At 72.5% G+C, this 57,671-nt stretch carries 50 protein-coding genes (2 of these 50 cut by a window edge); 45 read left to right on the top strand and 5 right to left on the bottom strand.

The window, feature by feature from the left end:
* A protein-coding gene (locus tag AB0877_RS24580) for an MFS transporter (protein WP_366611759.1) crosses the window boundary here: on the top strand, window positions 1–1,183 show its 3' portion. Its footprint begins 104 nt before the window's first position; only the last 1,183 of its 1,287 coding nucleotides appear in the window; the start codon falls outside the window, past its left edge; its stop codon occupies window positions 1,181–1,183.
* Between the two features lie 33 nt (window positions 1,184–1,216).
* Here the strand turns inward: AB0877_RS24580 and AB0877_RS24575 are convergent, their stop codons facing one another.
* Complete coding sequence (locus tag AB0877_RS24575; RefSeq protein WP_366611757.1) at window positions 1,217–1,957, bottom strand: GNAT family N-acetyltransferase; 741 nt, start codon at window positions 1,955–1,957, stop codon at window positions 1,217–1,219.
* A 139-nt stretch (window positions 1,958–2,096) separates the two neighbouring features.
* Between AB0877_RS24575 and AB0877_RS24570 the strand changes: the two genes are divergently transcribed.
* From AB0877_RS24570 to mltG, 8 genes are all read left to right on the top strand, one after another.
* The gene (locus tag AB0877_RS24570) at window positions 2,097–2,309 is read left to right on the top strand and encodes a hypothetical protein (protein ID WP_366611755.1); all 213 of its coding nucleotides are present in this window, start codon (window positions 2,097–2,099) and stop codon (window positions 2,307–2,309) included.
* Window positions 2,310–2,383: 74 nt separating this feature from the next.
* Window positions 2,384–3,922, top strand: a complete 1,539-nt coding sequence (locus AB0877_RS24565; RefSeq protein ID WP_366611754.1) for a replication-associated recombination protein A — start codon at window positions 2,384–2,386, stop codon at window positions 3,920–3,922.
* Window positions 3,923–6,396: 2,474 nt separating this feature from the next.
* The gene (locus AB0877_RS24560) at window positions 6,397–7,092 is read left to right on the top strand and encodes a hypothetical protein (protein ID WP_366611858.1); all 696 of its coding nucleotides are present in this window, start codon (window positions 6,397–6,399) and stop codon (window positions 7,090–7,092) included.
* A 149-nt stretch (window positions 7,093–7,241) separates the two neighbouring features.
* Entirely contained in the window at window positions 7,242–7,706 is a 465-nt protein-coding gene (locus tag AB0877_RS24555; RefSeq protein ID WP_124823092.1) for a DUF948 domain-containing protein, read from the top strand.
* A gap of 30 nt (window positions 7,707–7,736) precedes the next feature.
* Entirely contained in the window at window positions 7,737–8,042 is a 306-nt protein-coding gene (locus AB0877_RS24550; RefSeq protein WP_366611752.1) for a hypothetical protein, read from the top strand.
* Window positions 8,039–10,717, top strand: a complete 2,679-nt coding sequence (alaS, locus tag AB0877_RS24545; protein WP_366611751.1) for an alanine--tRNA ligase — start codon at window positions 8,039–8,041, stop codon at window positions 10,715–10,717. The genes AB0877_RS24550 and alaS overlap by 4 nt, the downstream gene beginning before the upstream one ends.
* A gap of 72 nt (window positions 10,718–10,789) precedes the next feature.
* A complete protein-coding gene (gene ruvX, locus AB0877_RS24540) occupies window positions 10,790–11,248 on the top strand; it encodes a Holliday junction resolvase RuvX (protein ID WP_366611750.1) in 459 nt (152 codons plus the stop codon).
* A complete protein-coding gene (gene mltG / locus AB0877_RS24535; RefSeq protein ID WP_366611749.1) occupies window positions 11,248–12,441 on the top strand; it encodes an endolytic transglycosylase MltG in 1,194 nt (397 codons plus the stop codon). The genes ruvX and mltG overlap by 1 nt, the downstream gene beginning before the upstream one ends.
* Before the next feature lie 112 nt (window positions 12,442–12,553).
* Here the strand turns inward: mltG and AB0877_RS24530 are convergent, their stop codons facing one another.
* Window positions 12,554–12,985 (bottom strand): peptidoglycan-binding domain-containing protein, encoded by a 432-nt coding sequence (locus AB0877_RS24530; protein ID WP_366611748.1) that lies wholly within the window; start codon window positions 12,983–12,985, stop codon window positions 12,554–12,556.
* Window positions 12,986–13,217: 232 nt separating this feature from the next.
* Between AB0877_RS24530 and AB0877_RS24525 the strand changes: the two genes are divergently transcribed.
* From AB0877_RS24525 to AB0877_RS24460, 14 genes are all read left to right on the top strand, one after another.
* Window positions 13,218–14,075: a shikimate dehydrogenase gene (locus AB0877_RS24525; RefSeq protein WP_366611746.1), complete on the top strand. Its 858-nt coding sequence runs from the start codon at window positions 13,218–13,220 to the stop codon at window positions 14,073–14,075.
* A 225-nt stretch (window positions 14,076–14,300) separates the two neighbouring features.
* A complete protein-coding gene (locus AB0877_RS24520; protein WP_366611745.1) occupies window positions 14,301–16,007 on the top strand; it encodes a glycosyl hydrolase in 1,707 nt (568 codons plus the stop codon).
* Window positions 16,008–16,228: 221 nt separating this feature from the next.
* On the top strand, window positions 16,229–18,166 hold the full coding sequence (locus AB0877_RS24515) for a hypothetical protein (protein WP_366611744.1): 1,938 nt from the start codon (window positions 16,229–16,231) through the stop codon (window positions 18,164–18,166).
* A gap of 132 nt (window positions 18,167–18,298) precedes the next feature.
* Window positions 18,299–18,814, top strand: a complete 516-nt coding sequence (locus AB0877_RS24510; protein ID WP_355009213.1) for a DapH/DapD/GlmU-related protein — start codon at window positions 18,299–18,301, stop codon at window positions 18,812–18,814.
* Window positions 18,807–20,405 carry a lipopolysaccharide biosynthesis protein gene (locus AB0877_RS24505; protein ID WP_366611743.1) on the top strand — a complete coding sequence of 533 codons (1,599 nt, stop codon included), beginning with the start codon at window positions 18,807–18,809 and terminating at the stop codon, window positions 20,403–20,405. Before AB0877_RS24510 ends, AB0877_RS24505 begins: the two co-directional genes overlap by 8 nt.
* 68 nt (window positions 20,406–20,473) lie before the next feature.
* Complete coding sequence (locus tag AB0877_RS24500; RefSeq protein ID WP_366611742.1) at window positions 20,474–21,766, top strand: O-antigen ligase family protein; 1,293 nt, start codon at window positions 20,474–20,476, stop codon at window positions 21,764–21,766.
* Complete coding sequence (locus AB0877_RS24495) at window positions 21,763–23,394, top strand: lipopolysaccharide biosynthesis protein (protein ID WP_366611741.1); 1,632 nt, start codon at window positions 21,763–21,765, stop codon at window positions 23,392–23,394. The genes AB0877_RS24500 and AB0877_RS24495 overlap by 4 nt, the downstream gene beginning before the upstream one ends.
* Before the next feature lie 8 nt (window positions 23,395–23,402).
* Window positions 23,403–24,305 carry a sulfotransferase domain-containing protein gene (locus tag AB0877_RS24490; RefSeq protein WP_366611856.1) on the top strand — a complete coding sequence of 301 codons (903 nt, stop codon included), beginning with the start codon at window positions 23,403–23,405 and terminating at the stop codon, window positions 24,303–24,305.
* Window positions 24,302–25,564: a hypothetical protein gene (locus AB0877_RS24485; RefSeq protein ID WP_366611740.1), complete on the top strand. Its 1,263-nt coding sequence runs from the start codon at window positions 24,302–24,304 to the stop codon at window positions 25,562–25,564. The genes AB0877_RS24490 and AB0877_RS24485 overlap by 4 nt, the downstream gene beginning before the upstream one ends.
* 214 nt (window positions 25,565–25,778) lie before the next feature.
* Window positions 25,779–26,258: a UDP-N-acetylglucosamine--LPS N-acetylglucosamine transferase gene (locus tag AB0877_RS24480; RefSeq protein WP_124821238.1), complete on the top strand. Its 480-nt coding sequence runs from the start codon at window positions 25,779–25,781 to the stop codon at window positions 26,256–26,258.
* Window positions 26,255–26,929 carry a glycosyltransferase gene (locus AB0877_RS24475; RefSeq protein ID WP_366611739.1) on the top strand — a complete coding sequence of 225 codons (675 nt, stop codon included), beginning with the start codon at window positions 26,255–26,257 and terminating at the stop codon, window positions 26,927–26,929. The genes AB0877_RS24480 and AB0877_RS24475 overlap by 4 nt, the downstream gene beginning before the upstream one ends.
* The gene (locus tag AB0877_RS24470; RefSeq protein ID WP_366611738.1) at window positions 26,926–27,849 is read left to right on the top strand and encodes a glycosyltransferase; all 924 of its coding nucleotides are present in this window, start codon (window positions 26,926–26,928) and stop codon (window positions 27,847–27,849) included. The genes AB0877_RS24475 and AB0877_RS24470 overlap by 4 nt, the downstream gene beginning before the upstream one ends.
* A gap of 246 nt (window positions 27,850–28,095) precedes the next feature.
* Complete coding sequence (gene aroC / locus AB0877_RS24465; RefSeq protein WP_366611737.1) at window positions 28,096–29,274, top strand: chorismate synthase; 1,179 nt, start codon at window positions 28,096–28,098, stop codon at window positions 29,272–29,274.
* Window positions 29,274–29,777 carry a shikimate kinase gene (locus AB0877_RS24460; protein ID WP_355009205.1) on the top strand — a complete coding sequence of 168 codons (504 nt, stop codon included), beginning with the start codon at window positions 29,274–29,276 and terminating at the stop codon, window positions 29,775–29,777. Before aroC ends, AB0877_RS24460 begins: the two co-directional genes overlap by 1 nt.
* A gap of 153 nt (window positions 29,778–29,930) precedes the next feature.
* On the opposite strand, the gene AB0877_RS24455 is transcribed toward AB0877_RS24460, so the two are convergent.
* Window positions 29,931–30,659 (bottom strand): alpha/beta fold hydrolase, encoded by a 729-nt coding sequence (locus AB0877_RS24455; RefSeq protein WP_366611736.1) that lies wholly within the window; start codon window positions 30,657–30,659, stop codon window positions 29,931–29,933.
* A 79-nt stretch (window positions 30,660–30,738) separates the two neighbouring features.
* On the opposite strand from AB0877_RS24455, the gene AB0877_RS24450 reads away from it, so the two are divergent.
* The 5 genes from AB0877_RS24450 (at window position 30,739) to nusB (ending at window position 34,387) form a co-directional block, all read left to right on the top strand.
* Window positions 30,739–31,737 (top strand): YafY family protein, encoded by a 999-nt coding sequence (locus AB0877_RS24450; protein WP_366611735.1) that lies wholly within the window; start codon window positions 30,739–30,741, stop codon window positions 31,735–31,737.
* Between the two features lie 10 nt (window positions 31,738–31,747).
* The gene (gene aroB / locus AB0877_RS24445; protein ID WP_366611734.1) at window positions 31,748–32,827 is read left to right on the top strand and encodes a 3-dehydroquinate synthase; all 1,080 of its coding nucleotides are present in this window, start codon (window positions 31,748–31,750) and stop codon (window positions 32,825–32,827) included.
* On the top strand, window positions 32,824–33,297 hold the full coding sequence (gene aroQ, locus AB0877_RS24440; protein ID WP_366611733.1) for a type II 3-dehydroquinate dehydratase: 474 nt from the start codon (window positions 32,824–32,826) through the stop codon (window positions 33,295–33,297). The genes aroB and aroQ overlap by 4 nt, the downstream gene beginning before the upstream one ends.
* A 98-nt stretch (window positions 33,298–33,395) precedes the next feature.
* Window positions 33,396–33,953: an elongation factor P gene (efp, locus tag AB0877_RS24435; protein ID WP_007458344.1), complete on the top strand. Its 558-nt coding sequence runs from the start codon at window positions 33,396–33,398 to the stop codon at window positions 33,951–33,953.
* Window positions 33,954–33,976: 23 nt separating this feature from the next.
* Entirely contained in the window at window positions 33,977–34,387 is a 411-nt protein-coding gene (gene nusB, locus AB0877_RS24430) for a transcription antitermination factor NusB (RefSeq protein WP_184188983.1), read from the top strand.
* 91 nt (window positions 34,388–34,478) lie between these two features.
* Here nusB and AB0877_RS24425 read toward each other — a convergent pair whose 3' ends face one another.
* The gene (locus AB0877_RS24425; protein WP_007458348.1) at window positions 34,479–34,967 is read right to left on the bottom strand and encodes a transcriptional regulator; all 489 of its coding nucleotides are present in this window, start codon (window positions 34,965–34,967) and stop codon (window positions 34,479–34,481) included.
* A gap of 288 nt (window positions 34,968–35,255) precedes the next feature.
* Between AB0877_RS24425 and pyrR the strand changes: the two genes are divergently transcribed.
* The 15 genes from pyrR (at window position 35,256) to AB0877_RS24350 (ending at window position 53,130) form a co-directional block, all read left to right on the top strand.
* On the top strand, window positions 35,256–35,840 hold the full coding sequence (gene pyrR, locus AB0877_RS24420) for a bifunctional pyr operon transcriptional regulator/uracil phosphoribosyltransferase PyrR (protein WP_366611732.1): 585 nt from the start codon (window positions 35,256–35,258) through the stop codon (window positions 35,838–35,840).
* Window positions 35,837–36,763, top strand: coding sequence for an aspartate carbamoyltransferase catalytic subunit (locus AB0877_RS24415; RefSeq protein WP_030335650.1), 927 nt, complete (start codon window positions 35,837–35,839; stop codon window positions 36,761–36,763). Before pyrR ends, AB0877_RS24415 begins: the two co-directional genes overlap by 4 nt.
* Window positions 36,760–38,037, top strand: a complete 1,278-nt coding sequence (locus AB0877_RS24410) for a dihydroorotase (protein ID WP_366611731.1) — start codon at window positions 36,760–36,762, stop codon at window positions 38,035–38,037. The genes AB0877_RS24415 and AB0877_RS24410 overlap by 4 nt, the downstream gene beginning before the upstream one ends.
* Window positions 38,034–39,197 carry a glutamine-hydrolyzing carbamoyl-phosphate synthase small subunit gene (gene carA / locus AB0877_RS24405; RefSeq protein ID WP_366611730.1) on the top strand — a complete coding sequence of 388 codons (1,164 nt, stop codon included), beginning with the start codon at window positions 38,034–38,036 and terminating at the stop codon, window positions 39,195–39,197. Before AB0877_RS24410 ends, carA begins: the two co-directional genes overlap by 4 nt.
* Window positions 39,190–42,537, top strand: a complete 3,348-nt coding sequence (gene carB, locus AB0877_RS24400; protein WP_366611729.1) for a carbamoyl-phosphate synthase large subunit — start codon at window positions 39,190–39,192, stop codon at window positions 42,535–42,537. Before carA ends, carB begins: the two co-directional genes overlap by 8 nt.
* Window positions 42,534–43,580 (top strand): quinone-dependent dihydroorotate dehydrogenase, encoded by a 1,047-nt coding sequence (locus AB0877_RS24395; RefSeq protein ID WP_366611727.1) that lies wholly within the window; start codon window positions 42,534–42,536, stop codon window positions 43,578–43,580. Before carB ends, AB0877_RS24395 begins: the two co-directional genes overlap by 4 nt.
* A 267-nt stretch (window positions 43,581–43,847) precedes the next feature.
* Window positions 43,848–45,122 (top strand): adenosylmethionine--8-amino-7-oxononanoate transaminase, encoded by a 1,275-nt coding sequence (locus tag AB0877_RS24390; RefSeq protein ID WP_366611726.1) that lies wholly within the window; start codon window positions 43,848–43,850, stop codon window positions 45,120–45,122.
* 73 nt (window positions 45,123–45,195) lie between these two features.
* Entirely contained in the window at window positions 45,196–46,032 is an 837-nt protein-coding gene (pyrF, locus tag AB0877_RS24385; RefSeq protein ID WP_366611725.1) for an orotidine-5'-phosphate decarboxylase, read from the top strand.
* 178 nt (window positions 46,033–46,210) lie between these two features.
* A complete protein-coding gene (gene mihF, locus AB0877_RS24380; protein WP_030335662.1) occupies window positions 46,211–46,528 on the top strand; it encodes an integration host factor, actinobacterial type in 318 nt (105 codons plus the stop codon).
* A 25-nt stretch (window positions 46,529–46,553) separates the two neighbouring features.
* Window positions 46,554–47,087 carry a guanylate kinase gene (locus AB0877_RS24375; protein ID WP_366611723.1) on the top strand — a complete coding sequence of 178 codons (534 nt, stop codon included), beginning with the start codon at window positions 46,554–46,556 and terminating at the stop codon, window positions 47,085–47,087.
* Window positions 47,088–47,151: 64 nt separating this feature from the next.
* The gene (rpoZ, locus tag AB0877_RS24370; protein WP_030335666.1) at window positions 47,152–47,415 is read left to right on the top strand and encodes a DNA-directed RNA polymerase subunit omega; all 264 of its coding nucleotides are present in this window, start codon (window positions 47,152–47,154) and stop codon (window positions 47,413–47,415) included.
* A 14-nt stretch (window positions 47,416–47,429) separates the two neighbouring features.
* Window positions 47,430–48,638, top strand: coding sequence for a bifunctional phosphopantothenoylcysteine decarboxylase/phosphopantothenate--cysteine ligase CoaBC (gene coaBC, locus AB0877_RS24365; RefSeq protein WP_366611721.1), 1,209 nt, complete (start codon window positions 47,430–47,432; stop codon window positions 48,636–48,638).
* An 87-nt stretch (window positions 48,639–48,725) separates the two neighbouring features.
* Complete coding sequence (gene metK, locus AB0877_RS24360; RefSeq protein WP_091401916.1) at window positions 48,726–49,919, top strand: methionine adenosyltransferase; 1,194 nt, start codon at window positions 48,726–48,728, stop codon at window positions 49,917–49,919.
* Window positions 49,920–49,978: 59 nt separating this feature from the next.
* On the top strand, window positions 49,979–51,889 hold the full coding sequence (locus AB0877_RS24355) for a primosomal protein N' (protein WP_366611717.1): 1,911 nt from the start codon (window positions 49,979–49,981) through the stop codon (window positions 51,887–51,889).
* A gap of 257 nt (window positions 51,890–52,146) precedes the next feature.
* Window positions 52,147–53,130: an AAA family ATPase gene (locus AB0877_RS24350; protein ID WP_357233877.1), complete on the top strand. Its 984-nt coding sequence runs from the start codon at window positions 52,147–52,149 to the stop codon at window positions 53,128–53,130.
* 74 nt (window positions 53,131–53,204) lie between these two features.
* Here AB0877_RS24350 and AB0877_RS24345 read toward each other — a convergent pair whose 3' ends face one another.
* Entirely contained in the window at window positions 53,205–54,488 is a 1,284-nt protein-coding gene (locus AB0877_RS24345; RefSeq protein WP_366611715.1) for a hypothetical protein, read from the bottom strand.
* A gap of 239 nt (window positions 54,489–54,727) precedes the next feature.
* Here AB0877_RS24345 and AB0877_RS24340 point away from each other — a divergent pair, with 239 nt between their 5' ends.
* Both AB0877_RS24340 and def read left to right on the top strand, forming a co-directional pair.
* A complete protein-coding gene (locus AB0877_RS24340; protein WP_366611713.1) occupies window positions 54,728–57,175 on the top strand; it encodes a tetratricopeptide repeat protein in 2,448 nt (815 codons plus the stop codon).
* Between the two features lie 121 nt (window positions 57,176–57,296).
* Window positions 57,297–57,671: the 5' portion of a peptide deformylase gene (def, locus tag AB0877_RS24335; protein ID WP_366611711.1), read on the top strand. The gene runs 183 nt beyond the window's last position; 375 of the gene's 558 nt are visible here — the first part of the coding sequence; it begins with the start codon at window positions 57,297–57,299; the stop codon falls past the right edge of the window.

Genomic DNA, 57,671 nt, shown 5'->3' with positions numbered 1-57,671 from the left:
GCAGGAGCGCGGTCTGTCGCTGCCGCAGATCGGCCTGGTCGGCACGGCGCAGGGGCTGCTGGTGCTGGCGCTGGAGTTGCCCACCGGCGGGTTCGCCGACGCACTCGGTCGTCGACCCGTGCTGCTCGCCGCCGGTGTGCTCAACCTCGTCTCCCTCGCGCTGTTCGCCGTGGCCGACTCGTTCGCGTTGTTCTTCGTGGTCTGGGCTCTGCAGGGCATCTACCGGGCGTTGGACAGCGGCCCGTTGGAGTCCTGGTACGTCGATGCCACCCTGGCCGCCGACCCGCAGGCCGAGTACGAGCGTGGCCTCGGCTACGCCGGCACCGTCATCGGCGGCGCCATCGGCGGTGGCGCGCTGCTCAGCGGTGGTCTCATCGCGCTCGGCCCGATCGGGCCGGTCACCGCGCTCACGGTGCCCGTGTTGGCCGCCATCGTGTCGCAGGTGGTGGCGCTCGCCGCGCTCGTGGTGCTGCTGGTCGAGGAGCGGCCGGCCACCGGGGTCGCGGCGCTGCGGGCCTCGGTGGTCCAGGCGCCCCGGATGATCGGTCAGGCCGTCGGGTTGCTGCGTCGTTCCCGGGTGTTGCTGGCGTTGGTGGCCGTCGAGCTGTTCTGGGGCTTCGGCATGGTCACCTTCGAGTCGCTGCTGCCGGTCCGGCTCGCCGAGGTGATCGGTGATCCGGAACGCGCCGCGGTGCTGCTGGGGCCGGCGAACTCGGCCGCCTGGCTCGCGTCGGCCGCCGGTGCGGCACTGACCCCACTGCTGCTGCGCTGGTTCGGCGCCGCTCCGGGTGCGGCCCTGCTACGCGTCCTGCAGGGCGTGACCGTGGTCGGGATGGGGTTGTTCGCCGGGCCGGTCGGCGTGCTGGTGGCCTACCTGGCCTGCTACGCGGTGCACGGCGCGTCCAACCCGTTGCACAGTGGACTGCTGCACCGGCAGGTCGACGGCCCGTACCGGACCAGCGTGCTCTCGCTGAACTCGATGATGGCGCAACCGGCCGGCGCGCTCGGCGGGGTGGTGCTCACCGCGCTCGCCGCCGCCACCAGCGTCAGCACCGCGATGGTGGTCGGCGCTGTGGTGTTGGCCGTCGCCGCCCCGCTCTACCTGCCCGCCTGGCTGGCCGGCCGTCGGGCCGTGCCGGCCGTCGAGCCGAGCGCGGTCCCGGTGCCCGCCGCCGACCGTTAGCGAAACCCCTCGCCTGGCCGGTGGACAGGCCGGTCAGGCGAGGCGGATCGAGCTGAGCGGGAGGGTGGAGGTGTAGCCGAGCCGACGGTAGAGCCGCGCCGCACCGACGTTGTGCGTGTAGACGCCGAGCCCGACCAGGTCGTGACGTGCCAGCAGCGCCCGGGTCATCCCGGCGGTCAGGGACGCGCCCAGCCCCCGACCGCGTTGGTCGGGGGCGACGGTCAGGCCGGCCAGGAAGCCGACGTCACCCTGGCTGCGGTCGGCACCGCACGCCACCAACCGGTCGCCGGCCCAGATGCCGTACCAGTCGACCACCCGTGGGTCGCCCGGCCGGGAGGTGCTGGTCGGGAACGACTCTTCGACAAGCGCCGCCAGCACCGGCTGGTCGGCGGCGGTGAGGCGCACCACCGGCTGTTCGTCCGGCTGCGCCGGCGGCGCCGTGTCGGTCCAGTGGAAGTCCCAGTCGCTGTGCTCGGTCACCGCCAGCCGGTCGACCAGCAGACCACGATCGTGTCGGGGCAGGTGCAGGCGCTGTCCGGACTGGAACATCCCGTCGGCGGCCCGCGCGACACAGATCTCCAGCGCCGGCTCGGCCGGGCCGATCGCGCAGCCGGCCGGCCCGTGTTCCGACGGCACCACCCACAGCACGGCACCATCACGCTGGTAGGCACGCACCGGCCCGGCCCGGCCGAGCGCGTGCCGGGCGAACGGGTGGTGCCCGACGGCGGCCAGAACGGCGCTCCGGTCCTGGAGCACCTGGTCGTCGATGATCATGCGTTCAGCCTAGGAGTCGGGGGTCGAACGCCTCCGCCGGGCCGTCGCGGCGTGGCCACCTCCACGGTGGAGATTGGCGAGTCGACCGATTGGGTACATCACGCGCCGACCTACTGGGAACCCCCACCGGAGGACCGACATGCTCGCCATTCTCGCGGCCATCGTCTTTGGCTTCGCACTCTTGCTTGACCTGCTCGGCACCGACTTCGGAGCGCCGGACCTGTTCAACTGGAACACCCTCGTACTCGTCGGGCTTCTCCTGCTCTCGCTCTACCTGGCCGGCGTGGGCAGCGGCCCGCGCGGCGGTGGCGGCGGCCGCTGGTACCGGGGCCGTCGCCCCGGGCGTGGCTGACCGGAACCGATCACCGGTGGCGGGCCCGCGGCGCGATTCCGGCGTCGTGGGCCCGGCCCGGTACTGTCTTCGTGATGGAGTCCGACGCCCTCTTCTCCCTCGGTGAACCCGCCGGGTCGCGCAGCGCGCCCGACGGTCCCGCCGGTGTCGACGGCTTCACCGCGGTGGCCGACGATTCGCCCCTGCCCGTCCGGATGCGCCCGGTGACCCTCGACGAGCTCGTCGGGCAGGAGCACCTGCTCGCTCCCGGCGCACCCCTGCGGCAACTGGTCTCCGGCGGGGCTCCGATGTCGGTGATCCTCTGGGGCCCGCCGGGCAGCGGCAAGACCACGATCGCGCACCTGGTGGCCGGGGCCACCGACCGCCGCTTCGTCGCCATGTCGGCGCTCTCCGCCGGCGTGAAGGACGTCCGGGCGGTGATCGAGGCGGCTCGCCGCCAGCGTCGCTCCGGTGGCCCGCAGACGGTGCTCTTCATCGACGAGGTGCACCGCTTCAGCAAGACCCAACAGGATTCGCTGCTGGCCGCCGTCGAGGACCGCACGGTCACCCTGCTGGCGGCGACCACCGAGAACCCGTACTTCTCGGTCATCTCACCGCTGCTGTCGCGGTGCGTGCTGCTCACCCTGCAACCATTGGACGACGAGGCGGTACGGGGCCTGCTGCGCCGAGCGGTCGCCGACAAGCGTGGCCTGGACGACGCGCTGGTCCTGACCACCGAGGCCGAGGATCACCTGGTCCGATTGGCCGCCGGTGACGTCCGTAAGGCACTCACCGCCCTGGAGGCGGCGGCCGCCTCCGCGATGGCCCTCGGCGGCGGCCGGATCGACCTCGCCACCGCCGAGCAGGCCGTCGACGTGGCGGCGGTGCGCTACGACCGGGACGGCGACGCCCACTACGACGTGGTCAGCGCCTTCATCAAGAGCATGCGCGGCTCGGACGTGGACGCCGCGGTGCACTGGCTGGCCCGCATGCTGGTCGCCGGTGAGGACGCCCGGTTCATCGCCCGTCGTCTGGTCATCTTCGCCAGCGAGGACGTGGGCATGGCCGACCCCTCGGCGCTGAGCGTGGCGACCGCGGCGGCGCACGCGGTCGAGTACGTCGGGCTGCCCGAGGCGCAGCTCAACCTGGCCCAGGCGGTGATCCACCTGGCCACCGCGCCGAAGTCGAACTCGGCCACCACCGCCATCGGCGCCGCCATCGCCGACGTCCGGGCCGGTCGCGGTGGCCCGGTGCCGCGGGGGCTGCGCGACGCGCACTATGCCGGCGCCCGAGGGTTGGGCCACGGGAGCGGCTACCGCTACCCGCACGACGACCAGCGCGGCGTGGTCACCCAGCAATACGTTCCGGACGACCTGGTGGGCACCGACTACTACCAGCCCAGCCCGCACGGCGCGGAGCGGTCGGTGGCCGGCAGGTTGCCGCTGCTGCGCCGGATCGTGCGTGGTCTGCCGGCTCCGGCCGCGCGCCCGCAGACGCCGACATCCGAGCCGTCCGTAACGGCGCAGACCGCGCCAGCGCTATCCCCGGGGGCCGCCCGTCCGACGACGGGCACGGATGCCCCCGGCACGATGCAGGACAGCGGCACCGACGCCGCAGGAGAGGGTCAACAGTGAGATCGCGTGGTGGGGACCGCCCGGACGAGGGCCCGGACGAGCGGCGCGATCCCCGCGCCAAGACCCGCCGTTGGGGTCGCGGCCGGGCGGCTGAGCCCGAGCCGGAGGAGCCGGTGGCCGGCGAGGAGTTCGGCTGGATCGACGATCTGCGCTCGGCCAAGCAGCAACGCACCGAGCTGGGCCCGGACGGCGCACCGGCGGAGCCGAACCGGCCCCGCGGCGGGATGCCGCCGGCAGACCCGGCACCACCCACCCCGCGTACGGCGGGAGAGCCGGCCGGTGCGCGCGGCAGCGCGCCGGAGCCCTCGGCCCCGCCGGCTCCGCGTCAGAGTGAACCGGGCGCTGCCGCCGCCCGTCGGCCGGTCGACGGGCCCTGGCCCGGGGAGACGCCGCCAGCGGGTCGTCGCCCGGACAACCGGCCACCCGCGGCCCCTCCCGTACCCGGGCAGCCGCCGCGCCGCGGCGTTCAGCCGGTGCCCGGCGCCCGCGGTGCCGTACCACAGTCGCCGCCCCCCGCTCGCCCGGGCGGGGGTGACCCGGCCGGCCCTGCGGGGCCTCGTCCGGCACCCGACGCGCCCGGCGGCCTGGCCCGTCCGCGCGGTGCGGCCGCCCCTCCCGGCCCACCCGCGGGCCCACCGACCTCGGGCCCCCCGGCCGGTCGTCGCCCGGACGCCGCCGCTTCGCCGGCCCGCCGCCCGGACGCCGTTGTTCCGCCGGGCCGTCATCAGGACCCCGCCGCACCCGGCGGTCAACCCGACTCCATGCCGCGCCGTCCCGACGCCGGCCCGCCGGTCCGCCGACCCGGCCCGGAGCAACCGGTCGAACCCGGCCGTGCCCGGCCTCTCGCCGACGGCCCCCCGGCCGGTCGCCGCGCCGCCGGCTCGGCACCCGATCCGCGGGCCGTCGGAGCACCCGCCGCCCCCGGCTCGCCCCGCTTCGACGGCGCGCCAGTTGGCGTCGTGCCGTCGGCAGCGGACGGCCTGCGGCCCGACCCCGCCATCGACCGTGACCCGCGTACGGCCCGGCGTCGTCCGGGCCCGGCCGACCCCGGAGCACCCGAACCCGCCGGGCGCGCGTCCGAGGGTCCCCGTCCGCCAGCCGGCGGGCGTCGCCGCGCCGCGGAACCCGACGAGCCGGTCGTGCCCCGCTCGGGTAACGCGCCAGCAGTGCCGCGCTCGGGCAATGCGTCGCCGGTGCCCGAGGCGACCGGCGCGCACAGTGGCGCCCTGCCCACCACCGGCCCCGCCGACGGCACCGGTCGCCGCCGGGTCGTCTCCGATGAACCGGAACGCCGAACGCCGCCCGGCGGGGAACCTCGGCCGGACCGGCCGGAGCGGCCAGCGGACTGGCTGCGCCAGGCCGGCCGCCTGCCACACACCGACCCCGGCCTGGCGGTGGTCAACCGTCGAGACGGCAGTCCGCCGGCCGGGAGTCGCCGCCCGGCGCCGCCCACCGGGCCGGTAGACCTGACCGACCAGGCGTCCGGTCGGCTCGCCGTGCCCGACCCGGCAGCCGAGCGCACCGCCGCCCGCCGGCCCGCCGGCCCGCCGGTCGACCCTGGCGCGGACGCGCCGACCGGTCGTCGCGCCGCCCGGCCCGACGGGTCGGGATCCACCGGAGAGCAGCCCCTGACCTACCCCCCGCAGCCCGGTGACCGGCCCGCCCGTGGGCGGGGCGCCGCTGCGGTGCCCCCCACTCCGGACCCCACCGTTCGGCGCGGCCGTGCCGTGGCAGGGCCTGGCCCGGACGCACCGCCCGCCCCGGATCCGACCGGCCGACGACGGCGCGGACCGGCCGAGCCGGGCCCCGACGGTACGGCTGTCCCCGGTCGGCCGGGGACAGCCGGCGACAACGGCGACGACCCCTACGCCAGCGGTCGACCCGGCGCCGGTCCCGCTGTTCGTGGCGCTGCCCGATCCGTCGCACCCGGGCGGGCCCGCCCCGTTCCGGGCGACGCGCCGGCGCCCGGCACCGGGCGACGTGGCGCTGACGGCGCACTGCGTCCCGGCCCGGGTGGCGATGCGGCACCCCCGGATGCGACCCGTCCGGATGGTCCGGCTCGTGCGGCCGTGCCGCCGGGTGTCGACGGTCCGCCGCGTACCCGTCCGGACGGTCCGGCCCGTGCCGCCGTGCCGCCGGGTGTCGACGGTCCGCCGCGCACCCGTCCGGACGGTCCGGCTCGTGCCGCTGTCCGCCCACCCGGTGGGCAACCGCCAGCCGACGACCGGACCGGTGAGCCCGGCCCGGCCCGTGGTGCTGCGCCGGCCGGACGACCCCTGCCGGCCGACCGCGCCGCCGGCCGTGCCCTGCCGCCGAATCGGGAGCCCGGCCGTGCCGAGCCGAGCGGTGTCGCGCCCGTGCCGCCGTCCGGACGCGCCGGCGAGCCCGTCGGGGTGGCCCGCGCCGCCGCCGCGGTGCCCGCCGCGGCCGGTCCGGTGGACCGACCGGAACCGGAGCCCGCCGACGGGCCGGCGCTGCGCTCGGCCGGTCAGGACGCGCCGGACGACGACGCCGCACCGGGTGCCCGTTCCGAGGAACGCCGGCAGACCCGGGAACGTCGTCGCCTGCGCGCGGCGGCGTTGGTGCTGGTCAGCGTCGTGCTGCTCGGCGCGGTTCCGCTCTTCTTCGGGCTCCGGACGCTGAGCCGTGACCCGGTCTTCGACAACCTGGACCAGCTCGGCGTGCCCGGCTGGGCGGCCGCGAAGACGGTCGACGACGTCAGCGGCAGCCGCTGGTGCCTGCTCGACTGCCGGCTGCGTGAGCGCACGGTGACCTCGGAGAAGGCGCCCAAGGAGACGGCACAGGTCTACGAGGACGCGCTGCGCCGGGACGGGTGGCAGCCGTGGAAGGTGACCCGCTGCCCGGAGCAGGAGACGAAGGGCAGCTACACCTGCTGGCGTCGCGACGAGTTGACCCTCGACCTGTGGGTACGCGAGCCGACCTGTGTGCCGCCGCCGGTGGACGGCGAGCCGGCGATCGTTCCGTCCGGCGACCCGTCGGCCGCTGCGACCGAGTGCACCGGCTCGTTGGTGTCGGTGAAGGTGCGCAATGCGATCGACGACGAGCGGACCAGGCCGCAGCCGACCACCGACCCGTCACTGACCGGTGAGGATCCGTTCCCGACGGTCAGTGCGGATCCGCTGGGTGAGCAGACACCCTCACCGTCCTGAGCCGGTCTCCATCACGGACGGTAGGGTCTGGGGCTGGCGGGCACGCCCGCTACCGGTGAGCGTCGACGGCTCGGCGGCCGGTACGGGTGGCATGGTTGTGCGTTCCGGGGACGTCGGGTCCTGCGGAACTCTGCTTGAGGAGGACAGGCGTGGGCGACATTGGAGCGATAGCGGCGCTGATCGCGGCATCCGCGTTCGCGGTGCTGGTGCTCATCCTGACGCTGCCCATCCTGCGGCTGCGGCACACGGTTGACGCCACCACCCGCATGATCAACGACCTGAACGACCGGACCGCACCGCTGCTCGGTGACGTGAACACCACGGTGAAGAACGTCAACACCGCGCTGGAGCAGGTGCAGATCTCGCTCGACGGCGTGAACCTCCAGCTGGCGAAGGTCGACACCATGACCAGCCACGCGCAGAACGTCACCGCCAACGTCGCGAACCTGGCCACCGTCGTCTCCGCCGCGGCCGCGAACCCCCTGGTCAAGGTGGCCGCCTTCGGCTACGGCGTGCGCAAGGCCGCCGCCGGCCGCCGGCACGCCGAGACCGAGCGCGAGGTGCGCGACACCATCAAGCAGCAGCGTCGGGCCGCGCGACGCGGCAACAGCTGACCGGCCCGGCGCACCAGGAGGTAGCGGGACATGAGGCGCTTGTTCTGGCTCGGCATCGGGGTGGCCGTCGGTGTGATCGTGGTCCGCAAGGCGACCCGGACGGCGCAGGCGTACACGCCGGCGGGCATCGCCAGCTCACTGACGGAATCCGCTGGCGGGCTCGTCGAGTCGCTGCGTAACTTCGTGGAGGACGTCCGGGTCGGGATGGCCGAACGCGAGCAGGAGATCCACCACGCGTTCGCCCAGGGCGAGGCGTTCGACGACAAGTTCGCCGACCTGCGGGAAGACCCGCGAATCGGCGATCGAGAAATCTTTCCGGAGGAACACGAGCGATGAAGACGGCGGAGATCAAGCGGCGGTACCTCGCGCATTTCGAGGCGAATGGGCACGCCGTGGTGCCGTCCGCTCCGCTGCCCGCCATCAGCGATCCGAACCTGCTGTTCGTCAACGCCGGCATGGTGCAGTTCGTGCCGTACTTCCTGGGTCAGCAGACACCCGCGTACCAGCGAGCGGTGAGTGTGCAGAAGTGCATCCGTACCCCGGACATCGACGAGGTCGGCAAGACGAGCCGGCACGGCACGTTCTTCCAGATGAACGGCAACTTCTCCTTCGGTGACTACTTCAAGGCCGGTGCGATTCCGCTGGCGTGGGAGTTGTCCACGAAGCCGATCGCCGAGGGTGGTTACGGGCTCGATCCGGAGCGGATCTGGCCGACGATCTACCTCGACGACGACGAGGCGTACGAGATCTGGCGGTCGGTGGGTGTGCCGGCGGAGCGGATCGTGCGTCGGGGCAAGGCGGACAACTTCTGGTCGATGGGCATTCCCGGGCCGTGCGGTCCGTCGTCGGAGCTGTTCTACGACCGGGGCCCGGAGTACGGCCGTGAGGGCGGCCCGGCGGTCGACGAGGACCGGTACATGGAGTATTGGAACCTCGTGTTCATGCAGTTCGAGCGGGGGCCGGGCACCAACAAGGAGGACTACCCGATCCTGGGTGACCTGCCGGCGAAGAACATCGACACGGGCATGGGCCTGGAGCGGATGGCGTCGATCCTGCAGGGTGTCGACAACCTCTACGAGATCGACGAGGTCCGGCCGATCCTGGCCCGCGCGGCGGAGCTGACCGGTAAGCGCTACGGCGCGCACTCCGGGCACGTGGCGAGTGAGTCGCACCCGGACGACGTGCGGCTGCGGGTGATCGCGGACCACGTGCGCACGGCGTTGATGCTGATCGGTGACGGGGTCACCCCGTCGAACGAGGGCCGCGGGTACGTGCTGCGCCGGATCATGCGTCGGGCGATCCGGTCGATCCGGTTGCTGGGCTGGCAGGAGCGGGCGTTGCCCGAGCTGCTGCCGGTGGCGCGCGACTGCATGTCCCCGTCGTACCCGGAGCTGGCGACCGACTTCGACCGGATCGCGGACTACGCGTACGCGGAGGAGGAGGCGTTCCTGTCCACGCTGCGGGCCGGGACGACGATCCTGGACACGGCGATCGCGGAGACCCGCACGGCGGGCGGCTCGGCGTTGTCCGGGGCGAAGGCGTTCCAGTTGCACGACACGTACGGCTTCCCGATCGACCTGACCCTGGAGATCGCCGCGGAGCAGGGCCTCACCGTCGACGACGAGGGCTTCCGCCGGTTGATGGCCGATCAGCGCACCCGGGCGAAGGCCGACGCGCAGGCCCGCAAGACCGGCCACGTCGACCTGTCGGCGTACCGGTCGGTGCTCGACGCGGGTGGCCCGGTGACGTTCACCGGCTACGGCGAGGTGTCCCGCGAGTCGACGGTGCGGGCGCTGCTCGGCGCCGATGGCCCGCGTCAGGCGGCGACCGAGGGCGACACCATCGAGCTGGTCCTCGACACGACCCCGTTCTACGCCGAGGGCGGTGGTCAGCAGCCCGACCAGGGCATGATCACCGTTGGCGGCGGGCAGGTCGAGGTGCTCGACGTCCAGCAGCCGGTGCCCGGCCTGATCGTGCACCGCGCCCGGGTGATCCGGGGTGAGGTACGCGCCGGTGAGGCCGGCTTCGCCGAGATCGACACGACGCGGCGTCGGGCGATCTCCCGGTCACACACCGCCACGCACCTGGTGCACCAGACCATGCGCAACTTCCTCGGAGAGTCGGCCACGCAGGCCGGGTCGCTGAACGCCCCGGGTCGGCTCCGGTTCGACTTCAACACCCCGACCGGGGTGTCGCCGAGCGTCCTGCGTGACGTGGAGCAGCAGGTCAACGAGGTGCTGCTGGCCGACCTGGAGGTGCACGCCTTCATCACCTCGTTGGAGGAGGCGCGGCGCATCGGCGCGATGGCGCTCTTTGGCGAGAAGTACGGCGAGGAGGTGCGGGTCGTCGAGGTGGGTGACTACGCCCGGGAGTTGTGCGGCGGCACGCACGTGGCCCGTTCGGCCCAACTCGGCCTCGTGAAGATCCTCTCCGAGTCGTCGATCGGCTCCGGTGTCCGCCGGGTGGAGGCGCTGGTCGGCATGGACGCCTTCGGCTTCCTGGCCAAGGAGCACCTGTTGGTCTCGCGGTTGGCCGAGCTGTACCGGGTGCCCAACGATCAGGTCGCCGATCGGGTGGAGCAGACCGTCACCCAGCTTCGGGACGCCGAGAAGGAGCTGGAGAAGCTGCGCGCCCAGTTGGTGCTGGGTGGCGCGGCGGCGCTCGCGGCGCAGGCCAAGGACGTGCGCGGGGTCGCGTACGTGGGCACCGAGGCGCCGGAGGGTGCGGCCGGTAACGATGTGCGTACCCTGGCCCAGGAGATCCGCGGCAAGATCGACCCGGCGCGGCCGGCGGTCGTCGCGGTGGCGGCGCGGTCGAACGGCAAGGCGTCCCTGGTGGTCGCGGTCAACGCGGCGGCGCGCAGCCGGGGCCTGGCCGCGTCGGATCTGGTGAAGGCGGCGTTCTCCGGGCGCGGCGGTGGCAGCCCCGATCTGGCCCAGGGCGGCGGTCTGCCCGCGGCCGAGGCACCGAACCTGCTGCTCACCGTCGAGAAGGCGATTACCGAAGCGTGACGGATCATCACTGTGAGTCAGGGCGGGCCGATTGGTCCGCCCTGGTTCGTACCCGGCCGGTGGTGACCGTCGGTGGCTGAGTTGACGCGCGGTGTGCGGATCGGTGTGGATGTCGGTCAGGTGCGGGTGGGCGTCTCCCGCTCGGATCCGGATGGGATCTTGGCAACGCCGCTGGTCACGCTGGCCCGCGATCTCACGGCGGCGCCGGATGCGGTGCCGAGCGACCTCGCCGAGTTGGCCGCGTTGGTGGCCGAACACGAGGCCGTCGCGGTTGTCGTCGGTCTTCCGGTCAATCTCGCCGGCAAGCACGGTCCTGCGGCCGCCCATGTGAAGGCGTACGCTGACCGACTGGTCGATGTGATAGCGCCTGTCCCGGTAACGCTCACTGACGAGAGGATGTCGACCGTGGTCGCTTCTCGTAGGCTTGCCGAGCGTGGCGTCCGAGGTAAACGTCAACGTGCGGTTGTCGATCAGGCGGCCGCGGTGGAGATCCTGCAGAGCTGGCTGGACGCGCAGCGGAGGCGGACGTAATGATCGACGATCTGGATCTTGGGTTCGACGATGCGGAGCGGGGGGAGAAGGGTCGGCACCGGCGCGGCTTCCGCAAGCGCAAGAGCGGGTCCGGGGGCGGCCGGGGCAAGACGTTCCTGGCTCTGCTGATGGCCCTGCTCCTGTTGGGCGGCATCGGCGGTGGCGCGTTCTACGGCTTCGACCGTATCCAGAACTACTTCGTCACCCCCGACTACGACGGCAGCGGGGCCGGTGAGATCACCGTCGAGATCAAGGCCGGCGCGCTGCTGGCCGACATGGCCGACGCCCTCGTGGCGGCCGACGTGGTGAAGAGCCAGAAGGCGTTCATCGAGGCGGCCGAGGCCAATTCGCGCAGCAAGAACATCCAGCCGGGCACGTACAAGCTGCGCAAGCAGATGAGCGGCGCGAACGCGGTGACCGCGATGCTCGACCTGAAGAACAAGATCGTCAACGGGTTGACCATCCCCGAGGGCCGCACCAGCTTCAACATCTACAAGCTGCTCTCCGAGAAGACCAAGATCCCGGTCAAGAACTTCCAGGCCGCCGCGAAGGACCCGGAAGGGCTCGGCGTCCCGGACTGGTGGTACACGCGCGGCGACGGCAAGAAGAGCGTCAAGTCCATCGAGGGTTTCCTGTTCCCGGACACCTACGAGATCCCGCCGAAGTCCACCGCCGACAGCATCCTCAAGCTGATGGTGAACCGGTTCCTCTCGGTGACCGGTGAGATGAAGTTCGCCGACCGGGTGCAGGAGGAACGCAAGGTCAGCCCGTACGAGGCGCTGATCGTGGCATCGCTGGCCCAGGCCGAGGCGGGAAACAAGGACGACCTCGGGAAGGTCGCCCGGGTCGCCTACAACCGCGCGTACGGCGAGTTCCCGTGCAACTGCCTGGAGATGGACGTCACCGTCAACTACTACCTGGAGTCGATCGGCAAGCCGACCAAGTCGTCCAAGCAGATGACGGCGGCCGAGCTGGACGACCCGAAGAACCCGTACAACCGCAAGCTGCGGGGCATGATCCCCACCCCGATCAACAACCCGGGCAAGCAGGCCCTGGAAGGGGCGATGGACACGCCGACCGGCAAGTGGCTCTACTTCGTGGCCATCGACAGGGAAGGCCACTCGGAGTTCGCCGAGACGTACGAGCAGCACCGGCGCAACGAGAACAAGGCTCGGGAGGCCGGCATCATCTGACCGACCGGTTGACGCCGTAAAGGCTCCCTCCCCATTGCGCCCACAATTGTGGTCGCCGCCGGGAAGGGAGCCTTTACTCATTCAGTTCTGACGCGCAATTACTGCGTCATGGTCAGTGACTGGTGCCGGTCCACGTGCCGGTGCGCGGGTTGAGGAACGTCCACACGCCGTTGCTGTTCTGCTTGCGCAGACCGAACGTGCGGTTGTAGCCGTAGTAGAAGTAACCGGTCTGGGTGCTCGTGTCGAACCCGGTGTTGCGGTTGACCGCGCCGTACGCCTTGCCCCAGGTCTGCGGCCCGACGGAGCCGTCGATGCCGATGTTCATCACGTCCTGCCAGGTCCTGGTCTTGGCAGCGGTGTTGGAGCCGAACTCCCCGTCGATGAAACTGGTGCCGACGGTGCCGCTCAGGTCGTCGGCCCAGATGATGGCCTGCCAGAGCCGCACGATGTTGCCGCCGCGCACGCAGGAGCTGGAATTGCACAGCTGGTGGTTGTCCGACCAGCTGCCCGCTGCGGCGTCCGCCCGCGCCGGTGCGGCGGCCATCAGCGAAAGGCTGAAAGCCGCAGCAATGGCGATGAGGGCGCGGAGAATGCTTTTGTTCAAGGTTTCCCCTTATTCGATCGGCGCTTGCCTCCTCGGGGATGCTTTCACCAACGTCGATGGGGGTCAAGTAATAACCCGGTCCTGCGGGGCGACCGGTGCGCCCGTTGCCTGGTGCCCGGGCGAGGGTGCTCGGTAGGGTCGATCCCGACGTGCGGCCGAGAGCGGGGAAGTGATGTCGACAGTGACCGGGCCTTCGGCTGCGACCGTGTCGACCCGTAGGGCCGCGGTGCTGGGCAAGCCGATCGCGCACTCCCTCTCCCCGGTGATCCACACCGCGGGTTACGTCGCCGCCGGGCTGACCGGGTGGTCGTACACCCGGATCGAGTGCGCGGCGGCGGAGCTGCCGGATCTGGTCGCCGGCCTGGGCCCGGAGTGGGCCGGGCTGTCGGTGACCATGCCGGGCAAGGAGGCGGCGCTCGCCGTGGCCGCCGCCGCGTCGCCGGTCGCCGCCGCCGTCGGGGCGGCCAACACCTTGGTACGCCGTCCGGACGGCTCCTGGTACGCGGACAACACCGACGTCGCCGGCATGGTGCGGGTGCTCACCGAGACCGGTGTGACGGCCGGTGCCGCGGTGACGGTGCTCGGCGCCGGCGGGACGGCCCGCGCCGCGCTCGCCGCCGCCGCTCAACTGGCCTGCTCGTCGGTGACGGTGGTGGCCCGCCGGCCGGAGGCGGTCGACGAGTTGCGCCCGGTGGCGGACGCGGTGGCTGTCGCGCTGACGCCCGCTTCGTGGGCGGATGCGCCCCGGCGGCTCGGCAGCGCCGACGTGGTCGTCTCCACGGTGCCGAAGGGGGTGGCCGACCCGCTGGCCGCCGCGGTGGCCTGGCGGTCGGGCGCGGTGGTCTTCGACGCCCTCTACGATCCGTGGCCGACGCCGTTGGCGACGGCCGCCGACGCGGCCGGTTGCCGGATCGTCTCCGGTCTGGATCTGCTGCTGGCTCAGGCGGTCGGGCAGTTCGAGCAGTTCACCGGCGTGACCGCGCCGACGGCGGCGATGGCCGCCGCGCTGACCGCCGCCCGCGCCGGCTGACGGACCGGACAGGCAGCCCCGACGTCCCGGCGGCTGGTGGCTTCCCACGGATCCGTTGACTCCGCGCGTGCCGCACGGGCAAGGTGTGGGGCGGGCTCCGGTCGCGCCTGTGGCGGTTTCTTAGCTGACGGTTAAGACGCGCTTACGGAAAACTGTCCTACCTGCCACATGTCCTGGTCATCGATACGCTGCTCACCGTTACGGACGCAGACACAGGGAGTTTCCTTGACCAGGCACGGACTGCACCGCATCACCCGGTTCCGCTCCGGGCCCCGGCGTAAGGCGATTGCCATCGGCGTGGTCGGCGGTTCGGTGGTGGCCGGCATCGTGGCGACGATGATGCCGCTGCTCGCCAGCGACGACCTGTCGATCCGGGCGGCGGCCGACACCACCGCCACCGCGGTGTCGCAGGACGGTGACAACGCGGCCAAGTCGACGCTGGCCACCTGCGCGGCGCGCTGTGACGGCAACCCGCGCGGCGGCCGCGAGGCGGTCATCGAGTTCGCGGTGACCACCGTGCCGTCCACCGCGGTCAACATCCGGGCGACGCTGCGGGTGCACGCCTGGCAGCAGTTCGCCGCCACGGTGACGGCGCACGCCTCGCCGCTGAGCGCCCGCGAGTCGCGGCCGCCGCTGACGCCGGCCGGTGCCGCACTGGACAGCGTGACCAGCGTGTCCAAGGGCTTCAACGAGTGGGACGTCTCCAAACTGGTCACCGGCAACGGCACCTGGACGGTCTCGTTGGCGCAGAGCGGCCTGGAGAGCCGGATCTACTGGGCGTCGGTCGAGAACCGCAACCCGGACCTGCGACCCAGCCTGCTGATCAGCTACGACCTCGGGTCCCCGCCGTCGCCGGTGACGCCCACCCGGCCGGCGCCGCCGCCGTCGCCGAGCGCGTCGCCGACCACCGCCGCGCCGAAGCCGTCGCCGACCATCGCGCCGACCCGGACGGCGACCCCGAGCGCCAGTGGCACCCTGCCGTCCGGCAAGTGTGGTTCCGTCTCGGACAAGCTCGTCCCGTCCTGTGGCGCCTGGTGGGGCATGTACTCGCCCGCCGGCGCGTCCGGCGGCTGGGACCACGGCAAGGCCGTCTCCGATGTGGAGGCTCAGGTCGGGCGCAAGTTCGACATCGTGCACCGCTACCACGACTTCTCCAACGCCGGCAGCAACGGCGCCTTCCCCGACATGTACGAGCAGCAGCAGATGCGCGAAGGCCGGTTGATGTTCTTCGCCTGGGAGTCCCGGGACTTCTCCGCCGGCACCACCCTGAAGTGGTCGGACGTCTACGGCGGCAAGCAGGACGGCACCATCGACGCGGTCGCGGGCCGGATCAAGGCCGCCGGTGTGCCGGTCTTCATCGGTTTCGACCACGAGCCGGAGGACGAGCCGAACAAGGGCAGCGACGCCGATTTCGTGCGGGCCTGGCGCTACGTCCACGAGCGGTTCGCCGACGCCGGCGCGACCAACGCGGTCTGGGTCTGGACGATGATGGGCTGGTCCGGGCACTACTCCCGGTACGCCGGCCTGTACCCGGGTGACCGGTACGTCGACTGGGTGGCGTACGACCCGTACAACTTCCACGTCTGCAACGGCAGCACGGTGTGGAAGAGCCCGAGCACGACGGTCGGTGGCTTCTACCGGTGGCTGGACGACAACGGCATCGGCGCGGGCAAGCCCCGGATGCTCGCCGAGTTCGGCACCAACTTCAACTCCGCCGACCTGGGCGCCAAGCAGCGCTGGTTCCAGGAGTTCCCGGCGGCGCTGAAGGAGCACCCGAAGATCAAGGCGGCCATCTACTTCAACTCGGCCGGCATGACCAGCCGCACGTCGACCTGCGACATGACGATGAACCACGACGCCGCGGCGGTGGCCGGTTTCGCGAAGGCCGGCCAGGACCCCTACCTGCGGCAACCCACCGGAGGTAACCGCTGACGTTCGAAACGGGCTGACCGGACGACGTTCGCCGGGGGTCGCGCAGCCGATCCTCCGGCGTTCTGTCGGCTTGCGGATTCATGCACCGCCCAATCGGCGGATTTTGTTTACCAGGCTGGACGAGGCACGCTACCTCGGGTTCTCATCCAATCTGGAGGCGCAGCGTGCCCAAACTCTCGCACTTGTGGCGTTTTGCAGGACGACGTCGTACTCGGGCGGGGATGGTCGCGTTGGCGATCATCGCCGCAGCTCTGGGCGTGCCCACGACCGCGTCGGCCGCGGTGGTGCCGGTCCCGGCCACGGCGACTCTGGTGTCGGCGAACCCCGCCGACGCGACCCCGCACGCCCGCGACGGTGAGACCCGTGCCTTCGCGCAGGTGGGCAACTCGGTCTTCGTCGGCGGCAGCTTCACCCAGCTCCGGCAGACCGCCAGTTCCGCGTGGGTGACGCAGCGCTACCTCTTCGCGTACGACCGGACCACCGGCACCATGTCGACCACCTTCCTGCCGGTGCTCGACGGCGCGGTCAACACCCTGCTCGCCGGCCCCGGCGGCACGCTGATCGTCGGCGGCGCCTTCAAGAACGTCAACGGCGTCTCCCGGAAGAACCTGGTGGCGCTCAACCCGTCCACCGGCGCGATCGTCGACAGCTGGGTCGGGCGCTCGGACGGCGGCACCGTCCGTGACCTGGCGCTGCACGGCAACTGGCTGTACGTGGCCGGCGCGTTCAACTGGCTCAACGGCACCGCGCACTCCGGCCTCGGCCGGCTCAACGCGACCACCGGCGCGATCGACCCGAGCTTCAGCATCGACGCCACCGTCGGACGGCACGGCACCACGTCGTACGTCTGGACCATCGACGTCGCGCCCGACGGCGACACGCTCGTCGTCGGCGGTAACTTCACCCTCGTCAACGACCTGCCGCGCAACCAGATCGCGTTGGTGGACGTCTCCGCGACCCCCACGCTGATCGACTGGAGCAGCGAGAAGTTCGTGGCGCCGTGCGCCTCGCCGACGACCTTCGTGCACTATGTGCAGGACGTGAAGTTCGGTGGCGACGGCAGCTGGTTCGTGATCGGCACCAACGGCGGCGCCGGCTGGCCGGCCGCGTACTGCGACGCCCTGGTGCGCTTCGAGACCGCCGCGCGGGGCAGCGGCCAGCTCGCCACCTGGGTCGACTACACCGGCAACGACACCATCACCTCGGTCGAGGTGGCGGACAACGTCATCTACCTGGGTGGGCACTTCCGTTGGCTGAACAACCCGAACGCCAGTGACAACGCGGGTTCGGGCGCGATCGACCGGCTCGGCATCGCCGCCGTCACTCCGGCGACCGGCATGCCGGTGAACTGGAACCCGCGCCGTAGCGGCAGCGCCTCGATGCCGTCGGGCACCAGCAACTGGGGTTCGTCGGTGCCGGTGCTCTGGCGCGGCTCGGACGGTCTCTACTTCGGGCACAACTCCGACGGCATGGGCGAGGAGTACCACGGCCGGCTCGGTATGTTCCCGCTCGCCGGCGGACGCACCTTCACCCCGAAGAACCCGCCGTCGGCCACCACCGGCAACCTCTACCTCGGCACCGCCTCCGGCACCCTGGCGAAGGTGCCGTTCAACGGCACCGAGCTGGGCACCGCGACCAGCGTCAGCCAGCCCGCGTACACGGCGGCCGGCGCGACGTGGCGGGTGGACGACCGGATCTACTGGTCGCACACGGTGGCCGGCACGCCCACCGGCAGTCGGATCGACATCTCGCTCTTCAACGGGGGCGCGATCGGCTCGCCGTGGGAGGCATCCGGCTACAACGACTGGTACAACCCGGCGTTGCTGACCGGTGCCTTCTTCCTCGACGGCCGGCTCTACTACACCCGTACCGGGGCGAACAACCTCTACTACCGCTACTTCGAGATCGACGGCAACTACCTGGGCGCCACCGAGTTCGCCCTGCCGACCACCGGTGTGACCTGGTCCACGGTGCGGGGGATGGCCTGGGTCGGCGGCCGGATCGTCTACGGCTCCACTGACGGCGCGCTGCGGAGCCTGCCGTTCGACCCGACAGCGGCGCCGAGCGCGGTGGTCAACGGCACCACGGCGACGGTCATCAGCAGCGCAACGCCCGAGTTGTCCTGGTCTACCCCATCGACATTCTTCTCCGTACAGTAAGGGTCAACCGTTCGTAACGGAGCATCGGTAGATTGTTCACGTTGGGCCGGTGGCGGGTACGCACCGCCGCCGGCCCGCGACGGTGGGGGAGGGTCGTTGCTCGGCGTCGGTGGCATCCGAACGAGACGCGCGGTGCGTCTGGTCTTCGCGGTCAAACGCGGCTGGTATCAGCTCCGTTACCGACGTTTGACGCTCGGTCGGGACGTGGAGATCCGCGGCCGCATCCGGCTGCGCCGCGGTGTGCGGGTGACCATCGGTGACCGCACCCGGTTGAACAAACTCGTCCGCTTCGCCGGCCCCGGCGAGGTACGCGTCGGCGCGGACTGTCTGCTCAACGCCACCTGGATCGGCACCTGGACGTCGGTGACCGTGGGGGACCGGTGCCTCCTGTCGGACTGCGAGCTGCTCGACAACGACTTCCACAACCTGCCCCCCGAGCAGCGGCACGCACCGCCCGGCCCGCTCACCCGTGCCCCGATCGTTCTCGAGGACAACGTCTGGGTCGGTGCGCACGCCCTGGTCCTGAAGGGCGTGCGGGTCGGCCGGGACAGCGTCGTCGGCGCGGCGACTGTGGTCCGCACGGACGTACCGCCCGGCGTCGTGGTCGTCGGCAATCCTCAACAGACGGTGAAGAAGTTCCATGACTGATGCAGCGCCCGCCCCCTGGACCACGGACGGCCCGTCCTCCGGCACCTCGCGTTCCGTGACACTGACCGACCTGCTGCGGGTGCCGATGCACCGGTTGCGGTTGGTCGGGGCGGTCGCCATGGTCGGTCTGCTCGCCGCGCTCGGCTACGTGCTGCTGGTGCCGGCGGCGCTGTCCGCGAGCGCGGTGGTCGCGGTCCGGCCGGTCGTGACAGACGCCTTCACCCCCAGCGGCGCGGGCGCCGACCGCGCGGTCAACATGAACGTGGAGAGCGGCATCGCCACCGGCACCGAGGTGGTGCAGCGCCTCGCCGAAACGGCCGGCGGCGACCCGCGCGACATCCGTAACGCGCTCGAGGTCGAGGTGCCCACCGGTGGGCAGATCCTGCGCTTCACCTACCAGGCGCGCGAGGCGCACCAGGCCGTGCAGAGCGCCAACAGGGCCGCCGAGGCGTACCTGAGCGTCCGCCGGAGCATGTACGAGCAGCAGCGCGCCGAGATGCTGCGCTCCTACGACGCCAGCATCACCAAGGTCGCCGCCCAGCAGACCGCTTTGCAGAAGCGGGCGAACACCGCCAAGGACACCGCCGCCGGTGACGCGTTGGTGGCCGAGCTGGCCGGGATCAACAACCAGCTCACCCAGCTCAACGCCGCCCGTACCGAGATCGCGGCGGTCGACGTCAACCCCGGATGGGTCACCCAGACCGCCGAGAAGGCGTTGGTCACCTCGGCCGGGCACCGGCCGCTCTACCTGGTCGCCGGTCTGCTCGGTGGCGCGCTGGTCGGCATCGTGCTGGCGTACCTCTGGGAGTCGACCGACCGGCGGGTCCGCTCGGTCGCCGACGGCCGGGAGGCCTCCGGCCTGCCGCTGCTCGGCACGGTGCGCCGGCCGGCGTTCCGGGGCAGCCCCCGGGCCGTCGACGCGGACATCCGGTACGTGGCGATGGCGGTCGCCGAGCGGGTCCGGCAGCCGGCCCGGGTGGCGCTGGTCACCGCCCGGGAGGACGCCACCGGGCTCACCGCCGGTCTCGCCGTGGCGCTGGCGGTGGACGGCCGGGAGGTCTTCGTCGCCGACGACAGCGGACGGATCGAACGGCTACGAGCCAGCGTTCTCGCCGACCGGGGGCGGCTGCCCATCGACCCGTCCCGGCCGCTGGTGCCCAAGCCCCGGCCGGCCGGCAGCACACCGGCCGCCGCTGCCGCCACGGAGAGCACGCCGGCCCGTCGGCCCTCCCCGCACCCGCCCGGCGCCCGCCCGTCCACCGACCCCGACGCCACCCTGACGCTGCCGAGGGTGGCGTCCGCCCGCCCGGAGAACAGTCGCGTCGTCACCCCCGACGAGGTTGTCGTGGGTGTGGGCAGCGTCCGGTTCGGCACCTGGCGGCAGGGCGCGGACCACGGCCTGGTCCTGTTCAACGCCCCGCCGGCCGAATCCGACGAGCGTGGCGTGGCCGTGGCCCGGCAGGGCAGCGCGGTGGTGGTCGTGGAGCGTGACCGCACCCGGCAGAGCGACCTGCGACGCCTGGTGGAGCGGCTGCGGGCCGCCGGGGTCACCCCGCTGGGCTTCGTGCTCACCAGAAACGGCCGGGCCTGAGCGTGTCGGTGACCCGCGCCCCGGCGACCGAACCACCACCCGGAGGCGCTCCGCAGGAGCCCGCGCCGGTGCCGCCGTCCGCGCCGCCGCTACTGCCGCTCTGGCCGCTGTCGATGATGTTCGGCCTGGTGCCGCTCTGGTGGTTGCTCGGCGCGTTCTACCTCGGCTGGCCGCTGCTGGGCGCGCTGCTGTTGGCGTTGCTGCTGACCCGGGGGCGCGTGCCGCTGCCGCCGGCGGTCGGCATCTGGCTGCTCTTCCTCGCCATCGTGGTGGTCAGCGCCACCCAGTTGTCGTCGCCCGCCTCGCTGCTCACGTTCGCCCTGCGGCTGGCCTTCTACCTGACCGCGCTGGTGGTCGGCGTCTACGTCTACGCGGCCGCCCGGGAACGCGTCAGCCTGGTGGCGGTGCTCACCCCGCTCTGCGCGTTCTGGTTCGGGCTGGTGGCGCTGGGCTGGCTCGGGGTGCTCGTGCCCCGGTTGGCCATGACGACCCCGATGGAGGTGCTGCTGCCCGGCGGGGTGGCCGGCACCCCGTTCATCCAGGACATGGTGCACCTCACCACCGCTGAATACAGCGCCCGTTCGCTCAACCCGATCTTTCGACCGGCCGCGCCGTTCGCGTACACCAACAACTACGGCAGCGCGTACGCGATGACCCTGCCCTGCGTGGTGGCCTTCGCGATGCTGCGCCGGCAGGGGCTGCTGCGCTGGGCGCTGTTGGCGTCGTTGCCGCTGTCGCTGGCGCCGGCGTTCCTCACCCTCAACCGGGCGATGTTCCTCAGCCTCGGCGCCGGACTGGCGGTGCTCGGGGTGCGGGCCAGCCTGCGCGGCAACGTCCGGGTCGCCGCCTCCATCGTCGGGGTCGTGGTGATCGGCGGGTTGGCCACCCTGTTCATTCCGATCACCGAGCTGATCAGCAAGCGGGTCGACTCCAGCGACACGAACACCGACCGGCTCTCGCTCTACACCGAGGTGATCCGCCGGGTGCAGGAGTCGCCCTGGTTGGGTTACGGGGCTCCGGTGAACGTCGACACGGTGTCGGCGGCCGCGCCGATCGGCACCCAGGGGCAGTTGTGGATGGTGCTGTTCAGCCACGGCGTACCCGCGCTGATCTGCTTCCTGGCGTGGTTCGTCGCCGCGGCGGTGATCTGCGCGCGGGCGACGTCGGCGGCCGGGCAGTGGCTGGCGGTGGTGCCGGTGGTCTGCCTCGTGCAGGTCCCGTTCTACGGCATGGCGAACCAGAACCTGGCCGTCGCGTTCTTCGCCGTGGCCTTCGCGATGGCGCTGACCGAACGTGAACGGCTGATCCGGCCGTCCGGGCCGTCGCCGACGTCCGCGCGAACCGCGCCGGTGCCCGCGTGACCGCGGCGACCCGACCGTCGGCCGGTGCCGACGAGGGCCGGCCCACGCACACCCCCGTCGAGGATCAGGCTGCTTCGCCCACCGGGGACACCGGCTCGGCCGAGACCCGCCGCAGCGCCCGTAGCGGAGTCGCGGGGCTGCTCGGCGCCGCCACCAGCGGCTTGTTCGGGTTCGTCCTGGCCGTCGTGATCACCCGGGGGTACGGCACGACCGGCGCGGGCGCGTTCTTCGCCGCGATCGGGGTCGTCACCGTGGCGACCGCGATCTGCACCCTCGGCGCGGAGACCGGCCTGATGTGGGCGCTGCCCCGGCGCACTGCGGGGCCACGCGGCGACGCGGCCCGGGTGCTCCCGGTGGCGCTGATCCCGCCGCTGCTGACCGCGCTCGTGGTCGCCGGCGCGGGTGTGCTCGCCGCCGACGCGCTCGCGCCCCGACTGCTCGGGAACTCCCTCACCAACGGCGAGGCGCTGCTCACCGCCACGTTCGCCGCGGTGCCGGTGGTGGTCGCGATGACCCTGCTGCTCGCCGCGCTGCGCTGCGTGCGGCCCATCCGGGCGTACGTCGGGGTGCAGTTCCTGCTGCTGCCGGTCGCCCGCCCGGTGCTGGTCGGTGCCGCCGCCCTGGCCGGTGGTGGTCTGCTGGCCGGCATGACCGGCTGGTTGGTGCCGGCGGCGTTGGCGCTGCTGGCCTGTCTCACCTTGGTCGCCGGCCCGCTCGGGCTGGGCCGGGGTGCGGCGCTGCGACCGCACCGCGCCGACTGGTCCACGTTCTGGCGCTTCGCGCTGCCCCGGGCCGCCTCGGCGGCGATCGACGCCGGCAACATGTGGATCGGTGTGCTGCTCACCTCGGTGCTGGCCGGGCCGTCGGACGCCGGTGTCTTCGGCGCCGTCGGGCGGTACGTGCTGGCCGGTCAGTTGGCCATGCAGGGGCTGCGGGTGGCGGTGTCGCCGCAGCTGTCCCGGCTGCTCGGGCGGGGTGAGCGGGCCGCTGCGGCGGCCGTGCACCGGCAGTTGACCACCTGGGGCCTGGTGCTGTCCTGGCCGGTGTACCTGCTGCTGGCGGTCTTCGCGCTGGCCTTCCTTCAACTGTTCGGGCCGGAGTTCACCGCCGGTGTGCCGGCGATGACGGTGCTCGCGCTGGCGATGCTGGTCAACACCGGAGTGGGCAACGTGCAGAGCCTGCTGCTGATGGGCGGGCGCAGCGGGCTGCACCTGGTCGCCACCGTCGCCGGCTTGACGGTGACCGTCTCGCTGGGCCTCTGGCTGATCCCCCGCTACGGCGCGACGGGCGCGGCCGTGGCCTGGGCGGCCGGCATCGCCACCGAGAACCTCACCGCCGCCGGGTTTGCCCGGTCGGTGGTTCGGGAGCCGCTGTTCGACGCCGCGATGGTGCGTGCCGCGGCGGCCACGATCGCCGGTGTGGGCCTGGCCGCCGGGGCCGGCGTGCTGGTGGGCGGTCGCGGCCTGCCCGGCCTCGCGGTGGCGTTGGCGGTGCTGCTGACCGGCTGCGTCGGCATGTTGACGTTGCCCCGGGTGCGCGCCGGCATCCGGGGGACCATGAGGCAGATCCGTGGAGGGGACAACGCGGCCGCGGCCGCACCCACCTCGGCATCGACGAGAGGCAGGTGAGGTTCGTCGTGGTGTCCATCCGTGACCGGGTCAAGCAGTTGGTTCCGACCCAGGTGACCACCCGGGTGAAGGAGTCCCTCGTCGACTACGGCGTTCGCACCAGCGACCGCCGGCCGCTGCCGGACTTCCTGATCATCGGGACCAAACGGGGTGGCACCACCTCCCTGTGGAACTACCTCATCCAGCACCCGTTGGTGCCCCGGCTCTTCCCCGCGTGGAACACCAAGTCGGCGCACTACTTCGAAGAGCACTGGGGCCGCGGCGAAGCCTGGTACCGCTCGCACTTCCCGACCGAGCGGCAGCGCGAGGCCCTGGCCAAGCGGCACGGCGGGCCGGTCCGGGTCGGTGAGGCCGCCCCGCTGTACATGTTCCACCCGCTCGCCGCGCAGCGGGTCTCCGCGCTGATGCCGTCGGTGAAGCTCATCGTGCTGCTGCGGGACCCGGTGGAGCGGGCGTACTCGCACTGGAAGGAACGCCGCACCCACGGCATCGAACCCCTGGACTTCGCCGCCGCCCTCGCCGCCGAGCCGGAACGCACGGCGGGGGAGCGGGAACGGTTGATCGCCGAGCCGGAGTCGTTCAGCGAGCCGTACGACTGGTACACGTACCGGGCCCGGGGGCGTTACCTGGAGCACCTGGAGCCGTGGCTGGAGCGCTTCGACGCCGGGCAGATCCTCTTCCTGCCCAGCGAGGACCTGTACCGCGACTCGCGGGCGACCTACCGACGGACCCTGGACTTCCTCGGTCTGCCGGCGTACGACCTGCCCAACTTCAAGGTCTACAACGATCGGCGCTCGGCACCGCTGGAGCCGGACGTGCGCGCCGAGCTGACCGAGTACTACCGGCCGTACAACGACGCGTTGCGGCAACGGCTCGGGCTGGACCTCGACTGGGCGGACCGGGCGGCGTGACGACAGGGGTGGACCCGGCCACCGACCCGCGTTCGCGGGTGGACGGCCTGGGTTGGGTGAGCCGCGCGGTCTTCCCGGACGACCGGGTCGGCCTGACCGTGGCCGGTGCCCCGCCGGCCGGTCACCGGGCGGTGGCCCGGTACGCGGTGGTGCCCTCGGTCTCCCGGGCCCGGTTCCTGGTGCCGTTGGGCGCGCCCCGGGCCGGGGCGGCGTCCCTGTTGGCCTACAACGCCCTGCGGCCACCGAAGGTGCGCGCGCTGCGGGCGGTGCTCGGTGGGCTGGCCCGGTTCGGTCGGGCGGGGCTCGCGCCCTTTCCCACGTTGACCGTCTCGGTGCCGGCCGGGGTGCCGGCTGCGGAGCTGCTGCTGAGCGAGCGGCTCTCCGCCGACCTGGGTGACACGCCGCTGCTGGCCGCGTTCGGGGTCCGCCCACCCGACCCGAACGGCAAGCCCACCCTGCAACTCTTCAGCGCCGACGGGCGGGCGCGCGGCTACGCGAAGATCGGTTGGAACGACGCGACCCGCGCGCTGGTCAGCGCGGAGGCGGCGGCGCTGCGGGCGCTCCGCGAGGTGGTCGGCGTCGCCGACCATCCGACGCCGCCGCGGCTGCTCACCGAGACGTCCTGGGCGGGTCAGGTGGTCGCGGTGATCGAGCCGCTGCCTCCGGCGGTACGCGGGGTGCCGGTGGACGACCCGCCCCGGATCGCGGCGCTGCTCGCGGTCGCCCGGCGGGGTGGCCCGGCGGGCACACCTCGACCGCTGGTCGACTCGACCTTCCTGCGCCGGCTGGCCGATCAGGCCGGCCGGGCCGCCGCGACCGAGCCGGCCGGTGCGCGGGCGGTCGCCGCGGTCTCGGCGTTGGCCCGCCGGCACGGCGACACCAGCGTCGAGTTCGGTCACTGGCATGGTGACTGGGTGCCGTGGAACCTGGGCTGGCACGCCGGCCGGCTGGTCGCCTGGGACTGGGAGCACAGCGGGCCGGACGTGCCGGTCGGCTTCGACCTGGCGCACGACGCGTTCCAGCGGGCCCTCGTGCTGCGCGGGGAGCCGGCCGACGCCGCCGCCTCGGCCGTGGACGGACACCTGAGCCGGCACGGCGAGCGGCTCGGTCTCGACGCCGCGCAGCGCCGGCTCGTCGCCGACGCGTACCTGGTGGAGATGTGGTTGCGGACATGGCGGCTGGCCGACGCGGGGGCGGGCTGGAACGCCGCTCTGCATCCCGCACTCCTGGACGTCATCGAGAAAAGACATAGCGGCTGATCTGGAGGAATCGCGGCGACGACGGTACGCCGCAGAGTGACGACATAATCGCAGGTGGTGATGACGATCGATGGACCTCGGACGTTCGGTGCACCGCACCGCCCGCTGTGGAGATCGCCATCTCGGCCGGTCGCGCTATTCAACGACCGGGAATCGTGTGATCTGCTTCTGCCTGGCGTGAACTGAAATTCCAAGCGAACTTGTGGGGAGTCGCGTGGACACGAACAACGACGACAGTGGGGCACCGGTGCTGCTGCTGGTCGGCTCCAGCGGTGGCCATCTGGCCCAACTACTGGCCCTGCGGCCCTGGTACGAACAGTGGCGACGCTGCTGGGTCACCTTCGACACCCCGGAGGCGGTGTCGCTGCTGGCCGGCGAGGACCTGGTGCCGGCGCACCACCCGACCACCCGCAACGTGCCGAACCTGCTGCGCAACGCGCTGCTGGCCTGGCGGGTGCTGCGGGCCCGGCGCGTTGCCGCCGTGGTCACCACCGGCGCCGGGGTCGCGGTGCCGTTCGTGGTGCTGGCCCGGCTGCGACGCATCCCGACCGTCTACATCGAGGTGTACGACCGGATCGACACCCCGACGTTGACCGCTCGGCTGTGCCGGCCGTTCCTGTCCGCGATGCTCGTGCAGTGGGACGAGCAGCGCCGGCAGTATCCCGAGGCGACAGTCGTCGGGACGCTGCTGTGACCGGGGAGACGGGCACCGCCCGGCGTCCGCAACCCCGACCGGGCACCGAGGCGGCCCGCCTGCCGCGCCAGCGCGACAGCTCGGCGGTCGCCCAGCTCCGACTGCTGGTCGCGGTGGGCACCGACAAGCACCCCTTCGACCGGCTCGTCGACTGGTTGGCGCAGTGGCACGCGCAGGCCGCCGGCCCGATCGGGCTGACCATGCAGCACGGGCACACCACCGCGCCCCAGCTCAGCGGCGCGGTGCCGTTCCTCGGCCACGACGCGTTGCAACAGGCGATGATCGACGCGGATCTGGTGGTCTGCCACGGTGGCCCGGCGACCATCCTGGAGGCCCGCCGGCACGGCCACCTGCCCATCGTGGTGCCCCGCGACCCGGCTCGCGGTGAGCATGTCGACAACCACCAGCTCCTCTTCGCCCGCCGGCTCGGCGCCGCCGGGCTGGTGGCGCTCTGCGAGACCCGGGAGGCCCTGCACGACGCGTTGGCCGCCGGGCTGGCCGACCCGTCCCGGTACGCGGTGGCCGCCGACCCGCAGGCACACGAGGCACGACGGGCGGCGGTGGCCCGGGTCGGGCAGATCGTCGACGACCTGGTGGCCCGTTCGACCCCGCGCCCACCCCGGTGGCGGGCCTGGTCCCGGCCGCGCCCGGGTACGGAGGAGATTCGATGACCCAGCAGCCGACCGTCAGCGTCGTGGTGCCCACCCGGGACCGCCCCGAGCTGCTGCGGGCCGCGGTGCGCGCGATCCTGGCACAGGACCACCCGGCCCTGATCGAGGTCGTCGTGGTGTTCGACCAGTCCGCCCCGGACGAGTCGCTGACCGAGCTGGCGAGCGGCCCGGCCCGCGTGGTGCGGGTGATCGGCAACACCCGTACCCCCGGGTTGGCCGGTGCGCGCAACAGCGGCACCCTCGCCGCCGAGGGCGAGCTTGTCGCGTTCTGCGACGACGACGACGAGTGGCTGCCCGGTAAACTGGCCGCCCAGGTCGATGCCCTGGCCGGCGAGCCGGCCGCCGAGTTCGTCTGCTGCGGCATCCGGGTCAACTACGACGGGCACACCGTCGACCGGGTGCTCGACAAGGACCGGATCACCCTGGACGACCTGCTGCGCGATCGGATGACGGAGCTGCACCCGTCGACCTTCCTGATCCGCGCCACCGCGCTACGCGACGGGTTCGGGCTGGTCGACGAGGAGATCCCGGGCAGCTACGCGGAGGACTACGAGTTCCTGCTGCGGGCCGCGCGCAGCGCGCCGCTGATCAACCTGCGGACGCCGTCGGTGCTGGTCCGCTGGCACAAGCGCTCGTACTTTGCGCAGCGGTGGGACACCATCTCCGAGGCGTTGCAGTGGTTGCTCCAGCGCTACCCGGAGTTCGCCAGTCAACCGGCCGGCGAGGCCCGTGTCGCCGGGCAGATCGCGTTCGCCCAGGCCGCCTCCGGCGACCGTCGGGGCGCCCTGCGCTGGGCCCGGCGCACCCTGCGGAGCAACCCCCGCGAGCCACGCGCCTACCTGGCCCTCGCCGTCGCAGGTCGGGTGGTCCGGGCCGACGCGGTGCTGCGCACTCTGCACAAGCGCGGTCGGGGGATCTGAGCCAGCGTCGCCTCGCGTCGCCTCGCGTCGCCTCGCGTCGCCTCGCGTCGCCTCGCGTCGCCTCGCGTCGCCTCGCGTCGCCTCGCGTCGCGTTGGCGGGTGCAGAGCAAAGGCCGTCCGGTGGTCGTTGTCGCGCGGGCGGGTGCAGAGCAAAGGCCGTCCAGTTCAGCGGGCGGCGGCGTCCGCTGGGCGGGACGCCCCGGGGAGCGCGCCGCGTCGGTGGCCCGCCGTGACAGACTGACCGCTGTGTTGCGCTGGCTGACTGCAGGTGAATCGCATGGTCCCGCCCTCGTCGCGATGCTGGAGGGGGTGCCGGCCGGCATCGAGGTGACCACCACCGAGATCGCCGACGAACTGGCCCGTCGACGGCTGGGCTACGGGCGGGGTGCCCGGATGTCGTTCGAGCGGGACGAGGTCGAGCTGCTCGGCGGCCTGCGGCACGGCGTGACCCTGGGCAGCCCGGTGGCGATCAGGGTCGGCAACTCCGAGTGGCCGAAGTGGCAGACCGTGATGGCCGCCGACCCGGTCGACCCCGACGAGCTGGCCCGGCAGGCCCGCAACGCCCCGCTGACCCGCCCCCGGCCGGGCCACGCCGACCTGGCCGGCATGCAGAAGTACGGCCACACCGACGCCCGGCCGATCCTGGAGCGCGCCAGCGCACGGGAGACCGCCGCCCGGGTGGCCGTCGGCACGGTGGCCAAGGCGCTGATCCGGCAGGCGCTCGGCATCGAGATCGTCTCGCACGTCGTCGAGCTGGGACCGGTGGCCGCGAAGCCCGGGCTGCGGCCCACGCCGTCCGACGCCGCGCGGATCGACGCCGACCCGCTGCGCTGCCTCGACCCGGAGGCCAGCGCCCTGATGGTCGCCGAGGTCGACGCCGCGAAGAAGGCCGCCGACACCCTCGGCGGCGTGGTCGAGGTGCTGGCGTACGGGGTGCCACCGGGGCTGGGCAGCCACGTGCAGTGGGACCGCAAGCTCGACGCCCGGCTGGCCACCGCGCTGATGTCCATTCAGGCGATCAAGGGCGTGGAGATCGGCGACGGCTGGCAGCAGGCCCGCTCCCGCGGCTCGGAGGCGCACGACGAGATCATTCCGTCGGCCACCGGCGTCCGGCGGGTCACCGACCGGGCCGGCGGGCTGGAGGGTGGCATCACCACCGGCGAGCCGCTGCGGGTCCGCGCCGCGATGAAGCCGATCTCCTCGCTGAACCGGGCCCTCTCCACTGTGGACGTCACCACCGGTGAGCCGGCCACCGCGATCAACCAGCGTTCCGACGTCTGTGCGGTGCCCGCTGCGGCGGTGGTCGCCGAGGCGATGGTGGCGCTGGTGCTGGCCGAGGCGGCCACCGAGAAGTTCGGCGGAGACTCGATCGCCGAGATCCGCCGCAACCGGGCCGGGTACCTCGACGCGCTGGTCATCCGCTGATGGCGCCGGTCGTCGTGCTGGTCGGCGCCCCCGGCTGCGGCAAGACCACGGTCGGCCGGGCGCTCGCCGCCACCCTCGGCGTGGAGTTCCGCGACACCGACACCGACATCGAGCAGATGGCCGGGAAGCCGATCCCGGAGATCTTCATCGACGAGGGTGAGGCCCACTTCCGTACCCTGGAACGGGCTGCCGTGGCCGCGGCGCTGGCCGGCGGCACGGGCGTGCTCGCGCTCGGTGGCGGCGCGGTGCTGGCCGAGGAGACCCGAGCGGCCCTGATCGGGCACCGGGTGGTGCACCTGTCGGTCGAGTTGCCCGACGCGGTCAAGCGGGTCGGGCTCGGTGCCGGCCGGCCGCTGCTGGCGATCAACCCGCGGGCCACCCTCAAGCACCTGCTGGACCAGCGTCGGCCGCTCTACGCCGAGGTCGCCACCGAGACGGTGGTCACCGACGGCCGAGCCCCGGCGCAGGTCGTCGCGGACGTCGCCGCCCTCCTCCCACGCTGACCCCAAACCCCACGCCCCGCGTCGCCCCCACGCCCCGTCCCTCCTTGCGCCGATCTTGCACTTGCTGCGCCGACTAAAGGGGCATTCACCGCATCTCGGCAACCGAAAGTGCAAGATCGGCGCAAGGAGGCCCGGGGTGGGAAGGCAAGAGGGTTAGGTTCGGGCTATCAGGTCCAGGACGTCGGAGAGGGCCTTCGGCTCGCTGAGCATCGGCCAGTGGCCGGTGGGCAACTCGTGCAGTTGGCCGTTGGCCAGGCCGGTGAAGAACGGGTGCTCCTGTTGGATCATCTGACGCACCACACCGAGCGGGAAGGTGCTGGCGACCAGCGCGGTCGCAACGGGGTGCCCGCCGGTGCGTCGGACCGGGTCGGTGGCGGCCCGCAGCGGGTGCGCGGTGGCCCGGGTACGCAGCAGCGCGAGCGTGGGCTCGTCCAGGCCGGCCAGGTTCGTCGGGTCGGCGGCCGGATCCCAGGCCGGCGCCGGCAGCAGGTGTCCGGTGCCGATCGCTTCGCGTAGCCGCTGCTGCTCCTCCGGCGGCACCGTGTCGAACTGTGCCGTGCCGTCCGGCAACGGCCCACTCTCCACGTAGACGACCCGGGCGATCCGGTCCGGGATGCGGTCCACCGCCTGGGCGACCGGCATCCCGCCGCCGGAGTGCCCGACCAGCAGGACGTCGTGCAGGTCCTCGACCTCGATCAGTCGGACGATGTCGGTGGTGTGCGTGTCCAGGCTGACCTCCGGCCCGGCGAGGTGGTCGCGTTCGGCCACCCCGGTCAGCGTCATCGGATGGACCTCATGCCCCTGCGACCGCAGCGCGGCGGTCACGTCCCGCCACGCCCAGGCGCCCAACCAGAATCCCGGCACCAGCACGAATGTCGCCATCTGTGGCTCCTTCTCTCGGTTACCGACAGACCGTACGATCAATTCCGGACAGGATCCGCCCGGTTTGAAGGAGTGGCCCGTGTCACATCCCGCGGGGCGGGTGCTGGCTCTGCTCGAACTGCTGCAGACTCGGCACCGGTCGACGGCCGCCGAACTCGCCGGCCACCTCGGGGTGGACGAGCGGACCGTGCGCCGGTACGCGGCCACGCTCGTCGAGCTGGGCATTCCCGTCACCGCCGACCGGGGCCGCCACGGCGGCTACCGGCTGCACCCGGGTTACAAGCTGCCGCCGCTGATGCTCACCGACGACGAGGCGGTGGCCGTGCTGCTCGGCCTCGTCGTCGCCGAACGGGTCGGGCTCGCCACCGAGCAGCCCGCCACCGCCGCCGCGCTGGCGAAGATCCGCCGGGTGTTGCCGGCCGCGCTCGCCGACCGGCTCGCCGCCGTCCAGGAGCACCTGGGCTTCACCCTGCGCCGCCCGGAGGCCGAGCGCGGGCCGGCGTCCGGCACCCTGCTCGCGCTGGCCTCGGCCGCCCGGCACCGGCAGCGGGTGGCGCTGGACTACCGCTCCTGGCGGGGCGAGCGGTCGCACCGCGAACTCGACCCGTACGGGCTCGTCTTCCACGCCGGCCGTTGGTATGTCACCGGCCACGACCACCGGCGCGGGGAGATCCGAACCTTCCGACTGGACCGGATCGGCGGGGTGACGCCCGGCGTGGCGACGTTCACGGTGCCCGACGGCTTCGAGGCGGTGGCCTGGGTGACCCGGTCGCTGGCCGGTGTGCCGTACCGGCACGAGGTGGAGGTCGTGCTGGAGACCGACCTGGTCGCCGCCCGCCGCCGCATCCCGCCCAGCGTGGCCGAGGTGACCGCCACCGCCGACGGGGTGCTGCTGCGGGCCCGAGCGGAGAGCCTGCCCGGGATGGCGGCGCTGCTCGCCGGGCTGGGCTGTCCGTTCACCGTGCGGCAGCCGGACGCGCTGCGCGCCGCGGTGGCCGAGCACGCCCGCCGGTTGGCCGATTGGGCCGCTCGGCCAGCAGGTGGACAGCCGCCCTCCCCGCGCCGCCCGCTGGACTAGGCTGCCGGCGATGGACGAGGTGACCCGAATTCCGGTCGGCGGCGAGCGGCCGTACGACGTCTTGGTGGGACGTGACCTGCTGGGCGCGCTGCCCGGCCTGCTGCCCGGCGCGACCCGGGTGGCGGTGTTGCACGCGCCTCCGCTCAAGGCCCTCGCGGACGCGCTGGGCGAGCGACTGCGCGCCGCCGGCGTCGAGCCACTGCCGATCGAGGTGCCCGACGCCGAGTCGGGAAAGCAGATCGAGGTGGCCGCCGCCTGTTGGGACCGGCTCGGGGCGGCGGGCTTCACCCGTACCGACGCGGTGGTCGGGGTGGGCGGCGGCGCGGTGACCGACCTGGCCGGCTTCGTCGCGGCCTGCTGGTTGCGGGGAGTGCGCTGGGTGCCGGTGGCGACCTCGCTGCTGGGCATGGTGGATGCCGCGGTGGGCGGCAAGACGGGCATCAACACGGCTGCCGGCAAGAACCTGGTGGGCGCGTTCCACCCGCCGGTCGGGGTGTTGGCGGACCTGGCCACTCTGGACAGCCTGCCCGCGGTCGACCTGGCGGCCGGGTTGGCCGAGGTCGTCAAGTGTGGGTTCATCGCCGACCCGACGATCCTGGATCTCATCGAGAACGACCCGGAGGCCGCCACCGACCCCCGTGGCCCGGTGAGCCGGGAGCTGATCGAGCGGGCCATCCGGGTCAAGGCCGACGTGGTCGCCGGCGACCTGCGCGAGTCGGGCCTGCGAGAGGTGCTCAACTACGGTCACACCCTGGCCCACGCCATCGAGCAGAACGAGGGCTACCGCTGGCGGCACGGCCACGCCGTCGCCGTCGGCCTGGTGTACGCGGCCACCCTTGCCCGGCTCGCCGGGCGGTTGGACGCCCCGACCGCCGACCGGCACCGGGTCACCCTGAGCGCGCTGGGCCTGCCGGTGAGCTACCCGGCCGATGCCTGGCCGAAGCTGCTGCCCACGATGCGGGTGGACAAGAAGGCCCGGGGCAGTCGACTGCGCTTCGTGGTGCTCGACGGGCTGGCCCGCCCGGCGATGTTGGAGGGCCCCGACGACGCGTTGCTGGAGGCTGCCTACCGGGAGGTGGCAACGCCGTGAGCGCGAGTGAGGCGGGTCGGCGAGCGCCGCAGACGCGAGCGACGGAGAAGGTCTACGTTCTGAACGGCCCGAACCTGGGCCGGCTGGGCACCCGCGAACCCGACGTGTACGGCGCGACCAGCTACGCGGACCTGGTGGCGCTCTGCGAGAGCACGGGTCGGGAGCTGGGTCTGTCGGTGACGGTCCGGCAGACCGACGCGGAGCACGAGCTGCTCGGCTGGCTGCACACGGCGGCCGACGAGGGCGCCGCGGTGGTGCTCAACCCGGCCGCCTGGTCGCACTACTCGTACGCGGTGCGGGACGCCTGCGCCATGCTGCGCGGGCCGCTGGTGGAGGTGCACATCTCCAACATCCACACCCGCGAGGAGTTCCGGCACCACTCGGTGGTCTCGGCGGTGGCGACCGGGGTGATCTGCGGTCTCGGGATCGACGGATATCGTCTGGCCCTGCACCATCTGGCCACCCGCTGAGGGCCCACCGACTGGGCGCTCCGAACGGGGGGCCGTCCGATTCGACGCAGCTTGTAGACTTGCCAGGTCTGTCCGCCAATTGATGATCAAGGCAGGAAATGGCCTCCACCAACGACCTCAAAAACGGCCTGGTACTCAACCTTGACGGCGAGCTCTGGGCCGTCGTCGAGTTCCAGCACGTCAAGCCCGGTAAGGGTGGTGCCTTCGTGCGCACCACGCTGAAGAACGTGCTGTCCGGGAAGGTGGTCGACAAGACCTTCAACGCGGGCACCAAGGTCGAAACCGCGACCGTTGACAAGCGCACGATGCAGTACCTGTACGCCGACGGTGAGGACTTCGTCTTCATGGATCTGGAGACCTTCGACCAGATCACCGTGCCCGGTGGCACCGTCGGTGAGGCAGCCAACTACCTGCTGCCCGAGGCGGAGGCGACCGTCGCCCAGCACGAGGGTGTGCCGCTCTACATCGAGCTGCCCACCAGCGTCGTGCTGGAGGTCACCTACACCGAGCCCGGCCTGCAGGGCGACCGTTCGACCGGCGGCACCAAGCCGGCGACCGTGGAGACCGGCGCCACCGTGCCGGTTCCGCTGTTCATCACCACCGGCGAGAAGATCAAGGTCGACACCCGCGACGGCCGTTACCTCGGCCGCGCCTGATGGCTGAGGGTTCCAAGCAGCAGATGCCGGCGCGCCGTAAGGCGCGCAAGCGGGCGCTGGATGTCCTCTACGAGGCCGACCTGCGGGACAAGCCGCCGGTGGAGGTGCTCGCCGGCTACGTGCAGCGGATCGAGCAGCCCCGGCCGGAGCATCTCGGCTACGCGGTGGGCCTGGTCGAGGGGGTTGCCGAGCACCTCAACCGGATCGACGAGCTGATCGCCAGCTACGCCGAGGGGTGGACGCTGGAGCGGATGCCGGTCGTCGACCGTAATCTGGCCCGGATCGCCGTCTACGAGTTGCTCTACGTCGACGAGATCGACGACGCGGTGGCGATCAGCGAGGCCGTGGAGCTGGCTCGGCAGATGTCGACGGACGATTCGCCGCGCTTCCTCAACGGGGTGCTCGGCCGGATCGCCGAGTACGCCACCCGCTGAGCGTCCGCACCGGACACCGCGAATCGGAAAGGGCCCGTGCCAACCGGCACGGGCCCTTTCGGTGGAGCGGCAGATCAGGTGGAGCGGCAGCTCAGGAGGCGAAGAACGCCCGGGGGTCGGCCACCAGCACGCCGTGCTCGGTGAGCCGCTCGATCAGGCCCGACGGTGAGGCGTCGTAGACGATCGCGAGCGCCCGCAGGTCGTCGGCGCGGATGGAGAGCACCCGGCCGTTGTAGTCGCCGCGCTGCTGCTGGATGGCGCGGGCGTAGCGGGCGACGTAGGCCAGGTCCTCGGAGGCCTCGTCGTAGAGCCGCTCCAGGTCCAGGACAATCTTGCTGGTGGGCTCGTGACGGACGCCACTGCCGTCAGGCAGCAGCTCCGAGACGGGTACGCGGTAGAACTCGGCCAACTCGGCCAGACGGGACACCGTCACGGCCCGGTCGCCACGCTCGTAAGAGCCGACCACCACGGCCTTCCACCGCCCGTTCGACTTTTCCTCCACACCCTGCAGGGAGAGACCCTGCTGCTGGCGGATGGAGCGCAGGCGGGCGCCCAGCGACTTGGCGTATTCAGAGGGCATTCGGACACTCCCAGTGCTGCTCGGGGTTCTCCCGTCGATCGCTACGGAGCGTGACGGTACGGGGAATGCGACACGTGGTCAAGTGGTCGTGCCCCTACCGTTGCGGGGCGTCCGGGGAGTTTTCCCCTTTTCCGGTACCTGACCCGGTGGTCAGTGGCCGCCGGCCATCACCCCGGTGACCACTGGTAACGTGGCGGAAGCCCCGGCCCAGGTCCGCTGAGCGGTCCGGCCGGAGGTGCCCGACATCCTTTAACGACCCGTCCCGTGAGGCGGGGAAGGAGGTCCGCCGTGGCGTACCCACCGGCTGCCCGCCCGTCACCACCGCGACAACCCTCGGTGAAGGTGATCCTCGCCAGCGCCGACGTGCAACGCGTGGTCGACCGCATCGCCCACCAGATCCTGGAGAAGACCCAGGGCGCCGCCAACACGGTGCTGCTCGGGATTCCCACCCGGGGCACCCCCCTCGCCCGGCGGCTCGCCGACCGGATCAGCACCTTCGAGGACGTCGCCGTCGGAGTCGGTGTGCTCGACATCACCCTGTACCGCGACGACCTCCGTCGGCACGCCACCCGCGCGGTGGGTCCGACCGAGCTGCCCCCCGGCGGGATCGACGGCAAGCGGGTCATCCTGGTCGACGACGTGCTCTTCTCCGGCCGCACCGTCCGGGCCGCGCTCGACGCGCTCAACGACGTGGGCCGCCCGGCCTCGGTCCAGCTCGCCGTCCTGGTCGACCGGGGCCACCGGGAGTTGCCGATCCGCGCCGACTACGTCGGCAAGAACATCCCGACCTCGCTCGCCGAGAGCGTCAAGGTGACGCTCGCCGAGATCGACGGGACGGACGAGGTCAAGCTGTACGGGGGAACCGCCTCATGATCAAGCACCTGCTCTCCGGCGGGGACCTGGACGCCGACACCGCCACCGAGATCCTGGACACCGCCGCCGAGATGGCCACCGTCGCCGGCCGGGAGATCAAGAAGCTTCCCGCGCTGCGCGGACGGACCGTGGTGAACCTCTTCTACGAGGACTCCACGCGTACCCGGATCTCCTTCGAGGCGGCGGCGAAGCGGCTCAGCGCTGACGTGATCAACTTTTCCGCGAAGGGATCCAGCGTCACCAAGGGTGAGAGCCTGAAGGACACCGCGTTGACCCTGCAGGCCATGGGCGCGGACGCCGTCGTCGTCCGACACCCCGCCTCCGGCGCGCCGCACCGCCTGGCCAACTGGGTGGACGGGTCGGTCGTCAACGCCGGCGACGGCACGCACGAGCACCCCACCCAGGCGCTGCTGGACGCGTACACCATGCGGGCCCGGCTGGGCCGACTCGCCGGCCTGTCGGTCGCGGTGGTCGGGGACGTGCTGCACTCCCGGGTGGCCCGCTCCAACGTGCTGCTGCTCTCCACCCTCGGCGCCAAGGTCACCCTGGTCGGTCCGCCGACCCTCATCCCGGTCGACATCGCGGGCGCCCTCGCGCCCGGCACCGACGTCTCCTACGACCTCGACTCCGTCCTGCCGAACGTGGACGTGGTGATGATGCTGCGCGTGCAGCGGGAGCGGATGAACGACTCCTACTTCCCCTCCGCGCGCGAGTACGCCCGCCGCTACGGCCTGGACGGGCCCCGGATGCGCCGGCTGCCCGAACACGCGATCGTCATGCACCCCGGCCCGATGAACCGGGGGATGGAGATCACCCCCGAGGTCGCCGACTCACCCCGCTCCACCATCGTCGAACAGGTCACCAACGGGGTCTCCGTGCGGATGGCTGTCCTTTACCTGCTGCTCGGAGGGAACAACCGGTGAGCGCGTACCTGATCACCAGCGTGAGTGTCGTCGGCGCCGCGCCGACCGACCTGCTGATCCGCGACGGCGTGATCGCCGAGGTCGGCCCCGGCCTGACCGCGCCGGACGCCACAGTCGTCGACGGCACCGGCCTGGTGGCCCTGCCCGGCCTCGTCGACCTGCACACCCACCTGCGCGAGCCCGGCCGGGAGGACGCCGAGACCGTCGAGTCCGGTTCCCGGGCGGCCGCGCTGGGCGGCTACACGGCGGTCTGCGCGATGGCCAACACGTCCCCGGTGGCGGACACCGCCGGCGTGGTCGAGCAGGTCTGGCGCCTCGGCCGGGAGGCCGGCCTGGTCGACGTGCAGCCGATCGGCGCGGTCACCGTCGGGCTGGCCGGCGAGCGACTGGCCGAGCTGGGCGCGATGGCCGACTCGGCGGCCCGGGTGCGGATCTTCTCCGACGACGGGCACTGCGTCGCCGACCCGAAGTTGATGCGCCGAGCCCTGGAGTACGTCAAGGCGTTCGACGGGATCATCGCCCAGCACGCCGAGGAGCCCCGGCTCACCGAGGGCGCCCAGATGCACGAGGGCGAGGTCTCCACCCGGCTCGGCCTGATCGGCTGGCCGGCGGTCGCCGAGGAGGCGATCATCGCCCGGGACGTGCTGCTCGCCGAGCACGTGGGCAGCCGACTGCACGTCTGCCACGTCTCCACCGCCGGCAGCGTCGAGGTGCTGCGCCAGGCCAAGGCCCGCGGGGTACGCGTGACCGCCGAGGTGACCCCGCACCACCTGCTGCTCACCGACGAACGGGCGGAAACCTACGACCCGGTCTACAAGGTGAACCCGCCGCTGCGCACCGCCGCGGACATCGCCGCGCTGCGCGCCGCCCTCGCCGACGGGGTGATCGACGTCATCGCCACCGACCACGCCCCGCACGCCGTGGAGGACAAGGAGTGCGAGTGGGCGTACGCCCGACCGGGGATGCTCGGTCTGGAGACCGCCCTCTCCATCGCGCTGGACGTGCTCGGCCCCGAGTGGGACCTGATCGCCGAGCGGATGTCCCGCACCCCCGCACGGATCGCCGGCCTCACCGGGCACGGCGTCGACCCCGCGCCGGGTGTGCCGGCCAACCTGACCCTGATCGACCCGGCCGCCCACCGCACCATCGAGCCGGCGGAGCTGGCCAGTCGCAGTCGCAACACCCCGTACGCCCGCATGACGCTGCCAGGTCGCATCGTGGCGACCTTCCTGCGTGGCGAGCCGACGGTCCTGGACGGAAAGGCAGTCAAGTGACCCGTAGACGTTCCGCGATCCTCGTACTCGAGGACGGGCGCACGTTCCCCGGCGAGGCGTACGGCAGCGTCGGAGAGACCTTCGGCGAGGCGGTCTTCAACACCGGCATGACCGGTTACCAGGAGACCCTCACCGACCCGTCGTACCACCGTCAGGTGGTGGTGCAGACCGCGCCGCACATCGGCAACACCGGCGTCAACGGCGAGGACGACGAGTCCGGTCGGATCTGGGTGGCCGGCTACGTCGTGCGCGACCCGGCCCGGATCGGCTCGAACTGGCGGGCCACCGGTGGTCTCGAAGACCGTCTCGCCACCGAGGGTGTGGTGGGCATCAGTGGCGTGGACACCCGGGCGCTGACCCGGCACCTGCGCGAGCGGGGCGCGATGCGGGTGGGTATCTCCAGCATCGACAGCGACCCGCAGAGCCTGCTGGCCCGGGTGCGTCAGGCGCCGCAGATGGTCGGCGCGGACCTGTCCGCCGAGGTGAGCACCGCCGAGCCGTACGTCGTCGAGGCCCTGGGCGAGCACCGGTTCACGGTGGCCGCGCTGGATCTGGGCATCAAGCGCAACGTGCCGCGTCGGCTGGCCACTCGGGGGGTGACCACCCACGTGCTGCCGGCGTCGTCGAGCATCGAGCAGATGCTGGCCACCGGGGCCGACGCGATCTTCCTGTCGCCCGGTCCGGGCGACCCGGCCACCGCCGACGCCCCGGTGGAGCTGGCCCGGGAGGCGCTGCGGCGGGAGGTGCCGCTCTTCGGCATCTGCTTCGGCAGCCAGATCCTCGGTCGGGCGCTCGGCTTCGGCACCTACAAGCTGGGCTACGGCCACCGGGGGATCAACCAGCCGGTGCTCGACCGGGCCACCGGCAAGGTCGAGGTGACCAGCCACAACCACGGCTTCGCCGTCCAGGTGCCGGGCGTGGTGGGCGGCGCGGTCGTCCCCGACCAGGTGATCGAGACCGACTTCGGTGGCGTCCGGGTGTCGCACGTCTGCCTCAATGACAACGTGGTCGAGGGGCTGCGGGCCGTGGACGTACCCGCCTTCACCGTCCAGTACCACCCGGAGGCGGCGGCCGGTCCACACGACGCGGACTACCTCTTCGACCGATTCGCCGACTTGATCGAAGGTCGGAACCACAGCAAGGGGCGCAGCAATGCCTAAGCGGACCGATCTCCAGCACATCCTCGTGATCGGCTCCGGGCCGATCGTCATCGGGCAGGCCTGCGAGTTCGACTACTCGGGCACCCAGGCGTGCCGGGTGCTGCGTAGCGAGGGGATCCGGGTCAGCCTGGTCAACTCCAACCCGGCGACGATCATGACGGACCCGGAGTTCGCCGACGCGACCTACGTCGAGCCGATCACCCCGGAGTTCGTGGAGCTGGTCATCGCCAAGGAGCGCCCGGACGCGATCCTCGCCACCCTGGGCGGGCAGACGGCGCTGAACACGGCCGTCGCCCTGCACGAGGCCGGCATCCTGGAGAAGTACGGCGTGGAGCTGATCGGCGCGAACATCGACGCCATCAACCGGGGCGAGGACCGGCAGCTGTTCAAGGAGATCGTGGCGAAGGCCGGCGTACGGCTGGGCGTCGACGACCCGACCGCCCTGGTGCCCCGCTCGCGGGTCTGCCACTCGATGGAAGAGGTCGAGGCGACCGTCGCCGAGCTGGGCCTGCCGGTGGTGATCCGGCCGTCGTTCACCATGGGTGGCCTGGGTTCCGGCATGGCGCACACCCCGCAGGACCTGGCCCGCATCGCCGGCGACGGCCTGTCCGCCAGCCCGGTGCACGAGGTGCTCATCGAGGAGAGCGTGCTCGGCTGGAAGGAGTACGAGCTCGAACTGATGCGCGACCGGCACGACAACGTGGTGGTGGTCTGCTCGATCGAGAACATCGACCCGATGGGCGTGCACACCGGCGACAGCGTCACGGTGGCCCCGGCCATGACGCTCACCGACCGGGAGTACCAGCACCTGCGCGACCTCGGCATCGCCGTGCTGCGCGAGGTCGGGGTGGACACCGGCGGCTGCAACATCCAGTTCGCGGTCAACCCGGTCGACGGCCGGATCGTCGTCATCGAGATGAACCCCCGGGTGTCCCGGTCCTCGGCGCTGGCCTCCAAGGCGACCGGTTTCCCGATCGCGAAGATCGCCGCGAAGCTGGCCATCGGCTACACCCTCGACGAGATCCCCAACGACATCACCCTGAAGACCCCGGCGGCGTTCGAGCCGACCCTGGACTACGTGGTGGTGAAGATTCCCCGGTTCGCGTTCGAGAAGTTCCCCGGCGCGGACCCGGAGCTGACCACCACGATGAAGTCGGTGGGCGAGGCGATGAGCCTCGGGCGCAACTTCACCGAGGCGCTGAACAAGGCGATGCGCTCGATGGAAACCAAGTCGGCCGGTTTCTGGAGCGTGCCGGATCCGGCCGGGGTCACCCTGGCCGACACCCTCGCGGCGCTGCGGATCCCGCACGACGGCCGGCTCTACACGGTGGAGCGGGCGCTGCGGCTCGGGGCGTCGATCGCCGAGGTGGCCGAGGCGTCCGGCGGAATCGACCCGTGGTTCCTGGACCAGATCGCCGCGCTGATCGAGCTGCGCGCCGAGATCGTCGACGCGCCGGTGCTCGACGCCGATCTGCTGCGCCGTGCCAAGCGGGCCGGTCTGTCCGACCGGCAGCTCGCCGCGCTGCGCCCGGAGCTGGCCGCCGAGGACGGCGTGCGGACCCTGCGCCACCGCCTGGACGTACGCCCGGTCTACAAGACCGTGGACACCTGCGCGGCCGAGTTCGAGGCGACCACGCCGTACCACTACTCGACGTACGACCTGGAGACCGAGGTCGTGCCGTCGGACCGGCCGAAGGTGCTGATCCTGGGCTCGGGCCCGAACCGGATCGGGCAGGGCATCGAGTTCGACTACTCCTGCGTGCACGCCGTCCAGGCTCTGCGGTCGGCCGGCTACGAGACGGTCATGGTCAACTGCAACCCGGAGACCGTCTCCACCGACTACGACACCGCCGACCGGCTCTACTTCGAGCCGTTGACCTTCGAGGACGTCCTGGAGGTCTGGCACGCCGAGGACTCGTCCGGCCGGGCGGCCGGCGGGCCGGGCGTGGTCGGGGTGGTCGTCCAGCTCGGCGGGCAGACCCCGCTGGGGCTGGCGCAGCGGCTCAAGAACGCCGGCGTGCCGATCGTCGGCACCTCCCCGGAGTCGATCCACCTGGCCGAGGAGCGCGGCGCGTTCGGCGCGGTGCTGGCCCGCGCCGGCCTGCGCGCGCCGGCGCACGGCATGGCCACCTCGTACGACGAGGCCAAGACGATCGCCGACGAGATCGGCTACCCGGTGCTGGTCCGACCGTCGTACGTGCTGGGCGGGCGGGGCATGGAGATCGTCTACGACGACCCGACGCTGCGCGACTACATCGGCCGGGCCACCGACATCTCCCCGGACCACCCGGTGCTGGTGGACCGGTTCCTCGATGACGCCATCGAGATCGACGTGGACGCGCTGTGCGACGCCGACGGCGAGGTCTACATCGGCGGCGTGATGGAGCACATCGAGGAGGCGGGCATCCACTCCGGCGACTCGTCCTGCGCGCTCCCGCCGATCACCCTCGCGGGCTCGCACCTGGCCGAGGTCCGCCGCTACACCGAGGCCATCGCGCGTGGCGTCGGGGTCCGTGGCCTGCTCAACGTGCAGTACGCCCTCAAGGACGACGTGCTGTACGTGCTGGAGGCCAACCCGCGCGCGTCGCGGACCGTCCCGTTCGTCTCCAAGGCGACGGCGGTGCCGCTGGCCAAGGCGGCGGCCCGGATCGCGCTCGGCGCGAGCATCGCCGACCTGCGCGCCGAGGGCCTGCTGCCGGCGACGGGGGACGGGGGCACGATGCCGGCCGACGCGCCGGTCGCGGTCAAGGAGGCGGTGCTGCCGTTCAAGCGTTTCCGGACCCGCGCGGGCAAGGGGATCGACTCGCTGCTCGGGCCGGAGATGAAGTCGACCGGCGAGGTGATGGGCATCGACACCAACTTCGGGCACGCCTTCGCCAAGAGCCAGTCGGCCGCGTACGGGTCGCTGCCGACCGCTGGGAAGATATTCGTCTCGGTGGCCAACCGGGACAAGCGTGGCATGATCTTCCCGATCAAGCGGCTGGCCGATCTGGGCTTCGAGATCGTCGCCACCGCCGGCACGGCCGAGGTGCTGCGCCGGCACGGCATCGCCTGTGAGCAGATCCGTAAGCACTACCAGTCCGGTGCGGGCGACGACGCGGTGTCGCTGATCGGTGGCGGCCACGTGGCGCTGGTGATCAACACGCCGCAGGGCTCGGGTGCCAGCGCCCGCTCCGACGGCTACGAGATCCGCAGCGCGGCCGTCACGGCGGACATCCCGTGCATCACCACGGTTCCCGGCGCCGCCGCGGCGGTGATGGGCATCGAGGCGCGGATTCGCGGCGACATGCAGGTCCGCCCCTTGCAGGACCTGCATGTCACCCTGCGGGCGGCCCAGTGACACTGTTCGAGCAGGTCGTACGACCTGGGTTGTTCCGGATCGGCGGCGGGGACGCCGAGGCGGCGCACGAGTGGACTCTGCGGCGGTTGGCGGCGCTGTCGCGGCGGCCGGCCGCGCTCGCCGCGCTGCGGGCCCGCTACGCGGTCGACGCGCCGCGCACCGTGTTCGGGGTGCGGTTCCCCAATCCGGTCGGGTTGGCCGCCGGGATGGACAAGGACGGCGCGGCGCTGCCGGCCTGGCCGGCGCTCGGCTTCGGTTTCGTGGAGGTCGGCACGGTCACCGCGCACGCCCAACCGGGCAACCCCCGGCCGCGGCTGTTCCGGCTGCCGGCCAGCGAGGCGGTGGTCAACCGGATGGGCTTCAACAACGCCGGGGCCGCCGCGCTGGCTGCCCGGCTGGCGGCGCTGCCGCGCCCGCTCGGGGTGCCGCTGGGCATCTCGCTGGGCAAGTCCAAGGTGACAGCGTTGGACGAGGCGGTCGAGGACTACCTCGCCTCGTACCAGGCGCTGCGCGGGCACGGCGACTACTTCGCGGTGAACGTGTCCTCACCGAACACCCCGGGGCTGCGGTCGTTGCAGGACCGTGCCCACCTGGACGCGCTGCTCGGCGCGTTGGTGGGGGAGAAGCCGGTGCTGGTCAAGATCGCGCCGGACCTGACCGAGGCGGCGATCGCCGAGCTGTTGGAGGTGTGTCTGGCCCGGGGCGCCGCCGGGGTGATCGCCACCAACACCACGCTGTCCCGGGACGGGCTGGCCGGCGTCGACGTCGAGCGTGGCGGTCAGGCCGGCGGGCTCTCCGGCCGGCCGCTCACCGGGCGGGCCCGCGACGTGGTCGCCTTCGTCCACTCCGAGACCGGCGGCCGGCTGCCGATCGTCGGCGTCGGGGGTGTGCTGGACCCGGACGACGCGGCGCGGATGTTCGATGCCGGTGCCGCCCTGGTGCAGCTCTACACCGGCTTCATCTACCGCGGACCGGCCCTGGTCCGCGCCGCCGCCCGCGCGGCGGCCGCGACGGCGGCACCGGGGGCGGTCGCCGGTCGGTGACCGCCCTGGTGCGGTGCTGGCCCCGGCGGTGCCGGGCCCGCTCCGCGCCGAGGACCACACGCCCGATGACGCCCCTTTGCTCTGCACCCGCGGGTGCGCCACCCGGAGGGCGCCACCCGGAGGGCGCCACCCGGCCAATGGGTGTCGCGTCCGCGGGTGCAGAGCAAAGGCGGCGGACATGGGAAGGGGTGGCGGGGGCGGCGGCGAGGTCCGACCCGGCCGCAGGACGCCCGCCGTCCGGACCGCTTGATGCGCAGAGGAGCACGCGTGACACCCGAGGAGATCCTGGCCGCTGACCGGGCGCACGTCTGGCACCCGTACGCCGCGCTGCCGCCGGCCAACCCGCCGTATGTGGTGCGCGCCGCCGAGGGGGTGCGGCTCACCCTGGCCGACGGGCGGGAGCTGGTGGACGGGATGTCGTCCTGGTGGGCGGCGATCCACGGTTACCGGCACCCGGTGCTGGACGCGGCGGTGACCGACCAGCTCGGCCGGATGAGCCACGTGATGTTCGGCGGGCTCACCCACGAGCCGGCGGTGCGGCTGGCCCGCACCCTGGTCGAGCTGACCCCGGACGGCCTGGAGCACGTGTTCCTGGCCGACTCCGGCTCGGTCAGCGTCGAGGTGGCGGTGAAGATGTGCCTGCAGTACCAGCGGGCCGTGGGGCGGCCCCAGCGGCGCCGGCTGGCGACCTGGCGGGGTGGCTACCACGGCGACACCTTCCATCCGATGAGCGTCTGCGACCCGGAGGGCGGGATGCACCACCTGTGGGGCGACGTGCTGCCCCGGCAGGTGTTCGCCCCGGTGCCGCCGGGCGGGTTCACCGATCCGCCCGACGACGGGTACGTGGCGGCGCTGGTGGAGACGGTCGAGCGGCACGCCGACGAGTTGGCCGCCGTGATCGTCGAGCCCGTCGTCCAGGGCGCCGGCGGGATGCGCTTCCACCATCCGGGTTACCTGCGGGTGCTGCGTGAGGTGACCCGCGCGCACGGAATTCTGCTGATCTTCGACGAGATCGCCACCGGGTTCGGCCGTACCGGCGAGATGTTCGCCGCCGGGCACACCGGGGTGACGCCGGACGTGCTCTGTGTGGGCAAGGCCCTGACCGGCGGGTACCTCACGCTCGCGGCCACCCTGTGCACCGCGGAGGTCGCCCGGGAGATCTCGGCGACCGGTGTGCTGGCGCACGGGCCCACGTTCATGGGCAACCCGTTGGCCTGCGCGGTGGCGAACGCCTCCATCGGGCTGCTGCGGGCCGGAGACTGGGCCGGGCAGGTCGCCAGGGTCGGTGCCGGCCTGCGCGCCGGTCTGGAGCCCTTGCGCGCCATGCCGGGTGTGGCCGACGTACGGGTCCTCGGCGCGATCGGCGTGGTCCAGCTCGATCACGAGGTCGACCTCGGGGCGGCGACCGCCGCCGCGGTCGCGCAGGGGGTGTGGCTGCGCCCGTTCCGCGACCTGATCTACACGATGCCGCCGTACGTCACCGACGATGCCGACGTGGCCCGGATCGCGACCGGGGTGGCGGCGGCGGTGGCGGCTGGCTGAGTCGGCCCGGCGACCGGGTCGACGGGTTACCCGGGCGGGTCGACCGCCCGGACGAGAAGAGGGGAACACTCCGATGGAGAGCTTCGGTACCCGGCTGCACCGGGCGATCACCGAGCGGGGCCCACTCTGTGTGGGCATCGACCCGCATCCGGGTCTGCTGGCGCAGTGGGGCCTCCCGGACGACGTCGACGGGCTCGACCGGTTCAGCCGAACCGTGGTGGAAGCCATCGGTGACCGGGTTGCGGTAGTCAAGCCTCAGTCGGCCTTTTTCGAGCGGTTCGGGTCCCGAGGTGTGGCGATTCTTGAGTCAACTATCCGACAGTTACGAGATGCCGGCTCGCTCGTTCTGCTCGACGTCAAGCGCGGCGACATCGGCTCGACGGTGAGCGCGTACGCCGCCGCGTACCTTGATCCATCCAGCCCCGTGTATGTCGACGCGGTCACTGCGAGCCCGTACCTCGGGGTCGGTTCGCTGGCGCCGATGTTCGAACTGGCCGCCCAGCACGGCGGCGGGGTTTTCGTGCTGGCCCTCACCTCCAACCCCGAGGGTGCCGCCGTGCAGCGGGCCGTCACGGCCGACGGTCGCACCGTGGCGCAAACCGTGATTGACGAGATTTCCCAGCTCAACAGGGGTGCGTCCCCGCTCGGGAGCTTCGGTCTGGTGGTCGGCGCGACCATCGGTGACACCGGTCACGACCTCTCCGGTGTGGGCGGCCCACTGCTCGCTCCGGGGCTCGGCGCGCAGGGTGCCGGTGCGGCCGATCTGCGGACCGTCTTCGGTTCGAGCCTCGCCTCGGTGCTCCCGTCGTACTCCCGGGAAGTGCTCTCGGCGGGCCCTGACGTGGCCGCGCTGCGGGCCGCCGCGGACCGTGTTCTGGTCGACTGCCGGGCCGTTCTGCCTGCCCGGTGACTGACTGACGGGTCGGTCACTCTACGGTGATCATGCGGCCCCCACGTTGCCGAAAGCTCCGTTGGCCGCTAGTTTTCCCCGCGCTGGGAACCATGGACCCCTTGGTTCACAGCGACACCACGTTTCACAGATGCGGCGGTGCGCCCCGCCCGCCGCGATAGGGACCTGAGGAGAACTGGTGCCGCTCCCGTCACTGACCCCCGAACAACGCGCTGCCGCGCTCGAGAAGGCCGCGGAGATCCGCAAGGCCCGTGCTCAGCTGAAGGAGCAGCTCAAGCAGGGCAAGACCACCCTCGGTGCTGTCCTCGAGCGGGCCGAGAGCGACGACGTCGTCGGCAAGCTCAAGGTGTCGGCCGTCCTGCAGGCCATGCCGGGTATCGGCAAGATCCGGGCGACCCAGATCATGGAGAAGCTCAAGATCGCCGACAGCCGTCGCCTGCGTGGCCTCGGCGAGCAGCAGCGCAAGGCACTGCTTGGAGAGTTCGCCGCCAACTGAACCTGGCAGCGTGTAGAAACAAGCAGTGAGCACGGATGACGAGGCGCGCCCGGCGGCTCGGCTCACTGTCCTGGCTGGACCTTCGGGTTCCGGCAGGGAGAGTGTCGTCGAGCTTGTCCGGGCGCGTTCTCCGTCCGTGTGGATCCCGGTCGCGGCAACCACCAGGCCGCGCCGGGAGTCGGAGATCGACGGGGTGGACCGCGTCTTCCTCGCCCCCGCCGAGTTCGATCGACGGATCGTCGACGGCGAGCTGCTGGAGTGGTCCCGGATGGGTCCGCACCGCCGGGGCACCCCCTTTCCACCGCTGCGTGCCCGGCTCGACGCCGGGCAGCCGGTGCTGCTCCCGCTCGACCTGCGGGGCGTCCCACTGGTCCGGGCGCGCCTGCCCGATGCCCGGCTGGTGTTGCTGAGCCCACCCGGGTATGCGCCCGACGTCACGGTGGCCGCCACCGTCGCGTACGCGCTGACTCACGACCAGACCGAACGGGTGGTTGCGGAGCTGGTAGGCTTACTCGGTTCTTCTTATCCGGATCCGGCCTGGTCACGCGTGCGTGGCTGACGGTCGGCCGCCGTTGAGACTCAGCACCGCGTCCGCGCGGCTCGAAAGACGCAGAGGTTAATTCGTGGGATCCATCGCCAACCCCGAAGGCATCACCAACCCGCCGATCGACGAGCTCCTCGAGAAGACGACGTCGAAGTACGCGCTGGTCATCTTCGCCGCCAAGCGCGCGCGCCAGGTCAACGCCTACTACAGCCAGCTCGGTGAGGGCCTGCTGGAGTACGTCGGCCCGCTCGTCGAGACCACCCCGCAGGAGAAGCCCCTCTCCATCGCCATGCGCGAGATCAACTCGGGCCTGCTCACCGCCGAGCCGACCGACCAGCCGTAAGCCCCCGCTGGCCGATGTCCGCCTCGATCGTCCTCGGGGTCGGGGGCGGCATCGCCGCCTACAAGGCGTGCGAGCTGCTGCGACTCTTCACCGAATCGGGTCACCGGGTTCGGGTGGTGCCAACCGCGTCGGCGCTCCGCTTCGTTGGAGCGCCGACCTGGGCCGCGCTCTCCGGTCAACCGGTCGCCGACGACGTCTGGACCGACGTCCACGAGGTGCCGCACGTCCGGCTCGGTAAGCAGGCCGACCTGGTGGTGGTCGCGCCGACCACCACCGACCTGCTGGCCAAGGCCGCCCACGGTCTCGCCGACGACCTGCTGACCAACACCCTGCTGACCGCCCGCTGCCCGGTCCTGCTGGCCCCGGCCATGCACACCGAGATGTGGGAGCACCCCGCCACCGTGGCCAACGTGGCCACGTTGCGCTCCCGCGGGGTGCGGGTCATCGAGCCCGCCGTCGGCCGGCTCACCGGCGCCGACACCGGCAAGGGCCGACTGCCCGACCCGGCGGAGATCTTCGCCGTCGCCGGTCGGCTGCTGGCCCGCGGCGACTCCGCCCCCGCCGACCTGGCCGGTCGCCGGGTGGTGGTGACCGCCGGCGGCACCCGCGAGCCGCTCGACCCGGTGCGTTTCCTGGGCAACCGCTCGTCCGGCAAACAGGGGTACGCGTTCGCCCGCGCGGCTGTCGCCCGGGGTGCCCGGGTCACCCTGATCTCGGCCAACGTCGGCCTTGCCGACCCCGCCGGGGTCGACCTGATCCGGGTGGGCACCACCGCCGAGTTGCGGGAGGCGACCGTCAAGGCCGCCGTCGAGGCCGACGCGGTGGTGATGGCGGCGGCGCCGGCCGATTTCCGGCCCGCGACGTACGCGACTGGCAAAATCAAGAAGTCGGACGACGGTGTCGCACCCACCATCGAGCTCGTCACCAACCCGGACATCGCGGCGGAGCTCGGCCAGCGCAAACGGCCGGGGCAGGTGCTGGTGGTGTTCGCCGCCGAGACCGGCGACGCCGAGGCCAACGGTCGGGCGAAACTCGCCCGCAAGCGGGCCGACCTGATCGTGGTCAACGAGGTCGGTCCGGACCTGGTCTTCGGCGCCGACACCAACACGGTGACGGTCATCGGCGCGGACGGCTCGGTGAGCCGGCTGCCCGAGCAGGCCAAGGAGGCGGTGGCCGATTCCGTCTGGGATCTCGTGGTGGCGCGGCTGCCCGGCCGCTCCTGACGGGTGGAACAGAGCACAACCGAACCCGACAGCGGCCGCAGTGGTGATTAAACTTCCGCGGAACGACTTCATACGCTTAGGAGTGCCGTGACACGCCGTCTCTTCACGTCCGAATCGGTCACGGAAGGCCACCCGGACAAGATCGCTGACCAGATCAGCGATGGCATCCTCGACGCGCTGCTGACCGAGGACCCCCACAGCCGCGTGGCCGTGGAAACCATGATCACCACCGGTCAGGTGCACATCGCCGGTGAGGTGACCACCAAGGCGTACGCCGACATCCCGACGATCGTCCGCCGGACCATCCTCGACATCGGGTACGACTCGTCGAAGAAGGGCTTCGACGGGGCCTCCTGCGGGGTGAGCGTCTCCATCGGCGCGCAGTCCGAGGACATCGCGCAGGGTGTGGACAACGCTTTCGAGTTGCGCACCGGGGCGTCGGAGAGCGCGCTGGACGCGCAGGGCGCTGGCGACCAGGGCATGATGTTCGGCTTCGCCTGCTCGGAGACGCCCGAGCTGATGCCGCTGCCGATCGCGCTCGCGCACCGGCTGGCCCGCCGTCTCTCGGCGGTGCGCAAGGACGGCACGATCCCGTACCTGCGGCCGGACGGCAAGACCCAGGTCACCATCGAGTACGAGGGCCTGCGTCCGGTCCGGTTGAACACCGTCGTGGTGTCCAGCCAGCACGCCGCCGACATCTCGCTGGACTCGCTGCTCACCCCGGACGTGCGCGACCACGTGATCGCCCCGGAGCTGGAGAGCCTCGGTCTGGACACCGACGGCTACCGGCTGCTGGTCAACCCGACCGGCCGGTTCGAGATCGGCGGCCCGATGGGTGACGCCGGGCTGACCGGCCGCAAGATCATCGTCGACACCTACGGCGGGTACGCCCGTCACGGTGGCGGCGCGTTCTCCGGCAAGGACCCGTCCAAGGTGGACCGTTCGGCGGCGTACGCGATGCGCTGGGTGGCCAAGAACGTGGTCGCCGCCGGTCTGGCCGAGCGGTGCGAGGCGCAGGTGGCCTACGCCATCGGCAAGGCGCACCCGGTGAGCCTGTTCATCGAGACGTTCGGCACCGAGACCGTGCCCGTCTCGTCGATCGAGAAGGCCGTCACCGAGGTGTTCGACCTGCGCCCCGCCGCGATCATCCGGGACCTCAACCTGCTCCGCCCGATCTACCAGCAGACCGCCGCGTACGGCCACTTCGGCCGGGAGCTGCCGGACCTGACCTGGGAGAGCACCGACCGGGCCGCCGACCTCAAGTCGGCCGCGGGAGCCTGACCGCCACCAAGCGCAGCGACCGGCGACCCGCGGACGGGTCGCCGGTCGCGCGCGTCTGCGTGGACGTCGGACTGGCGCACCTGGACCGGCCGTTCGACTACCTGGTGCCGGCGGAGCTGGACGAGGTGGCCGTGCCCGGTACCCGGGTCAAGGTGCGCTTCGCCGGGCAACTCGTCGATGGGTGGCTGCTGTCACGCGCCGACGACTCCGGACACACCGGCCGTCTCGCGTACCTGGAGAAGGTGGTCTCCCCGGAGCCGGTGCTGGCCCCGGAGATCGCCCGGTTGGCCCGGGCGGTCGCCGACCGGTACGCGGGCAGCCTCGCCGACGTGCTCCGGCTCGCCGTGCCGCCCCGGCACGCGCGGGTGGAGAAGGAGCCACACGACGAGCCGCCCACCCCGGCGGCCCCCATCGGGGCGGTCGACCCGCGCGGGTGGCGCGACTATCCGGCCGGGCCGGCTCTGCTGCGGGCGCTCACCGACGGCCGGGCGCCCCGCGCGGTCTGGTCGGCGCTGCCCGGCGAGGACTGGGCGGCCCGGTACGCCGACGCCGTGGCGGCCACCGTCGCCGGTGGGCGCGGCGCGGTGGTCGTGGTGCCCGACGCGCGTGACCTCGACCGTCTCGACGCGGCGCTCACCGGCGTTCTCGGCCCGGGGCGGCACGTGAGCCTCTCCGCCGCGCTCGGCCCGGCCCGGCGGTACCGGGCGTTCCTCGCCGCTAGCCGCGGCCGGGTGCCGGTGGTGATCGGCACCCGGGCGGCGATGTTCGCCCCGGTGGCCCGGCTCGGCCTCGTCGCCGTCTGGGACGACGGTGACGACCTGCACTCCGAGCCCCGGGCGCCCTACCCGCACGCCCGCGACGTGCTGCTCACCCGCGCCCACCTCGCAGAGGCCGGTGCGCTGGTCGGCGGGTACGCCCGGACGGCCGAGGCGCAGTTGCTGGTGGAGACTGGTTGGGCCCCGGAGGTCATCGCCGACCGGGCCACCGTGCGGGCGCGGATCCCGGCCATCGCGCCGACCGGCGACGACCCGCAACTGGCCCGCGACCCCGGGGCCGCCACCGCCCGGCTGCCCAGCCTGGCCTGGACGGCTGCCCGCGACGCGCTCCGCCAGGACCTGCCGGTGCTGGTGCAGGTGCCCCGCCGCGGCTACGTCCCGTCGATCTCCTGCGCCGAGTGCCGCACCCCGGCCCGCTGCGCGCACTGCGCCGGCCCGCTCGCGCTGCCCTCGGCCGGTGGCACCCCGGCCTGCCGGTGGTGCGCGCGGGTGGCGGCCGCGTACGCGTGCCCGGAGTGCGGTGGGCGGCGGCTGCGGGCCGCGGTGACCGGCGCCCGGCGGACCGCCGAGGAGCTGGGCCGGGCGTTCCCCGACGTGCCGGTGCGCACCTCGGGGCGTGAGGAGGTGCTGACCGACGTGCCGGGCGGCGCGGCCCTGGTGGTGGCCACCCCGGGCGCCGAGCCGGTCGCCGAGGGCGGCTACGGCGCGGTGCTGCTGCTCGACTCGTGGGCCCTGCTGACCCGGGCCGACCTGCGCGCCGGCGAGGAGTCGCTCCGCCGCTGGTTGGCGGCGGCGGCGCTGGCCCGCCCGGCACCGGCCGGTCGGGTGGTGGTGGTCGCCGACGGTGCGCTCGCCCCCGTGCAGGCGCTGCTGCGCTGGGACGCCGGCTGGTTCGCCGGTCGGGAGCTGGCCGAGCGCCGCGAGCTGGGCTTCCCGCCGGCCGTGCGGATGGCGAGCGTCACCGGGGCGGCCGAGGCGGTGGCCGACCTGCTGGCGGCGGCCCGCCTGCCGGAGGACGCCGAGGTGCTCGGGCCGGTGCCGGCCGAGGAGGGCCGGGAGCGGATGTTGGTCCGGGTGCCCCGGGCCCGGGCCGCCGCGCTCGCCGAGGCGTTGCACTCGGCCGCCGGCGTCCGGGCCGCTCGTAAGGCCGCCGATCCGGTTCGTCTCCAGGTCGATCCGCTGAGCCTGTTCTGAGGTGTTTCGGCCGGTGCTGACGGTCGCGGACCTCACCCGCTGCCGGTGGCTCTCGCACACCTCGTCCGGCAAAGCGGTGGCGCCCGAGTGGTAGCATCGCCCGTCATGCCAAGGCGTTCGACGGGCTCCAGGTCGCGAGGGAGCGTCAGCCGCGCCCAGTTGGCGCCGTCGCGGGATGGCGCGACGATGGCGGGAACGCGTCGGTCGGGCGCGAGGTCGATGATGTCAATGAGCCGGTGATCAGGGGTGGACCAGTCGTGACCGTTGGACAATCGATCGTCTTCAACGGCGACCTCGGCAGCGGCAAGAGCACCGTGTCGGTCGAGATCGCCAAGCGGCTCGGCATGCGCCGGGTCAGCGTGGGGGACCTCTACCGGGAGATGGCGCAGCAGCGGCAGATGACCGCGCTGCAGCTCAATCTGCACGCTGAGCTGGATCAGGCCGTCGACGGCTACGTGGACCAGCTCCAGCGGGACATCGCCGCCTCCGGTGAGCGCCTCATCATGGACTCCCGGCTGGCGTGGCACTTCTTCACCGACGCGCTCAAGGTGCACATGATCACCGAGCCGGGTGAGGCGGCCCGCCGGGTGCTCGCCCGCCCCTCCGGGCCGGCCGAGAGCTACGCCTCGCTGGAGGAGGCCAAGGCCAAGCTCCGGGAGCGCAGCGCCAGCGAGCGCAGTCGGTTCATCATCCGTTACGGGGTCGACAAGGCCCGGCTGCGCAACTATGACCTGATCTGCGACACCACCCGGGCGTCCGCCGCCGAGGTGATCGAGCACATCGTGGCCGCGTACGAGGGGACGCTCGGCGCCGAGGTGCTGCGCGACGGGCCGCCGCTGCTGCTGCTGGACCCGGCCCGGGTCTACCCGACCGAGGACATCGCCACCCTGCGTGGTCTGTGGGACACCGACTTCGTCGGTGGGGTGGCCGAGGCCGGCGACGAGGCCCTCGAACCGCTGAAGATCGGGTTCACCGGCGAGTACTTCTTCGTCGTCGACGGCCACCGCCGCCTCAGCGCCGCTCTGCAGAACGGCTTCTCCCTGGTCCCCGCCCAGCTGGTCGCCGAGGTCGACGAGCCGGTGGTGGGCGGGATGACGGCGATCGACTACTTCGCCGCCCAGGTGCGCCCCGGCCTGATCTACGACTGGGAGGCGGCTCACAAGATCCAACTGCCGCTGCCCGAGCCGGCGCTGCTCCGCGGCGACGCGGTGCTCGCGGGGGACCCGGCCGCCGGCGTCTGAGCGAGGCCGGGCCGACGCGCGGGGTACGCGCGCCGGCCCGGCCACCGAGTCGTACGGCGGTTAGCTGGTACGGCTCAGCCGAGGACGACACCCGTGGCGCCGACGCCGGCCATGCCGGAGAAGATGTCCTCGTAGTAGAAGCGCCAGGCGCAGATCCGCCCGGTGGGGCGGTAGCCGGTGCAGCCCGTCGACGTGAAGGTGTCGTCGATGGCGGTGTTGGTGCCGGTGGCCCAGACCTGGAGGGTGTTCGCCGCGTTCACGATCTCCACCGGGCCGCCGCTGTCGCCCTGACCGACGGCGTTGAGCTGGGCGGTGTGCTCCGCCTGGACCTGCCCGCAGACCTGGCCGAAGTCGCGCACGTTGATGCACAGGTTGCGGGCCTTCACCTGGATCGAGCAGCGGGTGCCGGAGTACGCGCCGGAGGTGCACACCCAGTTGCCGACCTGGCTGGCCGAAGCGCCGATCACCTGGTTGCTGAACTCACTGACCACGTTGCCGTTCGCGTCGGTGCTGTTGTTGAAGACCCGGCCGCCGGAGCCGGCCGACAACAGCAGGGTGTCGGTGCCGGTGTTGCGGGTGCTGACGGTGCCCATCGACTGCCCGGTCGGGTCGGTCGCGACGTTGTTGAGGTTGCCGCAGTGCGCGGCGGAGAGGATCCGCGCGTTCCCGTTCTTGAAGACCCCGAAGCCGGTCGAGCAGCCACCGCCGGTGGTGGCGTTGCGCCAGGCGGCACCACCCCACCACGGCGCGGTGTCGTCCCACCGGGTCGCGGGCGCGGCGGCGACCTTGGTCTGCACGGTCACCGGCACGCCGGCCATGGCCGACGCGCCGAGCAGCCCGTCCTGCGTGCCGACGAGCAGGCCGGCACCGTCGGCGCGTGGCCCGACCGTGGTGATCTCGTCGCCCGCCTTGGCGCGCAGGCGGTCGGCTGCGGCGAGCAGTTCCCGCTGCGAGTACGCGGCGGGCAGCACCTGGGTGGCGACGGTGGCCCGGGCGGTGGCCACCAGGCTCGCCGGCGGCTCGCCCTTCCAGTAGACCTGGAGGTGGCGGGTGGTGGGGTCGGCGACGATGCCGGCGAAGCCGGAGTTCGGGTTGCGCTCGGCCACCTTCGTGATCCGGTCGGCGGCGCTGTTCATGCGCTGCTGCAGCCGGAGCAGTTCCGACCAGGAGGCGAAGCCGCCGGGCACCGGCGTGCTGTCGACGAAGGATCCGGTGGCGGCGGCCGCCTTGCCGCCCGGTGCGGCGGTGGCGGGTGTGGCGGTCATGCCGGCGGCGAGCAGCGCGAGGCTGACCGCGGTGACGGCGACGCGACGCAGCATCGCCGCGGGGCGCCGGGTGGTCGGGTGTGGACGGATCATCGGGTACCTCTTCCCCCAGGGGTCGTGGAGCGGGCCGTGCCCGCACCAGGACGGTGGCAGGGGCGTCGATGCCATGGGGCGGATCCTGGACGGGACTGGACACCGCTGGACACCGTCGGACGGGATAACGGTCCGCAGTGGAACTGTCATACATTGGCAACCGTCTATCGAGCGGCGTGGAGCCGGAATTACCCTGCCCGTGCGCGTCCGGGGGGCCGGATGACCGGGGTGGGGGTCGCATGTCTGAGCAGTGGTTACCGTCCGGCACTCATCAGACGTCACACGGGTCAGCCGAGCTGGTCCGCCTCGGCGCCGAGGCGCAGACACTGCCCGAGCTGGCCGGATTGCTGCGCCAGCTGCGCCGCCGCGAAGCCCGTCAGCAGGGTGAGACCCTGCTGACGTACCGACAGTTGGCCGCGAAGACCGGCTGGTCGCGCGGGATCGTCGGGGAGTACTTCGCCGGCAACATCCTGCCGCCACCGGAGCGGTTCGACGTCCTGATCCGACTGCTCGGGGCCAGCCCCGCCGAACAGGGGGTGCTGGCCACCGCACGGGACCGGGTGGAGGAGCGACGCCGACGCCCGAGCCGGGAGCACGCGAGCACCGGGCGGGCGGTCGCGCGGGCCGGGGTCGGCGGCCCGCGCGCTGGCGTCACGTCCCCCCGGTTCCCGACACCCCGCCAGCTGCCCCCGGCGCTGCCCGGCTTCGTCGGGCGGGCTACCCAACTCGCCACGCTCGAGGCCGAGTGCGCCCGCGCCGTGGCACCCGGGAACGACGGCACGGCGGCGGTCACCGTCATGACGTTGTCCGGTACGGCCGGGGTCGGCAAGACGACCCTCGCCGTCCACTTCGCGCACCGGGTCGCCGACCGCTTCCCGGACGGCCAGCTCTACGTCGACCTGCGCGGGTTCGACGCCACCGGAACGGTGGTGACGGCCGTCGAGGCGGTCCGAGGTTTCCTGGAGGCCCTCGAGGTGCCGCCCGAACGCATCCCCACCCACCTGCCCGCCCAGGTGGGCCTCTACCGCAGCCTGCTCGCCGGCCGCCGGATGCTGGTGCTGCTGGACAACGCCCGCGACGCCGAGCAGATCCGACCACTGCTGGTCGGCAGCCCGACCTGCCTGGTCCTGGTGACAAGCCGCAACCGGCTCGCCGGGCTGATCGCGGCCGAGGGCGCAAGGCCGATCGGCGTCGACCTGCTCAGCACCGCCGAGGCCTGGCAACTGTTGGCCCGCAGGCTCGGCACGGACCGGTTGGCGGCCGAGCCGCAGGCGGTCGACGAGATCATCGAGCGGTGTGCCCGGCTACCGCTGGCGCTGGCCGTGCTCGCCGCGAGAGGTGCGGAGAAGGCGACGTTCCCGCTGGCCACCCTCGCCGCCGAACTGCGGGCGGCGCCGCGACCGCTCGACTCGTTCGACGGAGGGGACGCCGGCACCGACGTGCAGGCCGTCTTCTCCTGGTCGTACCGGAGCCTGACCCCGGCGGCGGGCCGCCTGTTCCGGCTCTTCGGCTGCCATCCCGGACCGGACATCGGGTTCGCCGCGGCGGCCAGTCTGGCCGGGCTGCCCCCGGCCCAGGTGCCCCGACTGCTGGCCGAACTGGCCCACGCGCACCTCGTCACCGAGCACGCCCCCGGTCGGTTCGGCGCGCACGACCTGCTCCGGGCGTACGCGGCCGAGCAGGTCGAACGGCTCGAACCGGAGCAGGCCCGGCGGGCCGCGATCCGTCGTGGACTGGACCACTACCTGCACACCGCGCACGCGGCGGCACTGCTGCTGCAACCGGGTCGGGACCCGGTCACCCTCACCGCCGCCGCGCCGGGTGTGCTGCCCGAGGAGATCACCGACCTCGATCAGGCGCTGGCCTGGTTCACCATCGAGTATCCGGTGCTGCTGGCGGCGGTCGCCCACGCGAGGCGGGCCGGGTTCGACGGTCACGCGTGGCAGTTGGCCTGGACGCTGGTGGACTTCCTGCAACGCCGGGGGCGGTGGCCGGACCTGGCCGTGGCCCAACGCAACGCCCTGGCCGGCGCGCAGCGGGCCGGCGACCGACCCGGGCAGGCGAACGCCCACCGCGACCTCGCCAGGGTGCTGTACCGGCTGGGCCGGGTGAACGAGGCGGCGAGGAACTACCGGCAAGCCTTGGTGATCTTCGCGGAGCTGACCGACCACACCGGGCAGGCGCGCACCCACCGGGCGTTCGGCGCGATGCTCGACGGGCTCGGTCGGCACGCCGAGTCCCTGGAACAGAGCGAGCAGGCCCTGGCGCTGTACCGGGCCGCCGGGCACGTCGCCGGGGAGGCCAGCGCCCGCAACGCGGTGGGGTGGGCGTACGCCCAGCTCGGCCGGTACGAGCCGGCGCTCGGGCACTGCCGGGAGGCGTTGGCGCTGCTGCGGACGACAGGGGACCGGCACGGCGAGGCGAACACCTGGGACAGCCTCGGCTTCATCCACGCCCGTCTGGCTGACCACCCGGCGGCGATCCGCTGTTTCCAGCGGGCCATCGGGCTGTACCGGCGGGTCAGCGACCGTTACGACGAGGCGGACACCCTGACCCGGCTCGGCGAGAGCCGGCAGGCGGTGGGAGACGCGGCCGGCGCCGCGCGGACCTGGCGGCGGGCCCTGGTCATCCTCGACGATCTCGGTCACCCGGGCGCCGAGCGGGTGCGGGAGCTGTTGGCCGGGTAGCCCGCCGGTGACGCTGGGCACACCGGCGGTGGTGGAGCGAGGTGCGCCGCCCAGCGCCCCGCCGTGCACTCCGTAGACTGGTACGGCACCGCTCGTCCACCCGAAGAAGGAGCCGTCCCGCGTGACCGTCCAGCCCATCCGTCTGTTTGGGGATCCGGTGCTGCGCACGCCGGCCGATCCGGTGGTCGACTTCGACGCCGAGCTACGTCGGCTCGTCGCCGACCTCACCGACACGATGCGTGAGCAGAACGGCGCCGGCCTCGCCGCGCCGCAGCTCGGTGTGAGCCTGCGGGTGTTCACCTTCGACGTCGACGACGTCCTCGGGCACCTGATCAACCCGGTGCTGGAGTTCCCCGACGAGGAGGAGCAGGACGGCCCGGAGGGCTGCCTGTCCATCCCCGGGCTCTACTTCGACACCAAGCGTCGGCAGAACGTCATCGCCAAGGGTTTCAACTCGTTCGGCGACCCGATGCAGATCGTCGGCACCGGCCTGATG

The sequence above is a fragment of the Micromonospora sp. NPDC047644 genome (assembly GCF_040704315.1).
Taxonomy (GTDB): domain Bacteria; phylum Actinomycetota; class Actinomycetes; order Mycobacteriales; family Micromonosporaceae; genus Micromonospora.
This window is presented reverse-complemented; position numbering and strand designations above follow the sequence as displayed.

Bases quoted from the DNA above. Each gene is read 5' to 3' on its own strand.
- AB0877_RS24565 (WP_366611754.1), top strand. From the start codon at position 2,384: ATGGAGTCCGACGCCCTCTTCTCCCTCGGTGAACCCGCCGGGTCGCGC.
- AB0877_RS24505 (WP_366611743.1), top strand. From the start codon at position 18,807: ATGACTGATGCAGCGCCCGCCCCCTGGACCACGGACGGCCCGTCCTCC.
- aroB (WP_366611734.1), top strand. From the start codon at position 31,748: ATGGACGAGGTGACCCGAATTCCGGTCGGCGGCGAGCGGCCGTACGAC.
- AB0877_RS24340 (WP_366611713.1), top strand. From the start codon at position 54,728: ATGTCTGAGCAGTGGTTACCGTCCGGCACTCATCAGACGTCACACGGG.
- pyrF (WP_366611725.1), top strand. From the start codon at position 45,196: ATGGAGAGCTTCGGTACCCGGCTGCACCGGGCGATCACCGAGCGGGGC.
- AB0877_RS24470 (WP_366611738.1), top strand. From the start codon at position 26,926: ATGACCCAGCAGCCGACCGTCAGCGTCGTGGTGCCCACCCGGGACCGC.
- alaS (WP_366611751.1), top strand. From the start codon at position 8,039: ATGAAGACGGCGGAGATCAAGCGGCGGTACCTCGCGCATTTCGAGGCG.
- AB0877_RS24425 (WP_007458348.1), bottom strand. From the start codon at position 34,967: ATGCCCTCTGAATACGCCAAGTCGCTGGGCGCCCGCCTGCGCTCCATC.
- AB0877_RS24525 (WP_366611746.1), top strand. From the start codon at position 13,218: ATGTCGACAGTGACCGGGCCTTCGGCTGCGACCGTGTCGACCCGTAGG.
- AB0877_RS24575 (WP_366611757.1), bottom strand. From the start codon at position 1,957: ATGATCATCGACGACCAGGTGCTCCAGGACCGGAGCGCCGTTCTGGCC.
- mltG (WP_366611749.1), top strand. From the start codon at position 11,248: ATGATCGACGATCTGGATCTTGGGTTCGACGATGCGGAGCGGGGGGAG.
- AB0877_RS24455 (WP_366611736.1), bottom strand. From the start codon at position 30,659: ATGGCGACATTCGTGCTGGTGCCGGGATTCTGGTTGGGCGCCTGGGCG.
- AB0877_RS24460 (WP_355009205.1), top strand. From the start codon at position 29,274: ATGGCGCCGGTCGTCGTGCTGGTCGGCGCCCCCGGCTGCGGCAAGACC.
- nusB (WP_184188983.1), top strand. From the start codon at position 33,977: ATGCCGGCGCGCCGTAAGGCGCGCAAGCGGGCGCTGGATGTCCTCTAC.
- AB0877_RS24345 (WP_366611715.1), bottom strand. From the start codon at position 54,488: ATGATCCGTCCACACCCGACCACCCGGCGCCCCGCGGCGATGCTGCGT.
- AB0877_RS24550 (WP_366611752.1), top strand. From the start codon at position 7,737: ATGAGGCGCTTGTTCTGGCTCGGCATCGGGGTGGCCGTCGGTGTGATC.
- AB0877_RS24570 (WP_366611755.1), top strand. From the start codon at position 2,097: ATGCTCGCCATTCTCGCGGCCATCGTCTTTGGCTTCGCACTCTTGCTT.
- AB0877_RS24530 (WP_366611748.1), bottom strand. From the start codon at position 12,985: ATGGCCGCCGCACCGGCGCGGGCGGACGCCGCAGCGGGCAGCTGGTCG.
- AB0877_RS24515 (WP_366611744.1), top strand. From the start codon at position 16,229: ATGGTCGCGTTGGCGATCATCGCCGCAGCTCTGGGCGTGCCCACGACC.
- AB0877_RS24415 (WP_030335650.1), top strand. From the start codon at position 35,837: ATGATCAAGCACCTGCTCTCCGGCGGGGACCTGGACGCCGACACCGCC.
- carB (WP_366611729.1), top strand. From the start codon at position 39,190: ATGCCTAAGCGGACCGATCTCCAGCACATCCTCGTGATCGGCTCCGGG.
- coaBC (WP_366611721.1), top strand. From the start codon at position 47,430: ATGTCCGCCTCGATCGTCCTCGGGGTCGGGGGCGGCATCGCCGCCTAC.
- efp (WP_007458344.1), top strand. From the start codon at position 33,396: ATGGCCTCCACCAACGACCTCAAAAACGGCCTGGTACTCAACCTTGAC.